General features: G+C 58.9%; 56 protein-coding genes and 3 tRNA genes. 17 read left to right on the top strand and 42 right to left on the bottom strand.

Going from position 1 to position 56,051, the window contains the following annotated elements:
• Positions 1-531: class I SAM-dependent methyltransferase (locus BBF94_RS23760; protein WP_065261453.1), on the bottom strand; the 531-nt coding region annotated here is incomplete at its 3' end.
• 109 nt (positions 532-640) lie between these two features.
• On the bottom strand, positions 641-1,540 hold the full coding sequence (locus BBF94_RS23765; protein ID WP_065261396.1) for a LysR family transcriptional regulator: 900 nt from the start codon (positions 1,538-1,540) through the stop codon (positions 641-643).
• 161 nt (positions 1,541-1,701) lie between these two features.
• Here BBF94_RS23765 and BBF94_RS23770 point away from each other — a divergent pair, with 161 nt between their 5' ends.
• Together BBF94_RS23770 and BBF94_RS23775 are read left to right on the top strand one after the other, a co-directional pair.
• Positions 1,702-2,718: an alpha/beta hydrolase gene (locus tag BBF94_RS23770; RefSeq protein WP_065261397.1), complete on the top strand. Its 1,017-nt coding sequence runs from the start codon at positions 1,702-1,704 to the stop codon at positions 2,716-2,718.
• Between the two features lie 147 nt (positions 2,719-2,865).
• The gene (locus BBF94_RS23775; RefSeq protein WP_065261398.1) at positions 2,866-4,293 is read left to right on the top strand and encodes a mechanosensitive ion channel family protein; all 1,428 of its coding nucleotides are present in this window, start codon (positions 2,866-2,868) and stop codon (positions 4,291-4,293) included.
• 58 nt (positions 4,294-4,351) lie between these two features.
• Here BBF94_RS23775 and ycaC read toward each other — a convergent pair whose 3' ends face one another.
• The 7 genes from ycaC to BBF94_RS23810 all read right to left on the bottom strand — a co-directional run bounded on the left by ycaC (position 4,352) and on the right by BBF94_RS23810 (position 11,950).
• On the bottom strand, positions 4,352-4,978 hold the full coding sequence (gene ycaC / locus BBF94_RS23780) for an isochorismate family cysteine hydrolase YcaC (protein ID WP_065261399.1): 627 nt from the start codon (positions 4,976-4,978) through the stop codon (positions 4,352-4,354).
• A 69-nt stretch (positions 4,979-5,047) separates the two neighbouring features.
• Positions 5,048-6,886 carry an amidohydrolase gene (locus BBF94_RS23785; RefSeq protein ID WP_065261400.1) on the bottom strand — a complete coding sequence of 613 codons (1,839 nt, stop codon included), beginning with the start codon at positions 6,884-6,886 and terminating at the stop codon, positions 5,048-5,050.
• 45 nt (positions 6,887-6,931) lie between these two features.
• The gene (locus BBF94_RS23790) at positions 6,932-7,558 is read right to left on the bottom strand and encodes an antibiotic biosynthesis monooxygenase (protein ID WP_065261401.1); all 627 of its coding nucleotides are present in this window, start codon (positions 7,556-7,558) and stop codon (positions 6,932-6,934) included.
• Positions 7,551-7,967, bottom strand: coding sequence for a DoxX family protein (locus BBF94_RS23795; RefSeq protein ID WP_065261402.1), 417 nt, complete (start codon positions 7,965-7,967; stop codon positions 7,551-7,553). The genes BBF94_RS23790 and BBF94_RS23795 overlap by 8 nt, the downstream gene beginning before the upstream one ends.
• A 182-nt stretch (positions 7,968-8,149) precedes the next feature.
• Positions 8,150-9,883, bottom strand: a complete 1,734-nt coding sequence (locus BBF94_RS23800; RefSeq protein WP_065261403.1) for an Ig-like domain repeat protein — start codon at positions 9,881-9,883, stop codon at positions 8,150-8,152.
• A gap of 114 nt (positions 9,884-9,997) precedes the next feature.
• Positions 9,998-10,921, bottom strand: a complete 924-nt coding sequence (locus BBF94_RS23805) for a LysR family transcriptional regulator (protein ID WP_065261404.1) — start codon at positions 10,919-10,921, stop codon at positions 9,998-10,000.
• A 45-nt stretch (positions 10,922-10,966) separates the two neighbouring features.
• Positions 10,967-11,950, bottom strand: coding sequence for an MBL fold metallo-hydrolase (locus tag BBF94_RS23810; RefSeq protein WP_065261405.1), 984 nt, complete (start codon positions 11,948-11,950; stop codon positions 10,967-10,969).
• A 247-nt stretch (positions 11,951-12,197) separates the two neighbouring features.
• Between BBF94_RS23810 and BBF94_RS23815 the strand changes: the two genes are divergently transcribed.
• The gene (locus BBF94_RS23815; protein ID WP_065261406.1) at positions 12,198-12,599 is read left to right on the top strand and encodes a helix-turn-helix domain-containing protein; all 402 of its coding nucleotides are present in this window, start codon (positions 12,198-12,200) and stop codon (positions 12,597-12,599) included.
• A 7-nt stretch (positions 12,600-12,606) separates the two neighbouring features.
• Here the strand turns inward: BBF94_RS23815 and BBF94_RS23820 are convergent, their stop codons facing one another.
• On the bottom strand, positions 12,607-13,176 hold the full coding sequence (locus BBF94_RS23820; protein ID WP_065261407.1) for a flavodoxin family protein: 570 nt from the start codon (positions 13,174-13,176) through the stop codon (positions 12,607-12,609).
• Between the two features lie 329 nt (positions 13,177-13,505).
• Here BBF94_RS23820 and BBF94_RS23825 point away from each other — a divergent pair, with 329 nt between their 5' ends.
• Complete coding sequence (locus BBF94_RS23825; protein ID WP_065261454.1) at positions 13,506-16,292, top strand: ATP-binding protein; 2,787 nt, start codon at positions 13,506-13,508, stop codon at positions 16,290-16,292.
• Here the strand turns inward: BBF94_RS23825 and BBF94_RS23830 are convergent.
• Both BBF94_RS23830 and BBF94_RS23835 read right to left on the bottom strand, forming a co-directional pair.
• Complete coding sequence (locus BBF94_RS23830) at positions 16,254-17,726, bottom strand: ATP-binding protein (protein WP_065261408.1); 1,473 nt, start codon at positions 17,724-17,726, stop codon at positions 16,254-16,256. The genes BBF94_RS23825 and BBF94_RS23830 overlap by 39 nt on opposite strands.
• 90 nt (positions 17,727-17,816) lie before the next feature.
• The gene (locus BBF94_RS23835; RefSeq protein WP_065261409.1) at positions 17,817-18,767 is read right to left on the bottom strand and encodes a GlxA family transcriptional regulator; all 951 of its coding nucleotides are present in this window, start codon (positions 18,765-18,767) and stop codon (positions 17,817-17,819) included.
• Positions 18,768-18,980: 213 nt separating this feature from the next.
• Between BBF94_RS23835 and BBF94_RS23840 the strand changes: the two genes are divergently transcribed.
• The gene (locus tag BBF94_RS23840) at positions 18,981-19,703 is read left to right on the top strand and encodes a pirin family protein (RefSeq protein ID WP_065261410.1); all 723 of its coding nucleotides are present in this window, start codon (positions 18,981-18,983) and stop codon (positions 19,701-19,703) included.
• Between the two features lie 129 nt (positions 19,704-19,832).
• On the opposite strand, the gene BBF94_RS23845 is transcribed toward BBF94_RS23840, so the two are convergent.
• Positions 19,833-20,708, bottom strand: coding sequence for a LysR family transcriptional regulator (locus BBF94_RS23845; protein WP_065261411.1), 876 nt, complete (start codon positions 20,706-20,708; stop codon positions 19,833-19,835).
• Between the two features lie 111 nt (positions 20,709-20,819).
• Here BBF94_RS23845 and BBF94_RS23850 point away from each other — a divergent pair, with 111 nt between their 5' ends.
• From BBF94_RS23850 to BBF94_RS23865, 4 genes are all read left to right on the top strand, one after another.
• Entirely contained in the window at positions 20,820-22,040 is a 1,221-nt protein-coding gene (locus tag BBF94_RS23850; RefSeq protein ID WP_065261412.1) for a YbfB/YjiJ family MFS transporter, read from the top strand.
• A gap of 64 nt (positions 22,041-22,104) precedes the next feature.
• Positions 22,105-23,103, top strand: coding sequence for an NAD(P)H-quinone oxidoreductase (locus BBF94_RS23855; RefSeq protein WP_065261413.1), 999 nt, complete (start codon positions 22,105-22,107; stop codon positions 23,101-23,103).
• 111 nt (positions 23,104-23,214) lie between these two features.
• The gene (locus tag BBF94_RS23860) at positions 23,215-24,159 is read left to right on the top strand and encodes an alpha/beta hydrolase (RefSeq protein ID WP_065261414.1); all 945 of its coding nucleotides are present in this window, start codon (positions 23,215-23,217) and stop codon (positions 24,157-24,159) included.
• A gap of 151 nt (positions 24,160-24,310) precedes the next feature.
• A complete protein-coding gene (locus BBF94_RS23865) occupies positions 24,311-24,724 on the top strand; it encodes a VOC family protein (RefSeq protein ID WP_065261415.1) in 414 nt (137 codons plus the stop codon).
• A 56-nt stretch (positions 24,725-24,780) separates the two neighbouring features.
• Here BBF94_RS23865 and BBF94_RS23870 read toward each other — a convergent pair whose 3' ends face one another.
• The 10 genes from BBF94_RS23870 to thrS form a co-directional block, all read right to left on the bottom strand.
• Positions 24,781-25,110, bottom strand: coding sequence for a hypothetical protein (locus tag BBF94_RS23870; RefSeq protein WP_065261416.1), 330 nt, complete (start codon positions 25,108-25,110; stop codon positions 24,781-24,783).
• Between the two features lie 195 nt (positions 25,111-25,305).
• A tRNA-Pro gene (locus BBF94_RS23875) sits at positions 25,306-25,382 on the bottom strand.
• Positions 25,383-25,471: 89 nt separating this feature from the next.
• Entirely contained in the window at positions 25,472-25,828 is a 357-nt protein-coding gene (locus BBF94_RS23880) for a MerR family transcriptional regulator (RefSeq protein ID WP_003179985.1), read from the bottom strand.
• A complete protein-coding gene (gene ihfA, locus BBF94_RS23885) occupies positions 25,809-26,111 on the bottom strand; it encodes an integration host factor subunit alpha (protein WP_002553164.1) in 303 nt (100 codons plus the stop codon). The genes BBF94_RS23880 and ihfA overlap by 20 nt, the downstream gene beginning before the upstream one ends.
• A gap of 3 nt (positions 26,112-26,114) precedes the next feature.
• The gene (gene pheT / locus BBF94_RS23890) at positions 26,115-28,493 is read right to left on the bottom strand and encodes a phenylalanine--tRNA ligase subunit beta (protein ID WP_065261417.1); all 2,379 of its coding nucleotides are present in this window, start codon (positions 28,491-28,493) and stop codon (positions 26,115-26,117) included.
• Between the two features lie 26 nt (positions 28,494-28,519).
• Entirely contained in the window at positions 28,520-29,536 is a 1,017-nt protein-coding gene (gene pheS, locus BBF94_RS23895) for a phenylalanine--tRNA ligase subunit alpha (RefSeq protein ID WP_065261418.1), read from the bottom strand.
• A 109-nt stretch (positions 29,537-29,645) separates the two neighbouring features.
• On the bottom strand, positions 29,646-30,002 hold the full coding sequence (gene rplT, locus BBF94_RS23900; protein ID WP_002553161.1) for a 50S ribosomal protein L20: 357 nt from the start codon (positions 30,000-30,002) through the stop codon (positions 29,646-29,648).
• Between the two features lie 30 nt (positions 30,003-30,032).
• The gene (gene rpmI, locus BBF94_RS23905; RefSeq protein ID WP_002553160.1) at positions 30,033-30,227 is read right to left on the bottom strand and encodes a 50S ribosomal protein L35; all 195 of its coding nucleotides are present in this window, start codon (positions 30,225-30,227) and stop codon (positions 30,033-30,035) included.
• A gap of 60 nt (positions 30,228-30,287) precedes the next feature.
• Positions 30,288-30,839: a translation initiation factor IF-3 gene (gene infC, locus BBF94_RS23910; RefSeq protein ID WP_170929631.1), complete on the bottom strand. Its 552-nt coding sequence runs from the start codon at positions 30,837-30,839 to the stop codon at positions 30,288-30,290.
• The gene (thrS, locus tag BBF94_RS23915; RefSeq protein WP_065261420.1) at positions 30,839-32,761 is read right to left on the bottom strand and encodes a threonine--tRNA ligase; all 1,923 of its coding nucleotides are present in this window, start codon (positions 32,759-32,761) and stop codon (positions 30,839-30,841) included. The genes infC and thrS overlap by 1 nt, the downstream gene beginning before the upstream one ends.
• A gap of 367 nt (positions 32,762-33,128) precedes the next feature.
• Here thrS and BBF94_RS23920 point away from each other — a divergent pair, with 367 nt between their 5' ends.
• Positions 33,129-33,428, top strand: coding sequence for a hypothetical protein (locus BBF94_RS23920; protein ID WP_065261421.1), 300 nt, complete (start codon positions 33,129-33,131; stop codon positions 33,426-33,428).
• A gap of 291 nt (positions 33,429-33,719) precedes the next feature.
• Positions 33,720-33,932 carry a cold-shock protein gene (locus tag BBF94_RS23925; protein WP_003179963.1) on the top strand — a complete coding sequence of 71 codons (213 nt, stop codon included), beginning with the start codon at positions 33,720-33,722 and terminating at the stop codon, positions 33,930-33,932.
• Positions 33,933-33,989: 57 nt separating this feature from the next.
• Here the strand turns inward: BBF94_RS23925 and BBF94_RS23930 are convergent, their stop codons facing one another.
• Positions 33,990-34,307: an I78 family peptidase inhibitor gene (locus BBF94_RS23930; protein WP_065261422.1), complete on the bottom strand. Its 318-nt coding sequence runs from the start codon at positions 34,305-34,307 to the stop codon at positions 33,990-33,992.
• 171 nt (positions 34,308-34,478) lie between these two features.
• Positions 34,479-34,784, bottom strand: a complete 306-nt coding sequence (locus BBF94_RS23935; protein WP_065261423.1) for a hypothetical protein — start codon at positions 34,782-34,784, stop codon at positions 34,479-34,481.
• 129 nt (positions 34,785-34,913) lie between these two features.
• Between BBF94_RS23935 and BBF94_RS23940 the strand changes: the two genes are divergently transcribed.
• A complete protein-coding gene (locus BBF94_RS23940) occupies positions 34,914-35,126 on the top strand; it encodes a hypothetical protein (RefSeq protein WP_065261424.1) in 213 nt (70 codons plus the stop codon).
• Positions 35,127-35,158: 32 nt separating this feature from the next.
• Here BBF94_RS23940 and BBF94_RS23945 read toward each other — a convergent pair whose 3' ends face one another.
• From BBF94_RS23945 to BBF94_RS23980, 8 genes are all read right to left on the bottom strand, one after another.
• Entirely contained in the window at positions 35,159-36,187 is a 1,029-nt protein-coding gene (locus tag BBF94_RS23945; protein WP_065261425.1) for a nucleoside hydrolase, read from the bottom strand.
• Positions 36,188-36,231: 44 nt separating this feature from the next.
• Entirely contained in the window at positions 36,232-36,636 is a 405-nt protein-coding gene (gene rbsD, locus BBF94_RS23950) for a D-ribose pyranase (RefSeq protein ID WP_065261426.1), read from the bottom strand.
• Positions 36,633-37,550: a ribokinase gene (gene rbsK / locus BBF94_RS23955; RefSeq protein ID WP_065261427.1), complete on the bottom strand. Its 918-nt coding sequence runs from the start codon at positions 37,548-37,550 to the stop codon at positions 36,633-36,635. The genes rbsD and rbsK overlap by 4 nt, the downstream gene beginning before the upstream one ends.
• A gap of 24 nt (positions 37,551-37,574) precedes the next feature.
• Complete coding sequence (locus BBF94_RS23960; RefSeq protein ID WP_065261428.1) at positions 37,575-38,594, bottom strand: LacI family DNA-binding transcriptional regulator; 1,020 nt, start codon at positions 38,592-38,594, stop codon at positions 37,575-37,577.
• 3 nt (positions 38,595-38,597) lie between these two features.
• Positions 38,598-39,575 (bottom strand): ABC transporter permease, encoded by a 978-nt coding sequence (locus BBF94_RS23965; RefSeq protein WP_065261429.1) that lies wholly within the window; start codon positions 39,573-39,575, stop codon positions 38,598-38,600.
• Positions 39,572-41,125, bottom strand: a complete 1,554-nt coding sequence (locus BBF94_RS23970) for a sugar ABC transporter ATP-binding protein (protein WP_065261430.1) — start codon at positions 41,123-41,125, stop codon at positions 39,572-39,574. Before BBF94_RS23970 ends, BBF94_RS23965 begins: the two co-directional genes overlap by 4 nt.
• Positions 41,126-41,179: 54 nt before the next feature.
• Complete coding sequence (locus BBF94_RS23975) at positions 41,180-42,145, bottom strand: sugar ABC transporter substrate-binding protein (protein WP_065261431.1); 966 nt, start codon at positions 42,143-42,145, stop codon at positions 41,180-41,182.
• Positions 42,146-42,344: 199 nt separating this feature from the next.
• Positions 42,345-42,791: a hypothetical protein gene (locus BBF94_RS23980; RefSeq protein WP_065261432.1), complete on the bottom strand. Its 447-nt coding sequence runs from the start codon at positions 42,789-42,791 to the stop codon at positions 42,345-42,347.
• 350 nt (positions 42,792-43,141) lie between these two features.
• Between BBF94_RS23980 and BBF94_RS23985 the strand changes: the two genes are divergently transcribed.
• The 3 genes from BBF94_RS23985 (at position 43,142) to BBF94_RS23995 (ending at position 45,387) form a co-directional block, all read left to right on the top strand.
• Complete coding sequence (locus BBF94_RS23985) at positions 43,142-44,230, top strand: asparaginase (protein WP_065261433.1); 1,089 nt, start codon at positions 43,142-43,144, stop codon at positions 44,228-44,230.
• 172 nt (positions 44,231-44,402) lie between these two features.
• Positions 44,403-44,693, top strand: coding sequence for a DUF1654 domain-containing protein (locus BBF94_RS23990; protein ID WP_065261434.1), 291 nt, complete (start codon positions 44,403-44,405; stop codon positions 44,691-44,693).
• Between the two features lie 4 nt (positions 44,694-44,697).
• Complete coding sequence (locus BBF94_RS23995; protein WP_065261435.1) at positions 44,698-45,387, top strand: endonuclease; 690 nt, start codon at positions 44,698-44,700, stop codon at positions 45,385-45,387.
• Between the two features lie 54 nt (positions 45,388-45,441).
• Here the strand turns inward: BBF94_RS23995 and BBF94_RS24000 are convergent, their stop codons facing one another.
• Positions 45,442-46,350 carry a siderophore-interacting protein gene (locus BBF94_RS24000; protein WP_065261436.1) on the bottom strand — a complete coding sequence of 303 codons (909 nt, stop codon included), beginning with the start codon at positions 46,348-46,350 and terminating at the stop codon, positions 45,442-45,444.
• Positions 46,351-46,436: 86 nt separating this feature from the next.
• Entirely contained in the window at positions 46,437-46,805 is a 369-nt protein-coding gene (locus BBF94_RS24005) for a penicillin-binding protein activator LpoB (RefSeq protein ID WP_065261437.1), read from the bottom strand.
• Between the two features lie 250 nt (positions 46,806-47,055).
• Between BBF94_RS24005 and csrA the strand changes: the two genes are divergently transcribed.
• Positions 47,056-47,250: a carbon storage regulator CsrA gene (gene csrA, locus BBF94_RS24010; RefSeq protein ID WP_003179932.1), complete on the top strand. Its 195-nt coding sequence runs from the start codon at positions 47,056-47,058 to the stop codon at positions 47,248-47,250.
• 211 nt (positions 47,251-47,461) lie between these two features.
• Here csrA and BBF94_RS24015 read toward each other — a convergent pair whose 3' ends face one another.
• Both BBF94_RS24015 and BBF94_RS24020 read right to left on the bottom strand, forming a co-directional pair.
• Positions 47,462-47,917: a DUF2214 family protein gene (locus BBF94_RS24015; RefSeq protein WP_065261438.1), complete on the bottom strand. Its 456-nt coding sequence runs from the start codon at positions 47,915-47,917 to the stop codon at positions 47,462-47,464.
• A gap of 472 nt (positions 47,918-48,389) precedes the next feature.
• Positions 48,390-48,466: transfer RNA gene (locus tag BBF94_RS24020), tRNA-Val, on the bottom strand.
• 184 nt (positions 48,467-48,650) lie between these two features.
• On the opposite strand from BBF94_RS24020, the gene BBF94_RS24025 reads away from it, so the two are divergent.
• Entirely contained in the window at positions 48,651-49,934 is a 1,284-nt protein-coding gene (locus tag BBF94_RS24025; RefSeq protein WP_065261439.1) for an NAD(P)/FAD-dependent oxidoreductase, read from the top strand.
• A 51-nt stretch (positions 49,935-49,985) separates the two neighbouring features.
• On the opposite strand, the gene BBF94_RS24030 is transcribed toward BBF94_RS24025, so the two are convergent.
• From BBF94_RS24030 to BBF94_RS24050, 5 genes are all read right to left on the bottom strand, one after another.
• Complete coding sequence (locus BBF94_RS24030) at positions 49,986-50,957, bottom strand: XdhC family protein (protein ID WP_065261440.1); 972 nt, start codon at positions 50,955-50,957, stop codon at positions 49,986-49,988.
• Between the two features lie 2 nt (positions 50,958-50,959).
• The gene (locus tag BBF94_RS24035) at positions 50,960-52,195 is read right to left on the bottom strand and encodes a c-type cytochrome (protein WP_065261441.1); all 1,236 of its coding nucleotides are present in this window, start codon (positions 52,193-52,195) and stop codon (positions 50,960-50,962) included.
• A gap of 2 nt (positions 52,196-52,197) precedes the next feature.
• Positions 52,198-52,737, bottom strand: coding sequence for a (2Fe-2S)-binding protein (locus BBF94_RS24040; protein ID WP_039771584.1), 540 nt, complete (start codon positions 52,735-52,737; stop codon positions 52,198-52,200).
• Positions 52,730-55,561, bottom strand: coding sequence for a xanthine dehydrogenase family protein molybdopterin-binding subunit (locus BBF94_RS24045; RefSeq protein WP_065261442.1), 2,832 nt, complete (start codon positions 55,559-55,561; stop codon positions 52,730-52,732). The genes BBF94_RS24040 and BBF94_RS24045 overlap by 8 nt, the downstream gene beginning before the upstream one ends.
• Positions 55,562-55,971: 410 nt before the next feature.
• Positions 55,972-56,048 (bottom strand) — tRNA-Asp (locus tag BBF94_RS24050).
• Positions 56,049-56,051: the final 3 nt, after the last annotated feature.

A 56,051-nucleotide genomic window follows, 5' to 3' on the forward strand; every position in this document is an offset into this window, starting at 1 on the left:
CTCGGCCTCGGGATCGACCATTTCCAGAAACGGGTGGGTCTCGTAGATCACCAGTCGTCCGCCCGGTTTCAGGGTCGAGGCGACGTGGCGGAAGAATTCGCCGATGTCGGGCATCCAGTTGAGGACGCCGATGGTGATCAGCGCCACGTCGAAACGACCGCGCAGTGATTCGGGCAAATGGTGAATATCGGCTTCGATGAATTGGGCCGGGTGCGGCGAGCGGCTGTTCAGCGTCCGGGCCTGTTCGAGAAACGCCGCCGACTGATCGACACCGACGACACTTCGCGCCCCCAGCGCGAACAGCGAAAGGCTTTCGCGGCCATTGTTGCAACCCAGTTGCACGACGTCCTTGCCATCAATGCCGACCTGCTCCAGCAGCCCGCGCAGGGTGTTGTCGAGGCAGGAAAAACCGGCCTGGGCGACCTCGGCCAGCAAGGCCTGCCAATCAGGTGAATCCTGATGATGACGGGCCGAATCGTTCCACGCCCGACGATTGCTTTCGATGACGTTCTTGTGGTCTGGCACTTCCATGGCGCGCTCCGCACGAGGCTCTTGATTGAGCGGCCCGAGTCTAGTCGAGCTGGTCGATCCAGGTTGTTGCGAACTTGTAAGCCACCGTCCGCCGGCTCAAACCTGAGGCCTATAAAATTCCCTCCGCCTGATCCAGCCGCTCGCGCAAAAACTCGATCAACGCCTGCACTGGCCGCGAGGTCTGACGGTGCTGCGGGTACACCGCCGACAGAATCAGCGGCTCCGGACGCAAATCATCCAGCACCGGTACCAGCCGCCCGTCCCTCAGCGCGGCCCCGACAATGAACGTCGGCAAGTAGGTAATTCCCATCCCCGCCACGGCCGCATCCCGGAGCAACTCACCGTTGTTGACCCGCATCCGCCCGGTGACATTCACCAGTTGCGGCTTGCCCTGCCCCGCATTGAACCGCCACTGCACCGAACGCCCGTGGCCGTAGGGCAGGCAGTCATGACTGAGCAGATCTTCCGGTTTGACCGGCGTGCCACGTTCGGCGAGATAAGCGGGGCTGGCGCAGTACACCCGCTCGATGGCGGCAATGCGGCGGGCAATCAATGTCGAGTCCTCCAGCACACCGATCCGCAACGCCAGGTCATAACCCTCGCCGAGCAGATCCACCGGTCGGTCGCTCAGGTCCACCTCCACCGTGACTTCGCGATAACGCTGCAGAAACGGTGGCAGCAAGCAGCCCAGATGCGCCAATGCAAACGACAGCGGCGCACTGACGCGAATCGCTCCGCGCGGCTCGGCGGTCTGCCCGGCGATGCCCTGCTCCACCTGTTCGACTTCACCCAATAGTCGTAGCGCCGATTCGTAATAGCTCTGGCCCAGTGGAGTCACGTCCAGGCGCCGGGTGGAACGATTGAGCAGACGCACGCCGAGGCGCTCCTCCAGTTGCATCAACCGACGGCTGACGAACTGCTTGGACAGGCCCAACTGATCGGCCGCCGCCGTGAAGCTGCCGGAGTCCATCACCTGGCAAAAAATACGCATGTCTTCGAACGGGTTCATTGTCACTCTCTGGTTGACAGTTAAACGCTTTATAGCCGCTTTTTCACTTTCCGGCACCTCATTAATCTGTGCTCACGGTGTTGCTGAGGCCTGAACCCCAGCGCCACAGCAGCCCGATCCCGACGCATACAAAAACTCAAATGACTGAAAAGGAATTGCACATGAACATCAAGAAAACCCTCGCCGCTTCCCTCCTCGCCCTGTCCGTCGGCAACGCATTCGCCGCCGAAGGCACTGGCGTCGAACACAACACCCAGGCCTTCCTCGATGCGCTCGCCGCCGGCGGCGGCAAACCGCTGGAGCAACTGAGCCCGAAAGAAGCCCGTGCGGTGCTGACCGGTGCCCAGGCTTCGGTGAAGGTTGACCTGTCGGGTGTTGACGTCAGCGACAAGGCGATCAAGGTCGATGGCCAGACGATCAACCTGAAAGTGGTACGTCCGGCCAAGGTCAAGGGCGAGTTGCCGGTGTTCATGTTCTTCCACGGTGGCGGCTGGGTGTTGGGCGACTTCCCGACGCACCAACGCCTGATCCGTGATCTGGTGGTGGGCTCCGGTGCGGTTGCGGTGTATGTCGATTACACACCATCGCCGGAAGCGCACTACCCGACCGCGATCAATCAGGCTTACGCCGCGACGAAGTGGGTGGCGGAGCACGGCAAGGACATCGGTGTCGACGGCAAGCGTCTGGCGGTGGCCGGCAACAGCGTCGGCGGCAACATGGCGGCGGTCGTGGCGTTGATGGCCAAGGAACAGAAAACCCCGGCCCTGCGCTTCCAGTTGCTGATGTGGCCGGTAACCAACGCCGGTTTCGATAACGGCTCGTACCAGCAATTCGCCGAGGGCCACTTCCTGACCAAAGGCATGATGCAGTGGTTCTGGGACAACTACACCACCAACCCGGCCGAGCGTGCGCAGATCCATGCCTCGCCGCTCAACGCCAGCGCCGAACAGCTCAAGGGCCTGCCCGCCGCGCTGGTGCAGACCGCCGAGTTCGACGTGCTGCGTGACGAAGGCGAAGGCTACGCCCGCCACCTCGACGCCGCCGGTGTGCCGGTGACCTCGGTGCGCTACAACGGGATGATTCACGACTTCGGTCTGCTCAACCCGCTGAACGGGATTCCCGAAGTGAAGGCCGCCGTGCGCCAGGCAGCGGCAGAACTCAAGACCCATCTGAACTGAGTGCAACCTGGGGCGAGGGAGCTCGCTCCCGCTTGAGTGCGCAGCACTCACAAAATCTTCAGTAAGTCGAAGATTTTGGGGCTGCTTCGCAGCCCGGCGGGAGCAAGCTCCCTCGCCGCGTCTGTCATCCAGACTGTGGAGTTCATCATGTCCTTTCTTTCTGCCCACCTGCTTTCCTTGAGCGCGCTGCTGCTGGTACTCGACGCCCTGCTCTGGCACCTCGTCCCGTTCAAGCATCGCGCGCAACGGGTCGGTGTGCGGCTGGTGCTGTTTCTGGCGTTCAGCGCACTGGTCATCAACGCCGGCGTGAGCCCGTTGCAGGCGCCGGTGTTTGCCGATGACCCGGTGGCGCAACTGGGAGCGACGGCCCTGGGAATCCTCTGGTGGCTGTACGCCGCTCGGGCACTGACCGAATTGATCGGTCTGATCCTGATGCGCCGCATCGGCCACAGCGGCCGTCTGCTGCAGGATGTGATCGGTGCTCTGGTGTTTCTGGCGGCGATCGTTGCAGCCGCCGGTTATGTGCTGGACCTGCCGGTCAAAGGCTTGCTCGCCACCTCCGGGGTGGTCGCCATCGTGATCGGTCTCGCCCTGCAAAGCACCTTGGCCGACGTGTTTTCCGGCATCGTACTGAACACCACCAAGCCGTATCAGGTGGATGACTTCGTGGTGATCGACGGCGTCGAGGGCAAAGTGCTCGACATCAACTGGCGCGCCACGCACCTGTTGAGCAGCACCGGAACCTTGGCCGTGGTGCCGAACTCGGTGGCGGCCAAGGCCAAGATCGTCAACCTCAGCCGTCCGAACAACCTGCACGGTGTGTCGATCAGTATCAAGGTGCCGAACCATATCCGTCCGCGCCGCGTGCTCGACGCCCTCGACCGCACCCTGCAAGGCAGCAGCAGCCTGCTGCTGACGCCTGCGCCGAAAGCGGTCCTCAAAGAGGCCGGCGAAGAAATGTCGGAATACGTGGCCAGCGGTTTCATCGCCGAACTGGGCAAGAAAAGCGAAGTGCGCAATCAATTGTTCGACCTCGCTCATCGTCATCTCGAAGCGGCTGGTATTTCGCGGCACCCGGATGGTGTGATCGAACCCTCGACCCGCGCCCGGGCCTTGCTCGACGAAGTGAAAATCTTCCGTTCGCTCAGCCATGAAGAACGCGATCGCCTCGCCGAATCGATGGTTGCGCAGCAATACAGCGCCGGGCAGGTGGTGCTCGGTCTGGAGGAAGTGCCGGACAGCCTGTTCGTGATCGCCACCGGTGTGGTCAGCGCCAGCGTACCGGACGGCAATGGTTTCACCGAAGCCGGACGCATGGGACCGAGTGAGGTCATGGGTGAACAGAGCATTCTGGCCGATACGCCTTCGCAGGCGACATTCACGGCGCTCACGTCTTCGATCATCTACCGTCTCGACAAGAACCTGACCCGCCAATGCATGGAACAGCGCAGCGAAGTCGGTCAGGCGTTGAACAAGTTGCAAGCGGTACGGCAGCAGAACAGCCGGCTGGCGTTGATGGCCAAGCCTGTGCCGGTACGCAAGGGCGGTTTTTTGGGGTGGTTGCAAAAGCGTTGAGCCCTTTTCGGCAGACAAAAAAATGCCCGCTCTTCAGCGGGCATTTTTTTTCGGCCAATTACTTGGCAGTGAACTTGGTGTAGCTGTTGATCAGGTTGCGATAGTTCGGCAGACGCTCGGACAGCAGATTCGCCAGGCCTTCCATGTCGTTGCGCCAGTCGCGTTGCAGCTCGCAGGCCACCGCGAACCAGTTCAGCAGTTGTGCACCGGCAGCCGACATGCGCGCCCATGCCGCTTGCTGTACGGTTTCGTTGAAGGTGCCCGAAGCGTCGGTCACCACGAACACATCAAAGCCTTCGGCCAGCGCCGACAGGGTCGGGAACGCTACGCACACGTCAGTCACCACACCGGCAATGATCAGTTGCTTGCGGCCGGTGGCCTTGATCGCCTTGACGAAGTCTTCGTTGTCCCAGGCGTTGATCTGGCCAGGGCGGGCAATGAACGGCGCGTCCGGGAACTGGGCTTTCAGCTCAGGCACGATCGGGCCGTTCGGGCCGCTGTCGAAGCTGGTGGTGAGGATGGTCGGCAGGTTGAAGAACTTGGCGATGTCGCCCAGGGCCAGCACGTTGTTCTTGAACTCGTTCGGCGAGAAATCCTGCACCAGCGAGATCAGACCGGTCTGGTGGTCGACCAGCAGGACCACGGCGTCGTCTTTGTTCAGGCGTTTGTAAGGAACGTTGCTCATGTGAAACTCCTCGGGGATGGGTGGTGCGTGAAGCGCCGGGCCACTCGGACCGGCGCCGTTCTTTCGAAATCAGAAAGCGAAACAGGAACAGCCGAAGGCGCCCCAGAAACCGGCGAAGTCGCTGACCGGCGCATTCGACAGGCGGGCTTTTTCATGGCTGTGGGAATGCACGGCACACGGACCGCTGCACTGGTGCACCTGGGCCTGCAACGGCGAGTTCGGACGCCAGTGACCTGGCACTTTCACCACCGGCGACCAGTCCGGCAGTACCGGCAAGGCGCGTGGACCGAGGTCTTCGAATTCGCCGGCGGAATAAACGATCTTGCCGCCGACCACGGTCAGTACCGACTCGATCCATTTGATCGCCTCTTCCTCGACATGGAAGAAGTCCGCGCTCAGCGCTGCCAGATCCGCCAGTTGCCCGACCTTGATCTGACCCTTCTTGCCCTGTTCGGACGAGAACCAGGCGCTGCCATGGGTAAACAGCTCCAGTGCGGTGGTGCGTGGCAGACCTTCTTCGTACAGCGCCAGACCGCCAACGGTACGACCGCTGACCATCCAGTACAGGGAAGTCCATGGGTTGTAGCTGGACACCCGGGTGGCATCGGTGCCCGCACCGACCGGCACGCCTTCGGCAAGCATGCGCTTGATCGGCGGTGTGGCTTCGGCGGCTTTTTTGCCGTAGCGGTCGACGAAGTATTCACCCTGGAACGCCATGCGATCCTGAATCGCAATGCCGCCGCCCAGCGCCTTCACCCGTTCGATGTTCTGTGGAGTGATGGTTTCGGCGTGATCGAAGAACCAGGGCAAACCGTTGAACGGAATGTCGCGGTTGACCTTCTCGAACACGTCGAGCATGCGGCTGATGGATTCGTTGTAAGTGGCGTGCAGACGGAACGGCCAGCGCTGTTCGACCAGGTGGCGCACCACCGGCTCCAGTTCCTGCTCCATGGTCTGCGGCAGGTCCGGGCGCGGTTCGAGGAAGTCTTCGAAGTCCGCCGCCGAGAACACCAGCATTTCGCCGGCGCCGTTGTGGCGCAGGAAGTCATCACCCTGATGCAACTTGACGCTGCCGGTCCAGTTCTGGAAATCGGTCAGCTCTTCTTTCGGCTTCTGGGTGAACAGGTTGTAGGCGATGCGCACGGTCAACTGGTCGTCTTTCGCCAATTGTTCGATCACCTGATAATCGTCCGGGTAGTTCTGGAAACCGCCGCCGGCATCGATGGCGCTGGTCAGGCCGAGACGGTTGAGCTCGCGCATGAACTGACGGGTCGAGTTGACCTGATATTCCAGCGGCAGCTTCGGCCCCTTGGCCAGAGTCGCGTACAGGATCATCGCGTTCGGCCGCGCCACCAGCATGCCGGTCGGGTTGCCGTTGGCATCACGCACGATTTCGCCGCCCGGCGGGTTCGGCGTGTCGCGGGTGTAGCCGGCGACGCGCAAGGCAGCGCGGTTGAGCAGTGCGCGGTCGTACAGGTGCAGGATGAACACCGGGGTGTCCGGCGCTGCCTGGTTGATCTCTTCGAGGGTCGGCATGCGTTTTTCGGCGAACTGGAATTCGTTCCAGCCACCGACCACGCGCACCCATTGCGGGGTCGGTGTACGGTCGGCCTGATCCTTGAGCATGCGCAGCGCATCGGCCAGCGACGGCACGCCTTCCCAGCGCAGTTCGAGGTTGTAGTTCAGGCCACCACGGATCAGGTGCAAGTGCGAGTCGTTGAGGCCGGGAATCACGCAGCGGCCCTTGAGGTCGACCACTTGCGTACCGGCACCGCGCAGGGCCATGGCCTGCGTATCGTTGCCGACGACGACAAACCGCCCGTCCTTGATCGCCACCGCACTGGCGAGGGGTTTTTCGCGGTCTACCGTATGAAATTGGCCATTGAACAGAATCAGATCGGCGTTCATCGCAGTTCCTTCGAGATAAGTGAAACGAAGCCCATACCTGCCGGCTCAGCGCGGCGGGTTGGCATTGGATTCCAGGTGTTCATGGGGCTGACTCGCCGTCAGCCAGGGTGCGAACAGGCGGGTCGCGGCGGGCATGCACACGTACACCACCGACAGCACGATGGTCAGGGTGATCAGGAACGTGGCGACCACGTAGTTGGAGAGAAATGCATTGAGTTGCAGCAACGGCCCCCAGATCAGCGGCACCAGCAAGGTGTGCGGCAGAATCACGAACAACGTCACAACGGCCTGCTTCCAGCGGGGCGGCGGCGTAGCTGCATCGACCAGTGGCGTGAACCAGAACTCATTGGCAGCGTTGACTTCGGTCTGGTCGCCGTCGGCGAGCATCGGTGCCGCTTCCTCGATCAGCTTCTGACGCTGCGGCGAATCGAGCCAGCGTTGCATCGCCTCGGTCGAGCAATAACGCAGCACGCAGGTGAACAACGCGAGGCCACCCTGTTTACTGCGCATCACGTCCACGCCCAGGTGCCCTTCTTCGCGTCCTGCCACGCTGACAATATTGCGCAACCAGGTTTCGTACGGCTGTTCGAAACCGGCCTTGACCCGATGCTTGACGATCAGCGTCACGGTTTCTTCGGTTCCCGGCTTTATCGGGGACTGGGTATCAGACATAACGGAGCACTCCGGGCAATCGAGCATTGAGCGCCAGCCGTCCCGGCCCGGCGATCAGAACAGTGGTGAACAGAATCAACAGCAACCAGCCGAACTGCCCTTCGGCCACACTCCATTGCGGATGCACGAGCAGCAACGCCACCAGCAGCACAAACAGAATAGGCAAGCACGCCAATCTCACCAGTAACCCGGCGACGATCAGCAGCGGACAGAGGACTTCGGCAAAAATCGCCAGAATCAGGGTGAGGTGGGCACCGAGGTGAAACGGGTCTTCGATTTGCTGCAGCTGCGTGGTGAAGTCCAGCAGCTTGGGCAAGCCGTGGACGAACAGCAGAAACAACCCGCCGGAGATCCGCAGGAACAACAGGCCGAGGTCTTGCGCCTGGTCATTGCGTTGTGGAGCGTTCATGGTTCCCACCCCCGATCAATCATTGCAGGCAATGGTGCAACGATTGATCGGGGGGAAATTGGATGGGTGTGCTCTCTTGGTCTGGAAACTCTTTTGATGATCGTTCCCAGTGCGTGGGAATGAAGCCCGGGACGCTTCGCGTGCTATCGGCCCAGCGCCGAAGACCTCATTCCCTCCTCCGGTCACCGTGTATCCACGACGGTGTACCGACGCGGCTCGAAAACCGTGACTGCCGTCGAGTTCGCCACCTGGTCTGTTCTCACTGAGAACATGATGCTCAAGAATGTCCCGACGCCAAGCGACAGCAGATAGTCCGCCGGGAGTCTCAAGGTGTAGCCCAGATTCGTGACCCAGGCCAGATGCACCGAATTGCGATCAGGTGTCCAGATACTTCGATTGTTCACGGCACCATTGGCCGTGAAGCCCATCAGGGTGAGTTCCAGCCGTTGGCCTCTCGCCATATGTATCCAGCCGCCAAATGTCAGATTCGCTCCGGACACGATGTCCTTCTTGTCCAGTTCGAGAGTGCCTTTCGCCTCGTCGATCACGGGGGATGTGAGCAAGTCGCTCGGGATCGGCAGCACAGATAGCGCCAAGGGTTGCAATTGCACCGCAGGTGCACCGCCGCGTACATAGGAGGCGGTGCCTTCAACGGCTTTACCGATGCTGAAGGCCACCAGAGAGACAGGTGCCGATATTTCTCTGGGTGTGGCCCCCACGGCAACCGCCGGCGAGGTATACGACCCTGCCGCTGGCGTGCCCGGCGCCGCGGTCCAGCTAACGCTGACCTGATCGGCAGGCTGGCTCGGATAATCGAGGACAAATGTCAGCGCGTTTGTCGCTGCACCCGGATTCAAATGGGTGTTGCCGGTTGATTCCTTGATCCGCACCTCGCGGTTTTCCAGAACGTTGATCGTCCGAGTATTGGATACGCCGCCACCGGAGTATCGACCTGTAAAGACGTGGAGCCCCTCGGTCAATCCGTTAACCGGAAATTCCCATACGCCCGCATTGGCCGGCGCCCTGCCCAGAAGCGCTTGCCCATCAAACACGCTGACCTCTTCGGTCGCGGCGCCGTGCAATGTGACGCTGGTGAAAAGCGTGTCGCCATCTTCGGCGATCTCCTGATCGAGCGGATCAGTGATCCGCTCGATCCTTGGCGCGCTCACGGGGGCCGTCAGGACGATGTAATTTCGATGTGCAAATGCCTGAGCATCGGATAGATCCGGACTGTTCCGCAGCCCGGCCCAGAATTTCATCGTCAGCACACTGCCGTTTTGCAGACCTTGCAGCGGTGCAGCAGGAACCTTTTGTTCGTAATACCCCAGACTGAATCGATTACCGACGACATTTTCCGGTGCTTGCCAATACCAGGCCTCCCAGACACTGCCATCGACCTTCACACCTGTGAGCTGGAGCCAGAAGAACTGCTCGCGTCTGCTCAGCAGCCATGACCGGATACGCAATGTAACCTCCGCCAGACCGCTCACATCCAGGTGAGTGCCGTCACCTTCGTCGCTTGCTTCTTTGATCACCGGCAGGGGCAGATCGGGTTGGTTTATGAGCGCCACGAAAAGCGGCAACGGTTGTGATTCCACGGGCGGCTCAGTGCCACGGTAAAGCGTGTAAGTGACGATGACGGTCTGCCCGAGATTGAACGCCACCAGAATATTGTCGATATGGGTCGTGAAAGGGCGTTGAAATCCGCCGATCGGAATGCGCGGCGACGTATAGGAACCGGAACCTGGAGTCCCGGCCCACGTGATGGCAAGGAAGTCTCCCGGCAACCAGGGGAAGTCGATGATTACCGTCAGGTTGTACCGGGCGGCCGCTGGCAGCAGGAAACCATTCGAACTTTCTTTAATTGCCAGCCGCGGCAGGTCGCCACTGATGGGCGCAGGAGTCGGCGTGTCCATATTCACTTCCCTTGATAGCAGGCCGTTTCGGGATTGGCCCATCAAACACGGGAAGGCGAGCACGCACCACTGTCAGAACTAACAGGGTCAACGCGGTTTTAGACGAACGGCCATTCACACCGCCGGAATGTCCAGCGACGCCGACATGAACTGACTGATCCGCGAACGCAGCCACTTCTCTGCCGGATCGTTGTCATGCACCCCGCTCCAGGCCATCGACAGTTGCGCCGCATCAATCGGAAACGGCGGATCTTCAGCTCGCAATGCACACCCTTCGACCAGTGCACACGCCGCATAATCCGGTACGGTGGCGATCATCTCGGTGCCCGCGAGCAAGGCACGCAAACCGCTGAACTGCGGCACACCAAGCACCACGCGACGACTGCGACCGACCTTGGCCAGGTCCACGTCGATGTTGCCGCTCAAATCGCCTGAGAACGACACCATCGCATGGGGCCGCTCGCAGTATTCGTCGAGGGTCAGCGGGCCCGGGCGGTCATCGCCGCGCAGGACCTTGCAGGGAATGTCGCGCAGTTTCTTGCGCTTGGCGTTGGCCGGAAGGTCCGTTGTGTAACTCACACCGACGGAGATTTCCCCGGACGCCAGCAACGTTGGCATCAGCAGATAGTTGGCGCGCCGCACCACGACCACGATCCCCGGCGCCTCTTCCTGCAATTGACGCAGAAGCGGCGGAAACAGACCGAACTCGGCGTCATCCGACAGACCAATGCGGAACACGTCGCAACTGGTGGCCGGGTCGAATTCCTTGGCCCGGCTGACCGCGCCGGAAATCACGTCCATCGCCGGTTGCAGTTCCCGCAGAATCGCCAGCGCCCGCGCCGTCGGTTCCATGCCTCGACCGTTGCGCAGCAGCAACGGATCGTCGAACAGATCCCGCAGGCGGCCCAGCGCCGCGCTCACTGCCGGTTGGCCCATGAACAGTTTTTCGGCGACGCGGGTCAGGTTCTTTTCGAACATCAAAGCTTCGAAGATCACCAGCAGGTTCATGTCGACGCGGCGCAGATCGTTTCGGTTCATTGAGCACGTTTTCCTTGATTGAGCCTGACGTGAGAGCTGTGCACTTTATTCGATAAACGGCACTTTGGCTGCGCGTTTGTATGGGCCGTATTCCACCGGCACCCACTGGAAGTGCTTGTCGACCGCTGTGATGTGGCCAATGCCCGGGAAAGGCAAGTGCGCAGCCGTTACCCAGGTTTTGCTGGCCGCCGCTGCACTGAACACCGCATTACGACTTTTGATCGCTTGCTGGCTGTTGACGTCAAAGCTGATCGCCACCTCAGGATGGTCGAACTGCACCGCCAGGTTGTGCACCAGATCCCCCATGAACACGATGCTCTGATTCTGTGAAATAAAACGGTAGGTTGTACTGCCCGGCGTGTGGCCGGCTTCCAGTGTGGCATCGACCACGCCCGGCAACGGCGACTGGCCCGCCGCAAATGTCTTGAAACGCCCGGCGGCGATGTATGGCGCGGTAGAGTCCTGAGCGATCTTGAAGAACTCCCGCGCACCGGCCGGTGCCTTGGCCAGAGCCTGCGGGTCGAGCCAATAATCGGCTTCTGCCTTGGCGGCGTAAACCGTGGCATTGGTGAAAATCGGTTGTTGCTGGCCGTCCACCAGTCCACAGACGTGATCCAGATGCAGGTGAGTCAGCAGAATCGCATCGACCTGCTCAGGCTTGTAGCCCGCCGCCTGCATGTTGGCCGAAAGCTGGCCGGCGGTAGCACCGATGCACTGACCCGCGCCGGTATCCACCAGTACCAGTTGTTTGCCGGTGTTGACCAGGAACGCATTGAACGCAGTTTGCACGCCCGGCGTTTCAATCGAGCGACGGGCCAGCAAGGCGCGAATCTGGCTCTGGCTCATGCCCTGCAGTAGCCTCGGCGACAAGTCGTTGTAGCCATCGAACAGCGCCGTCACTTCGTAATCGCCCAGCGCCAGCCGGAAATAACCCGGCACCTGCGTGCCGACCTGTGGTGCCTGCGCCATGGCGGTGGACATCACACCGACCAATGTCGCGCCGATTACGCCGTTGAACAAACCTTTCATATGCGCCTCCTCGAACGAGCCCGATTCTGCGGCCCTCATGGCCCGCCTCAATCGTCGCCATCCTGCCCGATTCCCACCATGGGGACTTGCAGCGGTGTGCTGAGTTGGAGCAGAAGGTGGAATTAACAACGTTTAACTCGTCAGCCTTCGCCCCTCGCCAAACAATGAATCCCTCTGCGCAGCGTTGTTTTATTGACCTGAGGGAAAGCGCTGACCGTGCCTTCCCCCCTCGACACGGACATTGGCCATGGCTCACTCACAGCAAACCGTCGCCCTCGCCCCTGCCAGCGAACCTCGCAAAACCAGCACTGGCGGCCTCAGCCCGCAACGTGAACGGCTGGTGAAACAACTCATTCTCGAACGCCTAGGCGATAGCCTTGAAGTCTCCGATCTGGCCAACGCCTGCGCACTGTCACGCAGCCACTTTTCCCGGGCTTTCAAATGCAGCACCGGTTACTCGCCACAAGACTGGATCCGCTCCCAACGCATTGCCCGGGCCAAACAGTTGATTCAGCACACCAACCACAGCCTTACGCAGATCAGCCTGGAATGCGGCTTCTGCGATCAGGCGCACTTTTGCCATATCTTCACCCGCAGCGAAGGGATCAATCCGTTTGCGTGGCGTTGTCAGGTCATGAAAAACCGCTGAAGCGGCTTCACTCCCGGACCATCCGCTGAGCCAGCCGCGCCACCCGCTCGCCCAGGTGCGCGGCAGTCAGTTGGTCCTCCAGCGGAGGCGCAAGTCCGGGCGGTTGTTCGACAGAGGATTGGGACATGACACCGAGGGCACTGCCGAGGCGATTCAATTGGCCGTCAATGCCCCCGGCACCGACACGCGCCGGCAGCAGATCGAGCCCCACCCAGATCATCGAATGCTGAGCGGCGAACACGGCCATCTGCACTAAGGTATTGAGTTTGTCGCCACACAGGCTGCCGGAATTGGTGAAGCCTGCCGCGAGTTTGTCGCGCCAGGGGCGGGCGAGGTAAAACGACGCCGTGGCCTCCATGAATTGCTTGAACGCCGCCGACACGCTGCCCATGTAGGTCGGCGAACCGAAAATGATGGCGTCGGCGCGGTGCAGGTCTTCCCAGTGTGCGTCCACATCCTCCACCGCCAGCAGCAGACAGCGACTGCCCGAGTGACGCTCCACACCTTGGGCCACCGCCCGGGCAATGACGCGGGTGTGCCCGTAGCCACTGTGATAGACCACCACTACCTTGCTCATCGCAGCGTCCTCTAGACGTATGCATTCCGTTGCCTCGGAGTTTTGGCTCTGCAGCGGGTGCGGACGAGTTAATCGTTGTTAATTTTTTTCATCTGCCGGGCGAGCAGGCGAAGATTCGGGCCTTTGAATACGAGCGCAATGACGCCGCTCGCCGATAGATATCCGGGCATCAATGCCTTGTGCGCATTGCGCTGGCAGCCGATCCTGAGGAATATGCTCGGAAAACGCGGACCAGACGGCTTACAGCCTCGTCGAGCCGCTATCCGCCCTGTCACGTTTTTTTCACCAACGCCCGGGCAGGATCAAAAGAACAACGAAGGAGTATGTGGTTGAGTCTTTCCCCGAATCAGGCCATCGGTTTCGGCCCCTATCGGATCCACCCCGGCCAGCGGCTGGTGCTCGAAGGCGACCAGCCTTTGCGCCTGGGGCGCCGTGCCATGGACATTCTGCTGATCCTGCTGGCCAATGCCGGTGAAGTCGTGAGCAAACAGCAATTGATCGCCGGGGTCTGGCCGGACAGTGTGGTGGAAGACATCAACCTGCGGGTGCACATGGCATCGTTGCGCAAGGCACTGGGCGACGGTCAGGCCGGGCAGCGCTATATCGTCACGGTGGCGCAGCGCGGTTACAGTTTCGTGGCACCGATCCAGTTGCAATCGATCGAGCAGCGACCCGCCGCCGGTCACGCGGCCCGGCATAACCTGCCGCTGCGCCGCACGCGGATGATCGGTCGCCAGGCGGTGGTCGACAACCTGATGAGCCAACTGCCGCGCCAGCGCTGCATCACCCTGATCGGCCCCGGCGGCATCGGCAAGACCACGGTGGCGTTGCGTGTCGCCGAGCAACTGATCGGCCGTTATCGCGACGGCATTCGCCTGCTGGATCTGGCTCCGCTCAACGACCCGCGCTCGATCTGCTCGCACCTCGCCGCCCTGCTCGACCTTTCGCTGCATGACAGCGAGCCGATGGCCTGCCTGATCAACAGTCTGCGCGAGCGGCAGATGCTGCTGGTGATCGATAACTGCGAGCATCTGATCGACGCCGTGGCGCTGCTCAGTGAAAGCATTCTGCGTGGCGCGCCGCAGGTGCACATTCTGGCCACCAGTCGAGAAAGTCTGCGCACCGAGGGTGAGTACGTGCAGCGCCTGGAATCGCTCGACTGCCCACCACCGATTGCGGTGCTCGACCGCGATCAGGCGATGGGGTTTTCCGCGCTGCAACTGTTCGTCGAACGGGCGATGGCCGCCCACGAACACTTTGAGCCGCAACCGGCCGACCTGCCCTTGATCATCGAGATCTGTCGACGGCTGGACGGTATCCCGCTGGCACTGGAGCTGGCGGCCGCACAGGTCGCGAGCCTCGGGCTGGACGGACTGCTGAGGCAGCTTCAGGGACATTTGCCGGCGGGTAATCAGACTCATCTGGGCCGGCATGAAACCCTGCGGGCCACGCTCGACTGGAGCTTCAATCTGCTCAACGGTTGCGAACAGACAGGCCTGCGCCGGTTGGGCGTGTTCCGTGGCGCATTCACTCTGGAGTCTGCCGCAGCGGTCATCGTTGGCCAGCACATCGAGTCTGGCGAGGTGTTTGCCTCGATCACGCAACTGGTTGCCAAGTCATTGCTCAACGTCGAGGTGGGCGATGAAGAGGTGTTCTATCGCCTGCTCGACACAACCCGCCGTTACGCGCTGGAAAAACTCGACCAGGCCGCCGAACTCGGCGAAACCCGTGAACGCCATGCCGAACGCTGCCTGGCGCTGATGCATCAGGCCCAGGCCGATTGGGAAAACACACCGACCGAAATCTGGATCGAGCGCTACGCCCGTGGCCTCGAAGACCTGCGGGCCGCGCTGGAGTGGACGCTGAACGATGGAGGCTCGCGTCAACTTGGCGTGCGTCTGACGGCGACCTCGGCGCCGTTGTGGCAGGAGCTTTCCCTGCTCAAGGAGTACGGTGCCCATGTGCGTCGTGCCCTCGCGTTGCTGGCGTCGGCGCAGGCGCCTTGCCCACGCTTGGAAATCGCCCTGAAACTGGCTCTCGGCAGCGCCTGCTATCACACCTGGGGCGGTACACCGGAAACCATCGAAGCCTTTGTCAGCGCACGTCTGCTGGCACAGAAGCACGACGACATCGCCGGCCAGTTGCGTGCCGTGTCAGGTCACATGGCGGTCAATCTGAGTTGCGGTCATTACCGGATGGCGCTTGAACAAAGTGAGCAATTCGAAAGCCTCGGCCTGCATGGCGATGCGCAGTTGTCACTGAGCACTCATCGTCTGCGGGTGCTCGCGCTGCATTACGCCGGTGATCAGCATCAGGCGCGGATCCACGCCGAACAGGTCATTCAGCGCATGGCCCAAAGCGGCCACCTCAACCGTTTCACCCACGGTTTCGGCGTGCAATACGATCAGAGTGTCGCTTCGCTGACTGTCCTTGCCCGGGTGTTATGGCTGCAGGGTTTCCCGGAACAGGCCTGGCGTACGGCCCGGCAGGCGCTGGACATCGCCGTACAGATCAATCACGGCACTTCGATCTGCTACACCCTCGCACTCGCCACTTGCCTGATCGCCCATTACAACGGTGATGTGCAGAACGCCCGTGCCCTGCTGCAACTCCTGCTCGAACAGTCGCAGAAGCACTCGGTGCTGCTGTTCTACACGTGGGCACGGCACTATGCGCAGGTGATCGATGCCGACAAAGCCTCTGCAATCCCGCCTGCGGATAGCGGTCTGGTCAGGGAAATCATGGTCACGCTGGATCCGGGTTTCGTCGATGATGCCTTGCTGGAGCGGGCCCAGAGCGGCGCGGCCGGCTGGAGCACGGCGGAGATTTTGCGAGCACGGGCCGAACGATTGCTGACCGCTGAATCGCCCTGCCATCACACGGTCGAAAGTGCCCTGCTGCAATCCCTGGCGATTGCCCGGACGCAAGGCGCACTGGCCTGGGAACTGCGCAGCGCGACGTCGCTGGCCCGGTTATGGCAACGCCAGGCGCGTTATCGTGAGGCGCTGGAAATGCTGACCCCGATCTACAACCGCTTCACCGAAGGCTACGCGACCCCGGACCTGCGCAAGGTGCGCTCATTGCTCGACGAACTGCGCGATCAGTCGGTCGCGTGAGTTCGGTCGCGTACGGCCCAGATAGCGAGAATGGCGAAGCTCGACGTCATGCAGTTCGCCGCCCAGCTCCAGCTGTTCGCGGGCATAGCGGCGAGTGGTGTTGAGCATTCGATAACGCAGTGTTGCGCCGGATCGGTCCATCGACAGTAACGACTTCGACGCCAGTTGTTCGACCACGGCCACCAGCGTCGAAGGCGGCAACTGCGCACAACTGATCACGCCTATGGCGGCATCCAGGGTGAATGCCGCCTTGAACACCGACAGGCGCTGCAACGCACGTTGTTCGTGCTCGCTCAGACGCTTATAGCTCCAGTCCAGAGCAGCCTTCATTGACTGGTGTCGTGGCACCGCGGTACGGCGACCTTGACTCAAAACCTGCAGTCCGTGAGCCAATTGCGCCTGAAGCCCGACCAGGGCCAGTGCATCGATCTTCGCCGCCGCCAGCTCGATCGCCAAAGGCAGACCATCGAGCCGACCGCAAATATCACGCACCGCCTCGAGGTCCTGCTCACGCAGATCGAAATCATGCTGGCGGGCCCGGGCACGGCTGACAAACAGCTGCACCGCCGAAAAACCCATGGCCTCATCGACACTATTGAGTGCCGAGGTTTTGGGAACGGTGAGCGGCGACAGTGGCTGGAGGCTTTCCAGACCAACACACAACGGAGTGCGGCTGGTGGCAAGAATCGACAGTCGGGGCGCCATGTCGAGCAATGTCTGCAGCAGGCTCCGACAGGCTTCGTGCAAGTGCTCGCAATTGTCCAGCACCAGCAAGGCATGGCGCGCCGCCAGAGTGGCGAAATCAATATCGAGGATTTTCAGCACGCCATCGGCCAGTGGTGCTTCTTCGTCGATCAGCGACAGATCCACATGCCACACACCGTCACGAAAGTGTTGCAGCAGCAGTTCCGCCGCCCGCAACGCCACGGTGCTTTTGCCGACGCCGGCCGGTCCCGTCACCGTTATCAGTCGCGACAGCGGCAACTGCCGCACAAGACTGCCGACCACAGAGTCGCGCCCCGTGACAGGCGTCAGCCGGGCGGGCAGGTTGTGTTGAGGCATCTGCAGGCTTTCGAACACCACTTGCGCGACGCCATCGTCATGCACCGGTGCAACAAAGCTATACCCGCGCTGCGGTAAGTTGACGATGTAGCGCTGTCCGTTCTCCCCATCGCGCAAAGCCCGGCGCAACGCAGCGATGTGTACCCGCAGGTTGATCTCTTCAACCACCGAAGTCGGCCACACCAACGCGATCAATTGCTCCTTGCTGACCACCCGCCCGGCTCGCTCGACCAGCACCTGCAATATGTCCAGCGCACGACCGCCCATGCGCAGTTGCCGATCCCCTTCGAGGATCAGCCGCTGACGCAAATGGAACGCGTACGGACCGAAGCGCAGGACCGACGCCGCATGCAATTGGTTGAGGCTGTTCATGTCCGTTATCTTGGCAGGCCTGGATGACGGTACAACCATCACGCGGGGCGCAACACGGACATCCGGGTGCCCGTGACGGACAGAACGGCCCTAGCTGAACTGTTCGCGGTATTGGGTCGGCGTCAGCCCGAGCTTTTCGCCGAACAGGAAACGCATGTGGCGCACGCTGCCGAAACCGCTCTTGTAGGCCACCGTTTTCAATGGCAGATCGCCGGTTTCCAGCAGATTGCGCGCGCAATCGATGCGCGCGCTTTGCAGGAACTCCATGGGCGTCATGCCGACCTCACGGGAGAACACCCGCGCGAAATGCCGCGTGCTCATGTTCGCCAGGCTGGCCATGCGCTCTATGGTGAAGACTTCCTCGAGATGTTCCAGAACGTGATTCTGGACCCGCGTAATGGGCGTTTCGTGGGGGGCCACGGCTGCCATCAGCGGACTGAACTGCGCCTGCCCGCCCTGGCGTTTCATGACCACCAGCAGCACTTTGGCCACGTCCTGGGCGATTTTCTTGCCGTGATCGCGGGCCACCACCGCCAGCGCCAGATCGATGCCGGCGGTGACGCCACCAGAGGTGATCAGGTTGCGGTCTTCGACAAAGATCTGGTCAGTCGCGACATCTGCCTTTGGAAAGCCTTTGATCAGGCGTTCCGTGTAGTTCCAGTGAGTGGTCACACGATAACCATCGAGCAGACCGGCGTAACCCAGCACGAACGCTCCCGTGCAAATGGAGCCATAGCGCTCGGCCCGACTCACCGCTCCTTTGAGCCAGTCCAGCAAGGGTGGGCACTTTTTGTTGTAGGCACCCGGGCCACCCGGAACCAGCAGCAAGTCATAACGCCCGGCCGCTTCATCGAAGTGCCCGTCGGTGTGCACCAGGACACCATTGGAGGCGCGCAGCGGCCCACGTTCAGTCCCCAAAAGCGTCAGTTGGTAGTGATCGTCTGGCTTGAGATAGCGGTTGGCAACCGAAAACACCTCCATCGGCCCCGCCATATCGAGCAAAAGAAACTCTGGAAACAACACCATTGCCACGGTTTTCATGAGCAGACATCACTGAAATCAATGAACAGTTATAAGTTGCAGCATTATGGCCAAGTACAGAGCAAACGTTGCGAAAGATTGCGTGAACGGGCGCACAAGACTGTCAACTCTAAAGGGACAGTATTTCAATTTATAGCTACTTATTGCATTCCACGGTTACCAGTAACCTTCTCCTCACTTGGACGAATCAACGTCCTGAAAGGAGATTTCATCATGCTGACCCTTCGCAAAGCCTCCGACCGTGGTCTGGCCAATCATGGCTGGTTGAAGTCATTCCACACCTTTTCTTTCGCCAGTTACCGGGATCCGCGTGAACAAGGCTTTTCCGACCTGCTGGTGATCAACGATGACCGCGTCGCCGCCGGTAAAGGCTTCGGCCAGCACCCACACCGCGACATGGAGATTTTCTCCTACGTACTCGAGGGTGCGCTGGAACACAAGGACACGCTCGGCACCGGCTCGGTGATCCGGCCTGGCGACGTGCAACTGATGAGCGCCGGCAGTGGCGTGGCGCACAGCGAGTTCAACCACTCGCAGACTCGGCCTGTGCACTTCCTGCAGATCTGGATCGTGCCGGACGTCAGCGGAGCCAAACCACGCTATCAACAGGAACACTTCAGCGAACAGAAAAAACGCGGTCGCCTGCAACTGATCATCTCGCCCGAGGGCAGCAACGGTTCGCTCAAGGTACGTCAGGATGCACGGGTGTACGCCGGGCTGTTCGATGGCCGGGAAAGCGCCACGCTCGAGCTGCCTGCAAACCGCTATGCCTACGTGCACGTAGCTCGGGGCAGCGTTGAACTGAACGGGGTGTCGTTGAAAGAAGGCGACGGTGTCCGTATTCGAGAAGAACAGGCGCTGACCCTGAGCAATGGCCAGGATGCCGAAGTTCTGGTGTTCGACCTGCGGCCGCAAGAGCTGCCGGAAATGCCATGAGTCGATAGTTTTCATCGTTAGAAAAAACGGCCTTCGTTGAAGGCGTTTTTCATTCTGCGTAAAAGTCGGCAGCACTGCCGGCGCCGGAAGCGTTTCTTGTCTCGATAAGGCCTGCACGGCATTCATGGACTATTCATTCTCCAGCGCAAACGCCTCGACAATCTGCTCGATCACCGCCCTGACCCGCGCGGTATGGCGCAAGTCCGCATGGGTCACCAACCACACTTCATAAGGCAACGGACGTGTGCGCTCCGGCCATAGCCTGACCAGCCCATCACGTTCGCCCATGTAGACCGGGATTTCTCCTATACCCAGCCCGGCGGCAATCGATCGTCTTACCAGCAGGCTGGAGCTCAGGCCGGCGACGATACGCCCGCGCGTCACGGGTTCGCAGACCAGGGTCAGGTCCTGCCTGCCTTGCAGATACGGCTGATATACCACCAGATCGTGGCCCTCGAACGCACTGCCCGGAGTCGGCACCCCGTGACTGTCGACATACATCTGTGAGGCAAACAACCCCACCGGCCAACGCGCGATGCGCCGGGCGATCAGGTTCGGGTTGTCCGGACGGGTGTTGCGCACGGCGATGTCCGCTTCGCGTTTGGCCAGACTGAGGATCTGCGTGGAGGCGTCCAGATGCACGCGCACATCCGGATGCTGTTCGTGCAACCGCGCGATAGCCGGGATCAGGAAATCGATGGCCAGCGAATCCGTGGTGCTGACCCGCACACTGCCGGTCAGGCGATCGTCCAGGCCCTGGATACGTCGTTCCAGCTCCAGCGCCGAATGCTCCATTTTTTCCACCGAGCGGAGCGCGGCTTCGCCGACTGCCGTCAGCGCATACCCCTCGGAGGTACGCAGGAACAAGGTTGCGCCCAACGACTTTTCCAATGCCGTGATACGTCGCCCGACCGTCGCTTGGTCCACGCCCAGCACGCGCGCGGCGCCGCGCAATGTCGACTCGCGGCAGACCGCAAGAAACACACGTGCATCATCCCAGTTCATACCGTTCCCCATTGATGCATAAACGCATCACTATCACGCAAACTCGCTGCATTTCAGCAGCAACGTTAGCCGATATGCTGGACGCCATAAACCTTTCACAGGATTGCCGTCATGCGTACATCAACTGCTTCGCCCGAGCGGCCGGACACGAGTATCTGGCTGGCGATTTTCGCCGGACTCTGCGCCAGCCTGGTCAGCATCGGTCTGGCGCGTTTTGCCTACACGCCGCTGATCCCAGCGCTGATTCAGGCGCAGTGGTTTTCCACCCATGATGTCGTTTATCTCGGCGCGGCCAACCTGGTCGGTTACCTGATCGGCGCCCTCCTGGGCCGTCCGCTTGCACGACGGCTGACTCAGAGAAACGCTCTGCGTCTGATGATGCTGGCGGTGACCGTGGCGTTTTTCGCTTGTGCTTACCCCGTATCGGTGAGCTGGTATTTCGGCTGGCGCCTGCTGTCCGGAATCGCAGGTGGGGCCATCATGGTGCTGGTGGCCGCGACCGTATTGCCTCATGTACCGGCCGCGCGCAAAGGACTGGCCAGCGGAGCGATTTTCCTCGGCATCGGACTGGGCATCGCCGGCTCGGGCACGATTGTTCCGTTGCTGTTGAACCTGGGCCTGCAAGCGACCTGGCTGGGACTGGGCACCTTGTCGCTGGCACTGACGGCTATGAGCTGGTTCGGCTGGCCCTCGGAACTGCCCCAGTCAACCGTCGCAACGGCTCAGGCAGAACCGGAAGAGCCGACACCACCTGCTGTTTATCTGCTGTTTGCCCAGTATGCGTTCATGGCTGCCGGGCTGGTGCCGGCCATGGTTTTCCTGGTGGATTACGTTGCCCGTGGACTGGGCGCCGGCGCGCACGTCGGCGCGCTGGTCTGGATCATGTACGGTCTGGGTGCCATCGTCGGCCCGGTGAGTCATGGCTTTCTCGCTGATCATCTCGGCGCGCGGACCAGCATTCGTCTCGTGTTGGTGGTGCAAGCGATCACCCTTGGCTTGCTGGCCATTTCGCATTCGTTCCTGGCGCTGGCACTGCTGGCAGTGATCCTCGGCTCGTTTCCGCCGGGCATCGTTCCGCTGGCGTTGGCCCGGGTGCATGAGCTGGTGCCGGATCACCATCGCCAACAGGTGGCGTGGAGCCGGGCCACCGTGTCGTTCGCCACATTTCAGGCGCTGGCCGGCTTCGCCTACTCGGCGCTGTTCAACGCCACGGGCGGACAGCATGTATTGCTCTTCGAGATTGCGGGCGGTGCCATCGTGATCGCGCTGATACTTGAGCACGCCATGAAACTGCTGCCCTCCTGCGGCGAACAACGCTGCTGCGCGCAATGACGGGAATCATTTGACCCTGACTGCGCTCCCATCTACTGATCATTTGTTTTATGAGGACTCGAAAATGACGTTGCCCACTGAAATGACCCGAATCGAAATCACCGAACCGGGCGGGCCCGAGGTTCTGCAATCCCGACGCGTCCCGCTGCCGATCGCCGCACAAGGTGAAATACTGATCCGCGTACACGCCGCCGGCATCAATCGCCCCGATGCCCTGCAACGCGCCGGCAAGTACCCGATGAAGCCTGGCATGAATCCGATTCCGGGCCTTGAAGTGGCCGGCGAGGTTGTGGCGATTGGCAACGGTGTCAGCATGTTCGCGGTGGGTGATCGGGTCTGCGCGCTGACCAATGGCGGAGGTTACGCCGAGTACTGCACAGTCCCGGCTGGCCAGGCTCTGCCGATCCCCGGCGGGCTGGGCTGGATTCAGGCGGCGGCCATTCCTGAAACCTTTTTCACCGTGTGGGCCAACCTGTTCGGTCTTGGTGCTGCCAGCCGTGGAAAACGTGTCTTGATCCACGGAGGCACCAGCGGCATCGGCACCACCGCGCTGATGCTGTGCCGCGAGTTCGGCATCGAAGCTTTCGCCACCGCAGGCAGCCCCGACAAATGTGAGGCCATCCGTGAATTGGGCGGTAAGCCGATCAACTATCGCGAGCAGGATTTCGCGGCCGTGATCGCCGAACAAACCAACGGCCAGGGCGTCAATGTGATCCTCGACATCATGGGCGGCTCGTATCTGAATCCCAACCTCAAGGCGTTGGCGATGGATGGACGCCTGGTCATGCTTGGTTTTCTCGGCGGCGCCCGTGCCAACGATGTCGATCTGCTGAGCATTCTCGGTAAACGTGCCGTGGTCACAGGCTCTTTATTGCGCGCTCGCACAAGCGCGGAAAAAGCCGACATTGCCGCACAGTTGCGTGAACACGTCTGGCCGGTACTGGCGGCCGGGCGTTGCCTGCCGATGATCGACAAGGTCTACCCGCTTCTCGACGCCGCTCAGGCTCACGCGCACATGGAGATGGGTGACCACATCGGCAAGATCGTGTTGAACGTGGCCTGAGCCACAGCATCGTTTTGTAATGATTGCAGGCGGGCGACGATCGAAATTGTCACGCGGGGATAGGTGCTTCTGGTAAAAAGCTTCTTTGTCCGTGCTCTGGTGAACCGTTTAATGTTTCTCGCCTTCATGACCGGGCTTCGACGCCGCCGCCTGGCGTTCGCGTGCATGGCCGCCCTGATCATCGGCCTGCCAGCCAGTTGCGCCGTACTGGAGCACACCGAACGCAAGCTGCTGTTTCGCATCGAACCGGGTACGGCGGGCTGGTATCACGGATTACCCAATACCGTTCAGGAACTCGACCTGCAACCCAAAACCTTCAAGGCCGGACAAAACATTCACGCCTGGTGGTGGCCGGCGGAGCGAGCCAATGCGCCAGCCATCCTCTACCTGCACGGCGTGCGCTGGAACCTGACCGGGCAACTGTTCCGCATCGAACAATTGCGTGCAGCGGGGTATTCGGTACTGGCCATCGATTATCGCGGTTTTGGACAAAGCCGTGGCGACCTGCCTTCGGAAAGCACCGTCTATGAAGATGCCCGGGTGGCCTGGGAGCGCTTTCAGCTGTTACAGCCCGACCCGGACAAGCGCCTGATCTACGGGCACTCCCTCGGTGGTGCGGTCGCCATCGATCTGGCCGCCGAACTGGGCCGGGATGCGGCCGGCAACCACATGCGCCTGCCCGTCCGTGGTCTGATCATTGAATCCACCTTTACATCATTGGCCGACGTTGCCGCCGCCGTAGCCGATACCTCCCTTCCCGTTCGCTGGTTGCTGTCGCAGAAATTCGATTCCATCGACAAGATCGCTGACATCCATATGCCGTTGCTGGTGGTGCATGGCCTGGCCGATACATTTGTCCCATCGCGTTTCAGCGAGCAACTGTTCGCCGCCGCCAGACAACCCAAAAAACTGCTGCTTGTTCCCGGCGGAACACACAACAACAGCATGGCACTGGGCGGGCAAAACTATCGCAAAGCCATAGACACCTTGATGCAGACAAGGCCTGACGGGCACGTGGCAAGAGCAACGCTGCCCAGCAGCCCGGGCGACTCCTGAAAGTAGAGACCATCGGTCATCCCGAAGAAAAATATGGCTGCATCCGCTGGTAATTCTTCTATCTGACGCTTTGCTGGATGAGGTCAATCCTTCACGTGGCTTCGGCACACCCGGCCGCGCCACGTTTCACAACCTGCCCGGGAGCACAAACATGAAAATCAACCCATACCTGATCTTCAACGGCGATTGCCGTGCGGCCTTCACGTTCTACGAGCAATGCCTGCAAGGCAAACTCGAGGCAATGATGACTTTCGGCGAAACACCTGCGGCCGAGCATGTACCGAAAGAACATCACAATCTGATCATTCATACCTGCCTGAAGGTCGGCGATCAGATGCTCATGGCTTCAGACACCACACCCGACCGCCCGACCCAGGGCATGAGCGGTTGTTCGATTTCCCTGAACGTCGAAACCATCGCCGAAGCCGAAAGGGTCTTCAACGCCCTGGCCAAAGACGGACGAGTGGACATGCCGCTGGAAGCCACCTTCTGGGCCGCACGCTTCGGCATGCTGGTGGACAAGTTTGGTGTCGCGTGGATGGTCAATTGCGAAAGCGACAAGTAGCGCCACATTTGCGCGAGGCATGAAAAAGCCCAACCTTCATCAGGTTGGGCCTGTGCTTATCGCTGAGCCAGTTCATGTCTCACGCATTGCTCATAGTATGTTTGCTTGACTGCGGAGGGCTTGAGCCGAGAAGTGCTGTTGTAGGTCTGCTCTGTGATCCCCATCGCCGTCATCCGCATCCACGGCTGTTGAAACTTGCGTACCTGCAAGCGCTTTCGGGCGCCATAAAGGGAAATCCCCGACAGCTTCGATTGCTGCGCGCCAGCCGCGATGTCCGAACCCCAGGTACAAGCAAAACGATGGCTCTTGCTCAGCTCTCTCGCTTGGGTGTCCAGCGCGACCAGGGCCAGGGAAATCACTGCAACAGTGATGACAATCGTCCGCATATGGTCAACCTAACCTTTTGAAAAAAGGCGAGTTTGCCGGTATCGAACACAATCGGGGGCCAGCAGTTTGCCGCCTGTTGGCCTTGGGTGCTGACTTCAATTATCAACCAGAGGAAAACGGGATGATCCTCCGCAAAAGTCCCTGGGCATGAAAAAGCCCAACTCGCTAAAGTTGGGCTAAGTCATTGAATTATATGGTCGGGACGGAGTGATTCGAACACTCGACCCCTAGCACCCCATGCTAGTGCGCTACCGGACTGCGCTACGCCCCGACTAGGCGTTGACTCTGTCCTTCATGTCGAAGAACGCTCAAGAATATATCGCAAGCTTTTGAAAACTGGAAGTATTTAAAAGCAGGAAATTATTTCTTGAGAACCACCAGAACATCTTCGAGCTCAGCGATCATCTGGCGGATCATTTGTTTGTATTGGGTTGTGTCATCTTTGGCTTCATCTCCGGACAACCGCAGACGTGCGCCGCCAATGGTGAACCCCTGATCGTAAAGGAGCGCCCGGATCTGCCGGATCATCAGCACGTCCTGGCGCTGATAATACCGGCGGTTTCCGCGGCGTTTGACGGGGTTGAGCTGAGGAAACTCCTGCTCCCAGTAACGCAACACGTGTGGTTTTACCGCACACAGTTCGCTGACTTCACCAATGGTGAAGTAGCGTTTGCCCGGGATGACGGGTAGTTCGTCGTTATGACTTGGTTCCAGCATAAGCCTCAACTCGGGCCTTCAACTTCTGCCCTGGACGAAAGGTGACCACACGGCGAGCCGTGATCGGGATTTCTTCCCCCGTTTTCGGGTTGCGGCCAGGCCGCTGGCGTTTGTCCCGAAGGTCGAAATTGCCGAAACCCGACAATTTGACCTGCTCGTTGTCTTCAAGAGCGTGCCTGATTTCCTCGAAAAACAGTTCGACCAGTTCCTTGGCTTCCCGCTTGTTCAGGCCCAGCTCTTCATACAGACGTTCCGCCATCTCAGCTTTCGTCAAAGCCCCCATACGTCACTTCCTTAACGTGGCGTTCAACCTTTGTTCGAGCGAGGTGAGGATATTTTGCGTCGTCGAATTCACCTCATCGTCATTAAGAGTGCGCGATGGATGCTGCCAGGTCAAGCCGACTGCAAGGCTTTTTCTATCAGGATCAATGCCTTTACCCTGATATACGTCAAACAGCCTGAGATCCGTGAGCCATTCGCCTGCATTTTCACGGATTACACTCAGTACAGCCGAGGCCGCAACGTCTTTGTGGGCAATCAGTGCAAGGTCACGACGCACTTCAGGAAAGCGCGACAACTCGTGGAATTCAGGCATTTTACCCAACGCCACTTCAGCCAGAACCAGCTCGAAAACAAAGACCGGACGGTCGAGACCGAGGGATTTTGCCAGTTCAGGGTGAATTGCACCGATAAAGCCGACTTCACGCCCTTCACGTTCGATGCGCGCGGTTTGACCCGGATGCAGCGCCGGATGCTTGCCTGGAGCGAAAGTGAACGACTCCAGCGCACCGGCGAAGCCCAGAACAGCTTCCACATCCGCCTTCACGTCGAAGAAGTCAACGGTTTCGCGACCTTGCGCCCAGCCTTCCGGCAGACGGCTGCCGCAGACAACACCTGCCAGCATCGGCTCTTGCTTGAGACCTTCCAGCTGACCGACGAAGCGCAGACCGCTCTCGAACAGACGGACACGATCCTGCTGACGGTTGAGGTTGTGCTGCAGCGCCTTGACCAGACCCGGCCACAGCGACGAACGCATGGCGGCCATGTCATTGGAGATGGGATTCGCCAACAGCAGCGGTTCTACACCTGGATTGAACAGCTCGAATTGCTTCGGATCGATGAAGCTGTAGGTAATCGCTTCCTGGTAACCACGAGCGACCAGCAGACGACGCAGCTCTGGCAGATCGCTGCGCGCTTCGGCCTTGGCTTGCGGTGCCAGACGAGCTTGCGGGTAACGAACCGGCAGGCGGTTGTAACCATACAGACGTGCCAGCTCTTCGATCAGATCGACTTCCAGGCTGATATCGAAGCGATGGCTTGGCACTTCCACGCGCCACTGCCCTGCTCCATCGGCAGAAACCTTCAGCCCCAAAGCGTTGAGCAGTCGCTCGACTTCGGCCGAATCCATTTCCATGCCGAGCATTTGAGTGATGCGCTGAGCACGCAGCGTGATCGGTGCGATCGACGGCAAGTGCTGCTCGCTGACGGTTTCAATGATCGGACCGGCTTCGCCACCGGTGATTTCCAGCAGCAGGCCAGTGGCGCGCTCCATGGCTTCCCGGGCCAGTTGCCAGTCCACGCCACGCTCGTAGCGGTGCGAGGCATCAGTGTGCAGACCGTAGGAGCGAGCCTTGCCCGCCACAGCGATCTGGTCGAAAAACGCACTTTCGAGGAACACGTCACGAGTGGTTGCGGACACGCCGCTGTGCTCGCCACCCATAACACCGGCAATGGCCAGGGCACGAGTATGATCAGCAATCACCAGCGTATCGCTGCGCAAGCTGACTTCCTGTCCATCGAGCAGGACCAGCTTCTCGCCCTCTTCCGCCATGCGCACACGAATGCCGCCGTTGATTTCGGAGAGATCGAAAGCGTGCAGCGGCTGGCCCAGCTCGAGCATCACGTAGTTGGTGATGTCGACGGCGGCGTCAATGCTGCGGACTTCGGCGCGACGCAGGCGCTCAACCATCCACAGCGGCGTCGGCTTCGACAGATCAACATTACGAATGACGCGGCCCAGGTAACGCGGGCAGGCGGCAGGAGCAAGGACTTCAACCGAACGCACTTCGTCGTGCACTGCGGGAACAGTCATCACCACTGGACGAGCGACTGGAGCGTCGTACAACGCCCCCACTTCACGCGCCAGACCGGCCAGGGACAGGCAGTCGCCGCGGTTCGGGGTCAGGTCGACCTCGATGCTGGCATCTTCCAGATCCAGATAAACACGGAAATCTTCGCCTACCGGCGCATCGACCGGCAGCTCCATAAGACCGTCATTGCCTTCACCGACCTGCAATTCGGCTTGCGAGCACAACATGCCGTTGGACTCGACGCCACGCAGCTTGGCCTTCTTGATCTTGAAGTCGCCCGGCAGCTCGGCACCGATCATGGCGAACGGAATCTTCAGGCCCGGACGCACGTTTGGCGCACCGCACACGACCTGGAACGTTTCCACACCATTGCTGACCTGGCATACGCGCAGCTTGTCGGCATCCGGGTGTTGCTCGGTGCTCAGCACTTCGCCCACCACCACGCCGCTGAATACACCGGCGGCCGGGGTCACGCTATCGACCTCCAGACCTGCCATCGACAGACGAGCAACCAGCTCGTCGCGACCTACCTGCGGGCTGACCCAGCCGCGCAGCCATTGTTCACTGAATTTCATCCTGCTCTCCTAAGAATTCGTTACGACTAGCGAAATTGCGCGAGGAACCGCAAGTCGTTGTCGAAGAACAGACGCAAGTCGTTCACGCCGTAACGGAGCATGGCCAGACGTTCGACACCCATGCCAAAGGCGAAGCCCGAGAACTCTTCCGGATCGATCCCGGACATGCGCAGTACGTTCGGGTGAACCATGCCGCAGCCCATCACTTCCAGCCAGCCTGTCTGTTTGCAGACGCGACAGCCTTTACCGCTGCACATCACGCATTCCATATCGACTTCAGCGGACGGCTCGGTGAACGGAAAATACGAAGGACGGAAGCGTACCGCCAGTTCCTTTTCGAAGAACACCCGCAGGAATTCTTCGATCGTGCCCTTGAGATCGGCAAAATTGATATCGCGATCAACCAGCAGGCCTTCGACCTGGTGGAACATCGGCGAATGGGTGATATCGGAGTCGCTACGGTAAACGCGGCCTGGGCAGACGATGCGGATCGGCGGCTTTTTCGACTCCATGGTGCGGACCTGTACCGGTGAGGTATGGGTGCGCAACAGCATGTTCGCGTTGAAATAGAAGGTGTCATGCATCGACCGGGCCGGGTGATGGCCTGGGATGTTGAGCGCTTCGAAGTTGTGGTAATCGTCTTCAACCTCAGGGCCTTCGGCAATGCCGTAGCCGATTCGGGTGAAGAACTGCTCGACTCGTTCCAGAGTCCGGGTAACCGGATGCAGACCACCGGAGGTCTGACCGCGGCCCGGCAACGTCACGTCAATGGATTCGGCAGACAGTTTGGCAGCCAGTTCGGCTTCTTCAAACAGAGCCATGCGCGCATTGAGAACGCCTGTTACACGTTCCTTGGCAACGTTGATCAGGGCGCCGACTTGCGGACGCTCCTCTGCCGGCAAATTCCCCAGGGTCTTCATCACCTGAGTCAATTCACCCTTTTTGCCAAGGTATTGAACCCGGATTTGCTCCAGGGCATTGATATCTTCTGCGCTTTGCACAGCCTCTAGTGCTTGAGAGACCAGCGCATCCAGGTTTTCCATGTACAGACTCCAGATACAAAATAGGGGAAGAGCTTGAAGGCTCTTCCCCTATTTATGACGTTTAACACCTGGCCCCACAGAGATGAGGCCGGGTGACTGTCGGGGGTACTTAAGCCAAGGTGGCTTTAGCTTTCTCGACAATCGCAGCAAACGCCGCTTTTTCGTTCACTGCCAGATCAGCCAGAACCTTACGGTCGATCTCGATGGAGGCTTTTTTCAGGCCGGCGATGAAACGGCTGTAGGACAGACCGTTAACACGAGCACCAGCGTTGATACGAGCGATCCACAGAGCGCGGAACTGACGTTTTTTCTGACGACGGTCACGGTAGGCGTATTGGCCTGCCTTGATTACCGCTTGCTTGGCAACACGGAATACGCGGGAGCGTGCGCCGTAGTAGCCTTTAGCAAGTTTCAGAATTTTTTTGTGACGTTTACGGGCAATGACGCCACGCTTTACACGAGCCATGAGTTACTTCCTCTATTCTTGATCCAAAAATTAACGAAGGCGCAGCATGCGCTCGACTTTTGCCACGTCAGACGGATGCAGCAAGCTGCTACCGCGCAGTTGACGCTTACGCTTGGTCGACATTTTGGTCAGGATGTGGCTCTTGAAAGCGTGCTTGTGCTTGATACCGTTAGCAGTTTTCAGAAACCGCTTGGCGGCACCACTTTTGGTTTTCATCTTTGGCATGTTCGGATACTCCGCATTCAGTTGATAAACATAATCAGAAGGCCTGCCGTGCCCTGTTGATTACTTCTTCTTTTTCGGGGCGATGACCATGATCAGCTGGCGTCCTTCCATCTTAGGATGCTGTTCGACCGAACCGTACTCGAGCAGGTCTTGTTCAACCCGCTTGAGGAGTTCCATCCCCAGCTCCTGGTGGGCCATCTCACGGCCGCGGAATCGCAAGGATACCTTGGCCCTGTCCCCGTCACTCAGGAAACGTACCAGGTTGCGCAGTTTTACCTGGTAATCCCCTTCCTCCGTCCCTGGACGAAACTTGATTTCTTTTACCTGAATCTGCTTCTGATTTTTCTTCGCCGCAGCAATCTGCTTCTTCTTTTCGAAGATCGATTTGCCGTAGTCCATCACACGGCAAACCGGTGGGACTGCGTCTGCAGAGATTTCTACCAGATCAAGCTTTGCTTCTTCAGCGATACGAAGCGCTTCATCAATCGAGACGATGCCAATCTGCTCGCCGTCAGCGCCAATTAACCGAACCTCGCGTGCCGAGATATTCTCGTTGATCGGGGCTTTCGGTGCAGTTCGTTTATCCTGTCTCATTTCACGCTTAATAATAATTACTCCGAATCTGGGCGACCACGCCGGGAAACCGCTTGCGCGAGAAACTCAGCGAACTGGGCGACGGGCATCGAGCCCAGGTCAGCACCTTCACGAGTACGCACAGCGACAGTCTGCATCTCGACTTCCTTATCCCCAATAACCAGGAGATATGGAACCTTGAGCAAAGTATGCTCGCGGATTTTAAAGCCGATCTTTTCATTTCTCAAGTCAGACTTGGCACGAAACCCGCTTTCGTTGAGAGTTTTTTCGACCTGAGCAACAAAATCTGCCTGTTTATCAGTGATATTCATGATCACTGCCTGGGTCGGCGCCAGCCACGCGGGGAATGCACCTTCGTAGTGCTCGATCAGAATCCCGACGAAACGCTCGAACGAGCCGAGGATCGCACGGTGCAACATGACCGGATGCTTGCGGCTGTTGTCTTCGGAGACGTATTCGGCACCAAGACGCACTGGCAGGTTGAAATCGAGCTGCAAAGTACCACATTGCCACACGCGACCGAGGCAATCCTTCAACGAGAATTCGATTTTCGGACCATAGAAAGCACCCTCGCCCGGCTGCAGATCGTAGGGAAGGCCCGCGCTATCAAGGGCTGCAGCCAAAGCTGCTTCGGCGCGATCCCACAGCTCGTCGGAACCGACGCGCTTTTCCGGACGAGTGGACAGCTTCATCTCGACGTCGGTGAAGCCGAAGTCGCGGTAAACATCCATGGTCAGCTTGATGAACGCGGCGGATTCGGCTTGCATCTGCTCTTCGGTGCAGAAAATGTGGGCGTCATCCTGGGTGAATGCACGCACACGCATGATTCCGTGCAGTGCACCCGACGGCTCGTTACGGTGGCAGGCACCGAATTCGGCCAGACGCATCGGCAGCTCGCGGTAGCTCTTCAGACCCTGATTGAACACTTGTACGTGACAAGGGCAGTTCATCGGCTTGATCGCGTAGTCGCGGCTTTCCGACTCGGTGGTGAACATGTTGTCGGCGTAGTTGGCCCAGTGCCCGGACTTTTCCCACAGGCTGCGATCAACAACTTGCGGCGTCTTGATCTCGAGGTAGCCGTTGTCACGCTGCACCTTGCGCATGTATTGCTCAAGCACTTGATACAGAGTCCAGCCATTCGGGTGCCAGAACACCATGCCCGGGGCTTCTTCCTGAGTGTGGAACAGGCCCAGGCGCTTGCCGATCTTGCGGTGATCGCGCTTTTCAGCCTCTTCGATACGCTGGATATAAGCCGCCAGTTGCTTTTTGTCGGCCCACGCAGTGCCGTAAACGCGCTGCAATTGCTCGTTCTTGGCATCACCGCGCCAGTAGGCACCGGAGAGCTTGGTCAGCTTGAAGGACTTCAGGAAACGAGTGTTCGGCACGTGCGGGCCACGGCACATGTCGACATACTCTTCGTGATAGTACAGACCCATGGCCTGCTCGTTCGGCATGTCCTCGACCAAACGCAGCTTGTAGTCTTCGCCGCGAGCCTTGAACACTTCGATCACTTCGGCACGCGGAGTGACTTTCTTGATGACGTCGTATTCGGTATCGATCAGCTGCTGCATGCGCTGTTCGATGGCGGCCATGTCTTCCGGAGTGAAAGGACGTTCGAAGGCGATGTCGTAATAGAAGCCTTCATCAATGACCGGACCGATGACCATTTTGGCCGTCGGGTACAACTGCTTGACCGCATGGCCAACCAGGTGAGCGCAAGAGTGGCGAATGATTTCCAGCCCCTCTTCATCCTTTGGCGTGATGATTTGCAGCGTTGCGTCGCTGTCGATGATGTCGCTGGCGTCGACCAGCTTGCCGTTCACCTTGCCGGCCAGAGTAGCCTTGGCCAGGCCTGCACCAATGGATGCGGCGACCTCGGCTACGGAAACCGGGTGATCGAATGAACGTTGACTGCCGTCGGGAAGAGTAATAGTTGGCATGGCGCCTCCTCTCCTAGTGGTGACCCCTACCAAAGGTCACGTGGGTTGGGATGAGCCAGTACAAGATCCGATCCAGGCCATTCAATGACGAACGCCTGCCTTACAGCGGCAGGAGCCTTGCGGCCAACCGGAAAACCGAACCAGAGTGACTGGGATTCAAATCTGAGATTCGTACGCTGCCACTGCCAGGACTGAAGACCCGCAGCCTGCAAACGCTCGAGTCGGCCATGCTAGCACAGATGAACGGTCATACATGCACACTGGTTGTATCAGCAGGCAAATCGTCTGTTTTGTGCCAGAGTGATGAACTTGATTGCCCCCTCAGCCATCAGATACAAAGACATCGACCCACAAGGAGCATCCTCGCATGCGTCTCAACACCCTATTCGCCGCAGCCATCCCTTTGGTTCTGCTGTTGCCTCTGAGCGCGCAGGCCGCCTGGCCGAAAGGCGTCAAAGAGCAATACATGAACGACTGCACCAAAGCGGCCAGCCAAAGCGTCAACCCGACGGTGGCCAAACAACACTGCACCTGTGGTGCGGATGTCCTGGAAAAGAAATTCACCACGCAGGAAATTTCTCAGTTGATGGACAAAAACACACCGCCGAGCGGTGAACTGGGTCAGCGCGCACTGAAAGAAATCTCGGTTTGCCGGGTGCAGAAATAGTCCTGACGAGAGGATTTACTGGCATTCGACAGGTGCGAATCAGCGAGAATGCCCCTGAAATCGATATTTTATGCAGGTTTTATAGCTTTTTTTACACCCCTCCGGTTTGGCTGAAAGCCTCTGAAACCGGGGGTTACAGACATTCAAACTGTCGAAGCGTCTGCAATATGAAAGCAAACAGCACGTCCGGGGGGCTACCAAAGCGAACATTTCGACTATGATACCCGGGTGTGCCCAGTTGGCCTGAGCAGCACAGTACTACTGAAAATATATGTTTCTTGGAGATACACCATGTCTAATCGCCAAACCGGCACCGTTAAATGGTTCAACGATGAAAAAGGCTTCGGCTTCATCACTCCTCAAGGTGGCGGTGACGACCTGTTCGTACACTTCAAAGCTATCGAATCCGACGGTTTCAAAAGCCTGAAAGAAGGCCAGACCGTTTCCTTCGTGGCTGAGAAAGGCCAAAAGGGTATGCAAGCTGCACAAGTTCGCCCAGAGTAATTTCCCGGCGCACTAAAAAAACCCCGTCCATGTGACGGGGTTTTTTATGCCTGCCGATCAACCGCAGCTGGTGCTGACGACTACCAGATTATTGTCGGTGTTCAGATTCAAGCGATCGGAGCGGTACTCGAGTGTAATCATGTCCGTCGGCTTGAGAAAACGGGCATTTTGCGAGCCGGACTTTGCCCGGGCTTGCTCCAGCAGCTCCGGCGAAGCCTTTTTACCGATGGCAAATTCCGCTGCCTTTGCTTCACAACGGCCATGACCGGTTTCGGCCGCCACAGGATCCTTTGCCGACTCGCTGGAGGTTGTGCTGCAACCGGCCAACATGGCAACGGCCATAAGTGCACCCAGAGACGCGAACTTCAAAGGCATGAAGCCTCCTTCTTTCAAATGGTTAAGCTGAAATCGTGCGACCGCCAATACGGTATTTGGTTTCAAATCGAGTGCTACCACCCTGCCCCACGACCCGAAAAAAAACGTTGAGTCTGCCTGAAGATCGCACTATGCATGCTCATACAATCGTCACCGAATATTAACGACACTTCAGTAGATGTCGATGTAGTCGAGCGGAGGGTTCGGCCAATTGTCCTTCAGGGCATTGAAAATCTGCATGACCCAGACTTCGTCACTGGCTGCGACATTGCCCACATAACCCGAACCCTTTGCCCAGGTTTCCAGGCGAAATGCCAGTCCATCGATTTCCTGGCCGCCCGTGATCCCGCTCGAGATATAGGCAATACCGTTCCTGGTCACGCGCAGTTGAGTGTGTTCATCATCACTGACCGAAGCCAATAACTGGCGCACCGACTCAAGCGTCAGGCCATCGGGAGAGTTCAAATCGATCTGCACGACTCGGCACCTGTTTTTTAAAGACGACCAAGTGTCGCATAGCCCCGGGCTCATGCCTAAGTCGCAGTGCCAAGCCTCGGGCAAAGTGGTTAACTCAAGTCTTCGATCCAGCAAACTTTCGAGCGCCTCATGACGACCGTAAACATCTCCGCCGATATAAAGGCTCACTGGCCACAAGGGCATAGTTCGTACAGCCCGGGAAGCCCTGAGGAATTGGCTCTGATCAGCATCGACCTGCTGGTCAAGGCGCTTGGGACACAAGCTGCGCAATCATTCATCGCCCAGCTGTTCGAGAAATATCCGGACGACTTCAAAGGCACGCCGGACTCAGGAAATGAATAAGGCCCGCAGGCTGATACCTGCGGGCATAACACTTATTTCAAACGCTTCAGACGCTCGGTCAACAGATCGAAGAAGCCCTGAGCATCGCCGTTTTCTACCCAAAAGGCATTTTTGGGCGCCTTGAGGCCGTCATACCAGTCGACAATCGTTTGCCCGAATGTCGGACCTTCGCGACTGTCGACCACTACGTTCACCGAACGACCGGTAAACAGTTCCGGTTTGAGCAGATAGGCGATGACCGTGGCGTCATGCACCGGGCCACCCGGGATGCCGTAATGTTCCATGTCACCCTTGATGTACTCGTTGAGGATATCGCCGACAATTTTGCTCGCATTGTTGTTCAGCGCCGCGATCTGCTTCAGTCGCGCATCGCTGGTGAGCACCTTGTGAGTGACGTCCAGCGGCAGGTAGGTCAGCTTGACTCCGCTCTTGAGCACGACCTCGGCCGCCTGCGGATCGGCAAACAGGTTGAACTCGGCCACCGGCGTGATGTTGCCGCCGTTGAAGTGGGCGCCACCCATGATTACCACTTCCTTGATGCCCTGAACGATCTCAGGCTCCTGAATCAGTGCCAGCGCCAGATTGGTTTGCGGGCCGAGCATGGCAATCGTGATGCTGTGCGGCCTGGCTTTTTTCAGCGTATCGATCAGGTAGTTGACCGCGTTACCTTCAGCCAGTCCCTTTTTCGGCTCATGCACGGCGACGCCTGACAGGCCTTCCTTGCCATGGATATTCTCGGCGTAGATCGGCGTGCGCATCAGGGGCTTTGGCGCGCCAGCATAGACCGGAACGTCTTCGCGCCCTGCCCATTCACGGGCCAGCCGAGCATTGCGGGAGGTCTTGTCGAGACGCACATTGCCTGCCACGGTGGTCAGCGCGCGAATGTTCAGTTCTTCTGGCGAGGCCAGCGCAAACAGTAGAGCCACGACATCATCGGCCCCCGGGTCGGTGTCGATGATCAGGTCGATCTTTTCCGCCGCCTGCGCGCCGGTCACGGTTATCAGGGACAAAAGCAGCAGACTCCGGATCAGTTGATGCATTTTTTGAGCATAGCGGTGCATGGCGCATTCCTTGTGCTGATGAAAGTGAATGGGTCCTGGACCCGTTAAAACGTAACCCCGGCCACCAGCACGATATTGCAGTACGGCTGACATTCACCGGTCCTGACGACCGCTCGCGCCTGCCGGCTGAGAACCTTGAATTGTTCGTGGCTGAGCATTTCGCGCCGTCCCAGGGAGCCTTCGCCATTCAACGTATCCAGCGCGGAGAGCGCAGTGGGTCGCTTGTCGAGGATTTCCTGGGCGAGCACATGACTCTCTACCTGCATTTCGCTAAGCACGACTTTCAATGTACTGATGAAATCGGGGACACCATGGGTCAGCGCGAGATCGATCAGTTCGACACCGGGTGGAACAGGTAACCCAGCATCACCGATCACGACCATGTCGCCATGACCAAGGGAGGCGATCAGCCGTGACAGCGCGACGTTGAGCAGAGGAGTCTTTTTCATGGAGCTTTGAATGCCTGTACGTCAGAGGTAGAGGGAATGGACGGCTGGGCACCCTCCCGGGTAACCGAAAGCGCTGCAGCAATCTGACCAAAACGGATAGCCTCGATTTCGGTTTTGCCCGACGCCAGCGCAGCCGCAAAACCACCGACGAAAGTATCCCCGGCAGCCGTGGTATCAACGGCTTTTACTTTGGGTGCGGGAAAATGCTGATAACGATTGCCGTCGGCAAACAATGAGCCCAGAGCACCGAGGGTGACGATCACTTTGCCTGCGCCCATGGAAATCAATCGGGATGCGGCTTTTTCGGCGCTCTCCAGCGAGTCTACCGGCAGACCGCTGAGGGCTGCGGCTTCGCTTTCATTGGGAATCAGATAGTCAATGGAGGCAAACCAGTCCGCCGGCAGCGGTCGACTGGCCGGGGCCGGGTTCAGGATGACAGTCTTGCCCAGCTCGCGACCGCGCTTGAGCGCATGTCCGACAGTGGCGTCCGGAATTTCCAGCTGACAGATGATGACATCCGCAGCCTGCAATACTGCGTCGAATCGGTCGATCACTGCCGGAGTCATGGAGCCGTTGGCCCCGGCGACGATGACGATCGCGTTCTGACTATTGTCATCGACCACGATCAACGCCACCCCACTGGAATTTTCGACCACACTGACCGCCTGGCAGTTGATCCGCTCGGCCAGCAATGCCTCGCGCAATTGCACGCCATAGTCGTCATCGCCGACACAACCGACCATCGATACCTGCGCGCCCAGTCGGGCGGCGGCCACCGCCTGGTTTGCACCTTTGCCACCCGACACGGTGGCGAACGAATGGCCGATCAGTGTTTCGCCGCCCCGGGGCAAGCGTGGCGCCCGGGTGACCAGGTCCATGTTGAGGCTGCCTATTACCACTACATTTGCGGGCATACATCACTACTCATCAATTCGTTTTCAGCGATACTCGGTGAACACGCCAACCAGCGGTGCAGTCGATTCTCGCAAGACAATGCTGGGGGTCACAATGCGCTGATCGGTCGCCAGATCAGGGGCAGCGATTCTGCGCAACAGTACTTCCGCCGCCATTTCGCCCAGTTGCAGGATCGACTGGCCGACAGTGGTCAGTGCCGGATACACGTAGCGACTCATCTGGATATCGTCGAAGCCGATCACCGACAGCTCGCTCGGCACGCGAACATTTCGTTCGGCGGCAGCGCGCAATACGCCGATGCCGATCATGTCGTTGCCGGCGAAGATGGCGCTCGGAGGGTTGCTCTCCAGCAGCACCGCCGCTGCGTTGTAACCGCCAGTGCTGGTGAAATCGCTTTCCAGCACACGCGCCGGTGACACCTCTAAACCCGCTTCCTTCAAGGCGCGGCGAAATCCGGCCTGACGCATCTGCGCAACACTGGTGCCTGCCGGGCCGCCGATGGTCGCGATGTCGCGGTGGCCGAGCTCAAGCAAGTGTCTTGTAGCCAGGTAGGCACCATATTCATGGTCGATCCGCACGAGATCGGCGTCCACACCTTCCAGTCCGCGGTCGACGATGACCATCGGCGTTTTTACTCCGGCCAGCCCCTGCACCAGGCCGCTGTCACCTCCCGCGGAAGCGACAATCAGACCATCGATGCGTTTTTCCAGCAGAACCCGCAAGTAGCTGCGCTGCTTGTCCGGATTATCGTCGGAGTTGCAGAGAATCACGCAGTAGCCATTACGCTCGCAGTAATCCTCGATCCCCCGTGCCAGCTCGGCGAAGTACGGATTGAGACTGTTGGGCACCAGCAAGCCGATCGTGGCAGTTGTTTTGGCCTTAAGCGAACGCGCCACAGCACTCGGTACGTAGTCGAGACTCTTGATCGCCGCCTCGACTTTCAGTCGTACTTCCTGGCTCACTGGCCGAGTATTGTTCACGACATGGGAAACCGTCGTGTAGGAAATTCCCGCGAGTGCCGCCACATCCTTGATCGTCGCCATCTCTCAACCCCGCCGGCTTGCGCGGTGGCTGCGATACGTATCGAGCACCACAGCGATGACGATGACCGCGCCGGTGATGATGCGCTTTGTCGGCTCCGTCGCGCCAATCTGCGCCAGACCTGCCGCCAGCACTGAAATGATCAGCACACCAAAAAAGGTGCTGATGACCGAACCACGCCCCCCCATCAGGCTGGTGCCACCGATTACCACAGCCGCGATGACTTGCAGTTCAAGGCCTGAACCGGCGTTTGGATCGGCCGCCTCCAGACGGGAAATCTGGAACAGCGCCGCGATACCGGCCAGCAAGCCCATCAGACTGAACACCAGAATCTTGTAAGGCTTGGGGTTGATGCCTGCGAGTCGCACTGCTTCTTCGTTGGTACCGATACCGATCAGGTAGCGACCGAACACGGTACGGGTCAGCACGGCCTGAGCGATGAAGATAACCAGCAAGGCGATGATGAACGAAGGTGAAATGCCGAATGCGATCGGATTGGACAGCCAGGCAAAGGAATCACCGATGTAGGCCGTTCGCGAGCCTGTCATTTGATACGCCAGGCCACGGGCCATCTCGAGCACACCGAGCGAGACGATGAATGACGGGATTCTCCAGGCGACCGTGATCGAACCCGTAACAGTCCCCGCCAAAGCGGCCACGGCCATGCCAAGCAACGCTGATGGCAAGACGCTCCAACCCCAGCCAAGTATTGCCACGCTGACTGTGGAAGCCGCGAGCGCAAGCACCGACCCCACCGACAGATCGATACCACCGATGATCAGGACGAAGGTCATGCCCACCGCCAGCACCATCAGGTCGGGAATCTGATTGGCCAGGGTACTGAAGGTGTTGTACGACAGAAAGTGGCTGCTCATGACCGAGAACAGCGCAACCATCGCCAGCAAGGCGCCGGCCAGGCCCAGATAAGTGCCCAGACCATAGAAATTGCCACTACGTTTGCCGGCAGAAGATGCAGTTTTCATGGGAGGTCCCTAGGCGCTGCTTCGTTGAGCAGCGCATCACGTTTTTGGTAGCCGGCGAATGCCGCGGCAAGCAAGTCGTCCTGTGTCCAGCTGTCACGCTCGAAGGTATCGATCAGGCGCCCCGCCGACAGCACGCCGATACGGTCGCAGATCAACATCAATTCACGCAGGTCGCTGGACACCACGACCAGCGCCTTGCCCTGCCGGGTCAGTTCGCCAAGCAGGTTATAAATGTCGAACTTGGCCCCCACGTCGATGCCACGGGTCGGCTCATCGAACAACAGTACCGAACAGTCACGCTCCAGCCAGCGGCCGATCACCACTTTCTGCTGGTTGCCGCCGGACAGTTCGGACACCAGCTGTGTCGGGCTCGAACTGCGGATGCGCATGGCCTCGATCTGCCGCTTTGCCAGAGAGATTTCATCGCCCTGGTTGACGAAGCCACCACTGGAAATTTCCGGCATGTTGCCCAAGGCGATATTGGCGCTGATCGACTGACTCAACAGCAGCCCCTCACCCTTGCGGTCTTCAGTGATCAAGGCGATACCATTGCGCACTGCATCGACCGGCGAGCGAATGCTTACTGCTCGAGCTGGCGAACCGAGAGCGACGCTGCCGCTGTCGGCAGGATCCGCACCAAAGATCAGACGCAGCAACTCGGTGCGTCCTGCTCCGATCAATCCGGATATGCCGAAGATCTCACCGGCACGCACTTCGAAGGACACATCACGGACCTTGTCCGAGCGACTCAGCCCCTTGACTGTCAGCGCGGGAGCGCCAATGTTGCGCGGCCCCATATCCATATGTTCGCCAAGCTCGCGACCGACCATCAACGTAACCAGCTGCTCGCTGTTGTAATTGGCCATCGGCTCGATACACACCAGATTGCCGTCACGCAGCACGGCAATTCGCTGCGCGACTCGCGCCAGCTCTTCGAGACGGTGGGAGATATAGATGATCGCAACACCACGGGCCTGTAACCGGGTGATCTGCTCGAAAAGCATTTCGACTTCGCGAGCCGTGAGCATTGCCGTCGGTTCGTCGAGAATCAGCACATGGCAATCACCGATCAGGTTGCGTGCGATCTCGACCATTTGCTGGTGCCCGATACCCAGCTCGCCGACCAGCGTATCCGGATCGATGGCATCCAGGCCGACCTGAGCCATGGCTTCGATTGCAGCCTTGCGCAGCTGCTTGCGACTGATCCAGCCGCCGTTGCTCGGCAGGTTGTCGAGAAACAGGTTCTCCGCCACCGAAAGGGTTGGCAGCAGATTGAGTTCTTGCATGACCATGCGCACGCCAAGCTCTTCAGCCTGGGTACGACTGCCCGGACGATAGTCCTTGCCCTGGAACTGCATCTGCCCGGCAGTCGGTGTCACCAGACCACCGATGATCTTCGACAGGGTACTTTTACCGGCGCCGTTCTCGCCGGTCAGCGCCAGCACTTCACCGCGCATCAGCGTCAGGTCGATACCGGTGAGTACCGGTTGCGCGTAGGTCTTGCCGATACCGCTGACCGTGAGGACAGCGTTCGGGGCGGAAACTGACATAAAAACTCTCCGTGCGCCCGCCCGGACGGGCGAGCGCCATTGCGTCGCGAAGGACTACTTGGTAACCAGCTCGACCGGCGTTTCGATCACGCCATTGGCACCGCTGTCGACTTTCTCGCCTTTGAGAATCTTCAATGCAGTCTCGATACCGAATACGGCCTGTTTGGCAGCGAACTGGTCGGCAGTCGCCAGAACACGACCGTCCTTGAGCATTGGCTTGATCGCATTGATGTTGTCGTAACCCACCACCTGCACCTGCCCGGCCTTACCCGCAGCACGCACAGCGGATACGGCACCGACAGCCATACTGTCGTTACCAGCCAGCAATGCCTTTACATCCGGGTACTCGCTGAGGATCGATGCAGCTACCTTGTTGCCCTTGTCGATTTCCCAATCGCCGGACTGCAGCGACACCACTTTGATCTGTGCAGCTTCCATCGCGTCCTTGAAGCCTGCCGTACGCTGTTGGGCATTGGTCGTCGTCGAGACGCCTTCGATGATGCCGACTTCGTCACCGGCCTTCAGCTGCCTGGCCAGGTATTCGCCTACCAGACGTGCACCCTTGCGGTTGTCCGGCCCCACGAAAGGTACGCTGATGTTTTTGCTCTTGATGACCGCAGGATCGAGCTGATTGTCGATGTTGATCACCGTGATGCCGGCATCGACGGCTTTCTTGATCACCGGCACCATGGCCTTGGAGTCGGACGGCGCGATGACCAGCGCATTGACTTTCGCCAGAATCATCTGCTCGACGATGCGGGTCTGACCGGCAGTATCGGTTTCATCCTTGATACCGTTGGAGATCAGGTCGAAATCGGCGGAGTGTTCTTTCTGATAAGCCTTGGCGCCGTCTTCCATGGTGAGGAAGAACTCGTTGGCCAGGGATTTCATGACCAGTGCGACCTTGGGTTTTTCCGGAGACTCGGCGAAAGCCGAAGAGACAGGCAGTGCGGCAGATGCGGCAGATGCGGCAGCCAGCATGGCGACAGCGAGAAGACGTCCAGCGAATGGCAGCTTCATGGGTTCACTCCGATCTTATGATTATTGTGAGCAACGCTTGCGCTGGCGTAAGCTTCGTCGGCATTTCCAGACAACACTGTCCTGAAACTGCCGCGCAAACGTTTGCGTAGAGCGAACTATGCGAATGCAGCCAACGTTTGTCAACAATCAGAGATCGGTAATGATAACAGGGCGAATCGGCAGACTCGCCCATGCGTGCTCAAGCGGTGGTGTTGACCAGGTTACCGCCGGACGAACCCTTTGACATTTCCTTGACCAGCGCCGCCGAGACTTCCAGCAGTGCGCCGCTGGTTTCAGCTATCTCACCCTGAACAGCCATGACCGCCTGCGATTTCGCCTCGGGAGTCGGGTAACTGGCTGCCTGTGCGGCAGCCAGACGTTGCTGCTGCTCCTGAAGTTGCTTCTGCAGTTCCTGCATGCGCTTGAGCAACATCTTGACGGTGAGACTCAGGTTATCACCGCTTTCAGCCTGGCTGCCTTCTTGCGCGGCACCGCCGGTCCTGACCTCGTTGCCCTCGGCTTTTTCAACACCCAGCGCTTCGCCAGAAGCCTCCGCTTGCGCATCATTCATGGCGTTGATCGTCGCTGCGGTTTTGCCGCCGATGGTGACAGCACCGGGATTTGTAAAACCGATGGTCAGTGACATGTGAACTCCCTCAATTCCAGTTTCCTTGAACACCCATCGGCCTGCGGGACATTTTCTTTAGCACAGGATCCAAATCCAGCAAAAACACCTTTCCAGCAAAAGTCGTAGTCCTTTTCGGAGAGCCGAACACGAAAGCAGCCACCATTCGGAATACCGGATAAACGATTCACCCCAAGAATCAACGATCCAAAAAATTGTTGATATAAATCATAAGGTTAAACATTTCCCTAGAGCACAGTACGGCTGGTACGGATCCTGCTCCCCCAATGCACCCCTGGCATTACAGATCGGCCCGGGGCGCATCTAGATGAACCTGCATCAGCACCGTCTCACTACTAGAGAGAAAAATAATGAAATCTGCTTTCAAGACATTGTTTCCGGGCGCTCTGGCCCTGATGCTGCTTCTGCCTTCCGCTCTTCAGGCAAAAGAAGTCGAAACCCAGACCAAACTGGCAAACGTGGTAGTTCTTGCAACAGGCGGCACCATTGCCGGCGCAGGCGCCAGCGCCGCCAACAGCGCGACCTATCAGGCCGCCAAGGTTGGTATCGAACAATTGATCGCCGGCATCCCTGAACTGAGCAAACTGGCGAATGTGCGTGGCGAACAAGTCATGCAGATCGCCTCGGAAAGCATCACCAATGAAAACCTCCTGCAACTGGGTCGCCGTGTATCCGAGCTGGCTGACAGCAAGGACGTCGATGGAATCGTCATCACCCACGGCACCGACACTCTGGAAGAAACCGCCTACTTTCTGAACCTGGTGGAAAAGACCGACAAACCGATCATCGTTGTCGGTTCCATGCGCCCCGGCACCGCCATGTCGGCGGACGGCATGCTCAACCTCTACAACGCGGTAGCGGTGGCCGGCAGCAAGGAAGCTCACGGAAAGGGTGTACTGGTGACCATGAATGATGAAATCCAGTCTGGCCGCGATGTCAGCAAAATGATCAACATCAAGACCGAAGCATTCAAGAGCCCATGGGGTCCGCTGGGCATGGTGGTCGAAGGCAAGTCCTATTGGTTCCGCTTGCCAGCCAAGCGCCACACCATGGATTCCGAATTTGACATCAAGAACATCAAGAGCCTTCCTGACGTAGAAATCGCCTATTCCTACGGCAATGTTGGCGATACAGCCTACAAAGCCCTGGCCCAGTCCGGCGCCAAAGCCATCATCCACGCCGGTACCGGCAATGGCTCGGTGTCTTCCCGCGTTGTTCCCGCCCTGCAAGCGCTGCGCAAGGATGGTGTACAGATCATTCGCTCCTCCCACGTCAATGCCGGTGGCTTTGTGCTGCGCAACGCCGAACAGCCCGACGACAAATATGACTGGGTCGTGGCTCACGATCTGAACCCACAAAAAGCCCGCATCCTGGCGATGGTCGCCCTGACCAAAACCAACGACAGCAAAGAATTGCAGCGGATGTTCTGGGAGTACTGATTCAGCCTCGCCTAGCCCTGTCTCGACCGGGCACTTGCTTCACCACTCGCCATACAGGCGGGTGGTGCAGCTTCCTGAACGTAACTCTTGCGCACAAAAATTTCGGATAACCCACATCAAAACCGGAAAACCGCTGTCAGAGGATTTTCTTGAATTTTAAGCAGTTGCGAAAATGCCTACAGTTAAATACTGTATGCACGTACAGCTTAATAAGGATAATCTCGTGGCCACTTCCTCCGACGCTCCTGATGCCTATGAACGCATGGGCATGCGTGTTCAAAAGATCATCAACTCCCCCACCGCACAAAAAGCCAAAGCCGCTCTGCTCTTCCGCCTCCCGGATGAACCGATGGATGCATGGGAGCGCCTGCTGGAAGAAATCGACGAGAACGACAATGTCACCCTCGCCTATCGCGATGATGGTGGCGTGCAGATTTTCTGGGTTGTACCGAAGGAAGATTGACTCAATGTTTGTCCGTTCGCTTGCTGTGTTTTTGCTGTTCATTTCAATTGCTGCCCAGGCCGGCGCACCCCGTACGTTTACCGAAGCCAAAAAGGTCGCCTGGAAGCTGTACGCCCCACAATCCACCGAGTTCTATTGCGGCTGCAAATACACCGGCAACAAGGTCGACCTGGCAGCTTGCGGTTACGTGCCGCGCAAAAATGCCAAACGCGCCTCCCGGATTGAATGGGAACACATCGTCCCGGCCTGGGAGTTTGGCCATCAGCGCCAATGTTGGCAGGAAGGCGGACGCAAGAATTGCACGCGCTACGATCCGGGCTACCAAAAAGCCGAGGCCGACCTGCACAACCTGGTACCGAGCATTGGCGAGGTCAACGGTGATCGCAGCAACTTCAGCTATGGCTGGCTACCGGTAGAAAAAGGTCAATATGGTGCATGCCTGACCCAGATCGATTTCAAGGCAAAAAAGGTCATGCCCCGCCCTTCGATTCGCGGCATGATTGCCCGCACCTATTTCTATATGAGCAAGCAGTATGGCTTGCGCCTGTCGAAGCAGGATCGGCAACTGTATGAAGCGTGGGACAAGACGTACCCGGTTCAGGACTGGGAACGTCAGCGCAATCAAAGCGTGGCATGTGTGATGGGACGCGGCAACGAGTTCGTCGGACCGGTCAACCTGAAAGCCTGTGGCTGAAAGCATGCATAAAAGAAAAGGCCTCGCGCTCCAAGCTCGAGGCCTTTTTTCTGGTTAGCTGCCGGACTTGTTGTAACGCCAATAGCCCATCAGATTAAGCGATTCGCGAGAAATGCCGCGCTCCTTGATCAGGTATCTGCGCAGATTCATGACAGCGGCTGATTCACCCGCGATCCAACCATAAAATCCTTCCGCAGCGCTTTCAGCGATTTCCCAGAGGATCTCCTGATCAATATCGACATCGGCCAATTCTACCGCTCGATTAACCATCGTTACCTCGACAGGCAGCGCAGCCTTTCGCACAGCGTCTACCATCAGCGACCCGGCAGCCGCCGCTCCCGCCTGCTCTCGAATCAACCACTGCACCGACAGACCCGGCCAATCCGGTAACTCGAGTCTGTCCGCCACACTGTCGACCTCCAGGAATACTTGAGCCTGAGGCGGGTCCGAAAGCACCGACAGCTCATCGAGGATCCCCATCGCGGCCGGCAATGCTGTCGAGTCGGCGACCAGCAAGAGATGCTTGAGAGATCGCGGAGGTTTCCACTCAAAACCACCCGCCTCGCTCGCCAGGTATCGACGATCAGGCGCCAGGATCTGCATCGGTTCACCCGGTTGTGCTCGCAAGGCCCATCTGGAAGCAGGGCCGGTTTCGCCATGCAGCACAAAGTCGATATCGACCTCGCCATGATCGGCACGCAAATGGCGGATCGTGTACGTACGCATGGCTGGGCGTCGGTCTGCCAGCATTGAACGGAAACGGGCGTACCATCCGTCTTCCTGAGAAAGCCTGGCGGGAGAGCCGTCCGCCGCCGGGAAAAACAGCTTGACTCGCTGATCAGGCGCCCAGGTGGCCATCTCGTTGACGGCCTGACCGGCAAGAGTGATCCGCATGAGATGCGGACTGAGGGGCTGCTTGCGACGCAACACAACGTCAAACAACTTGTAAGGACTGGAGGCCATGCGGAGCTCCTTCTGAGAATCTTCAGTGATTCCAGTAAAACGAATCACGCCGGACACCCTTTAGTCAGCTCCGCAAAAAGGCATGTTTACTGTGCAGAAGCGCGCTCGATCACCAATGTCTCGATGTTCTGCTTTTTCGCTTTGACAAGCGCTGCGTTGACATCGGCCTGTTTCGCTTCGGCTTCGGTTCTGGAACTGAATGGCCCCAGCAGAATCCGGGTCTTCCCGTCGGCATCCCTGATGACATTGGCAACGAACGCATGTTCGATCAACCATCCGCTCAGATCACTGACAGCCTGCGGGGTTTCGCCACGCACCTCCACATCGAACTGAGGTCCGGACACTGTCGCAGGCGCTGCCACCGCTACCGTTTTCGGCTTTGGCGCATCGACACGCTTGCCCTCACCACACCCTGCCAATGCCAGTGCCGCAACCATCCAGACCAATTTGCGCACAACGCTTCCCTCTGAATTTTCGAAACGGCGATCTTAACATCCACGATTACTTTCAGAGCCCTGCAAAATGGGCACAAAACTACGAGATTGATGATCGAAGCACCTGTATAGTTACGCGCTGGGAATTAATGTCGCTTCTGCGCATCAGAAAGAGGCACCCAAACCGTGAGACTTCGCACTAATCTATACGTACCACCGACCTCTGCACTGTCTGAATCAGGTGCCCTACAAAGCAATCAAGGAGAAGACCATGCTGATACTCACCCGCAAAGTCGGTGAAAGCATAAACATCGGTGATGACATTACGATCACCATTCTCGGCGTAAGCGGCCAACAGGTTCGTATCGGCATCAACGCTCCAAAGAATGTTGCCGTACACCGTGAAGAAATTTACCAACGCATTCAGGCCGGCCTGACCGCTCCGGACAAGCCGCAAACTCCCTGAGCCCTGTCGCAGTCAGTAGCCAGTCCGTTCACCCTCGCGTAATGACTGGCTAAAGATCCAAGCGCCGTTTTGCCACCCCACCTCACTGGTGACGGCGCAGGCGATAAGTGCTTCCCTCCTACGCCCGTCCCTTTTTCGCTAGCGATACTAACCATCATCGCAATGGCTGACTGTCAGACGTTTCTGAACAGAAGCTGGGAATCGTGCCGACCTAGCCGAACGTCACCCCTCGCGCCATTCCGGTAGCCGCTATCACCATCAGGACAAGCAACAGCGCTTCGGCATGACTGATTCGCGCAAAGACGCTTGCTCGCACGCTATCGATCGATGCGCTACCAGCCCGAGCCATGCGCCACCGGATCAGCGCAATCATCGGAGCCAGCTCCAAAAGCAGAATCAGCACAAGCAGCGTCATCTTCACGTGAAACAGCGGCTGATGCAGGTAGTAGTCGGCCCCTTTCTCATATCCGCCAAAAGCACGCACACCACCGGTGATCAGCAACGCCAACGCCGCCATCCCCCACAGATTGTCCGCGAGCAATACCCGCCGGATCTCGCCAGCCCCGGCAGCCAGCTGTCTGAACGCCGCACCTCGGGTCAACACCGCCCAGAAACCCAAGGCAAATGCCAACAGATGAAGCGCTGCAAGGAACCAATGTATGAGCATTGCGAAACTCCTGTCGGGAGTGAGTTTGATCTCGGCCAGACAGTAGTAGTCGAAAATGCATGAAGTTGCTCGATGCGGCCAAAGGCCGGCAACAACCGCTGTGCGCGATATGAGCGAGGCTAGAGGGGAAGGCAAACTGCGGGCAAAAAAAATCCCAAGCAGCTGATGGAAGCTTGGGATTTAAAAATGCATAAACCGTGGTGGTGAACGCGGGGCGAATATTACTGATATTCGCAGCGTGTAACAACGCTTTTTTGATAACCATTCGGTTAAAAAAAATCGTAACCCCTTAAATATCCACACTATTTAAATGGAGGCTGACATTTTTGCGACGAACGGAAGATGATCATCCCGGAACGGAATTGACGCTCCGGGATGGGAGTTTTGCAAAAGTTTTGCAAATCGCAGAAAGCAAAAAGGGGTTACCGTTTCCGGTAACCCCTTCAGACCGCCCAGCAGAGCGGATTTTGTTTGGTAGGCGCGATTGGACTCGAACCAACGACCCCCACCATGTCAAGGTGGTGCTCTAACCAACTGAGCTACGTGCCTGCTGTGAGGCGGCATTCTACGGAATTCCGGAGGGGTGTCAACACCTTTTTTTCACCTAACCCTATGAATATGCAAAATATTTAATTTCGCCCTCCGCCAGGAAGATTTCCCGGTGGCTGGCGGAGGTTTTTCAACTCGGGTAGGATCGCCTCACTCGTAAAATATATTAAACAGAGGCTGCAGGATGGCAAACACCCCTTACCCAGAGTCTTATTACGCTGCGTCGGCCAACGCCGTACCACCGCGCCCTGCGCTGCAGGATGACGTGGAGACGGATGTCTGTGTGATTGGTGCTGGTTACACGGGACTTTCCTCGGCCCTGTTCCTGCTGGAGAACGGTTTTCGAGTAACCGTGCTGGAAGCCGCGAAGGTCGGTTTCGGCGCGTCAGGCCGCAACGGCGGGCAAATAGTCAACAGCTACAGCCGCGACATTGATGTCATCGAGCGCAGCGTCGGCCCGAAACAGGCTCAACTGCTCGGGCAAATGGCGTTCGAGGGCGGCCGGATCATTCGTGATCGCGTCAGCCAATACAACATCCAGTGCGATCTGAAGGACGGCGGCGTATTCGCTGCCCTGTCGGCGAAGCAGATGAGCCATCTGGAATCGCAGAAGCGCTTGTGGGAACGCTTCGGCCACACTCAACTTGAACTGCTGGATCAGCGCCGCATTCGCGAAGTGGTCGCCTGCGATCAATACGTCGGCGGCATGCTCGACATGAGCGGTGGCCACATCCATCCACTCAACCTGGCATTGGGCGAGGCCGCTGCAGTGGAATCCGTCGGCGGCACTATCTATGAGCAGTCGCCCGCAGTACGTATTGAACGCGGCGCCAATCCGGTCGTGCATACGCCACAGGGCAAGGTCAGGGCCAAATTCATCATCGTCGCCGGCAACGCCTATCTCGGCAATCTGGTGCCAGAACTGGCAGCCAAGTCGATGCCGTGCGGCACACAGGTCATTACCACCGAACCACTGGGTGATGAACTGGCGAAATCCCTGCTGCCGCAGGACTACTGTGTAGAAGACTGCAATTATCTGCTCGACTACTACCGCCTGACCGCTGACAAACGCCTGATATTCGGTGGCGGCGTGGTTTACGGCGCCCGGGATCCGGCGAATATCGAGGCGATCATCCGGCCGAAGATGCTCAAGGCCTTCCCGCAACTCAAGAATGTGAAAATCGATTACGCCTGGACCGGCAATTTCCTGCTGACCCTGTCGCGTCTGCCTCAGGTCGGGCGCCTGGGCGACAACATCTATTATTCTCAAGGCTGCAGCGGCCACGGGGTGACTTACACCCACCTGGCCGGCAAGGTTTTGGCCGAGGCGCTTCGCGGACAAGCCGAACGCTTCGATGCGTTTGCCGACCTGCCACACTACCCGTTCCCGGGTGGGCAACTGCTGCGCACGCCGTTTGCCGCACTCGGCGCGTGGTATTACGGATTGCGTGACAAGCTCGGTTTCTGATGCGCAAAAAAAGGGCCGCTGGAAAGCGGCCCTTTTTACATGCTGCACCAATCACAACTGATCTCGTGCAATCCCGCTACGAATCCGCAAGATATCCGCCAACACTGCCAAGGCAATTTCCGCCGGCGTCTTGCTACCGAGGTTAAGACCGATCGGCGCATGAATCCGCGCCAACTCGCTCTCCCCCAGCCCGCCAATCCGGCGCAAGCGCTCGAAGCGTTTCTGCGACGTCTGCTGCGAGCCCATCACACCGATGTAGAAAGCTTCGGTGCGTACAGCCTCCATCATCGCCAGATCGTCGATTCGCGGATCGTGGGTCAATGCCACAACCGCCGTATCACGGTGGCAACCGCCATCGGCAATAAACACCGACGGCAACTGCCGACGAATCTCCACACCATCGAGCGTCACGCCGTCGAGCACTTCATCACGCGGATCGCAGAGAATCACTTCGAAGCCGAGACCGACCGCGAACTGCGCACAGGCCTGCGCCACGCTGGAGTAGCCGGCCAGCAGCAAACGCTGGGCAGCCCCGATGCGAATCCGTACCCGGTCGATTTCACGCTCGATTCGCGCCCCCTGCTCACGATCCGCAAACACCGTACGCGCCCCCGTCGCCAGATCGACCTCACGAATCAACCGGCGCTGCCCAAGCAATGCCGATTCGAGCTCACGCAGATGCGCCTGCACATTGCAGTCAGCGTCAAATTTCTCTACCAGCACATCGAGAATACCGCCGCATGGCAGACTGACCCGCGAGCGCGGATCATCGCCTTCGCCATAGCGCACCACATTGATCGCATCGAGAAACGCACCTTCGGCGACGCGTTCGAGAAAATCTTCCTCGACGCAGCCACCGGACAGCGACCCGATCCACTGCCCGCCTTCGTTCACCGCCAGCAGCGAACCCGGCGCGCGAGGCGCCGAGCCGTAGGTCGTCAGTACGGTGCAGAGCCAGATGCGCTGCCCCGCTGCCGACCACTCCAGCGCCCGCCGCACAACTTGCAGATCGAGATGCTGCATGATCAGTGTGCCTTGTGCTCGATGGACGGTGCGTCAGCCTGCAGCTTCTGCACATCACCCACCGCCAACTCGGCCGACTGACCACCCCACCCCTGACGCAGGTAGTTCAGCAAGTCGGTCAGTTGTTCGGCACTGAGCTTGTCGACAAACCCCGGCATCGGCTGCATGCGTTCAAACCCGGCAAACTTCTGTTCGCCAATACCATCCTCGATCACCCGCAACAGGTTGCGCGGGTCTTCCAGACGCAACGTGGTGTTGCCGCGCATGGCCACCGCAATATGCGGCTTGCCTTCGCCACCGGCAGCGTGACAGCCGGCGCAGACGTTCAAGTATTCCTGACGACCGCGTTGAGCGCTGGCACCGAGTTTTTCCACCGGCACTTCAGCCAGCTCTTTTGCCGCCGGTGGCTTGTCGCCAAGCAGGAAGGTTGCCATCGCCGTCAGATCCGGATCATTCAGACCCTGGGTGCTGTTGTGGAACACCGGGAACATCTCGTTGAACATCGTGCCCTGGGCACTCATGCCGTGCTTGAGGAACGTGCTCAGGTCCTGATGGTTCCAGCCGCGGGCCGCCAGATCCGTCGCCAGCAGGCTCGGAGCCAGATAACCATTGAGGATGCCGCCAGTCAGGCGCTTGTCCAGTTGCATGGCGCCGGGAAGGCCGCGTGGCGTATGACATTCGCCACAGTGACCAAGCACCTCGACCATGTACTGGCCGCGCTTCCAGGCTTCGCTTTTGCCTTCTGCCGGCTCCAGTTTCAAGGCTTTGCCGTACATCATGTTCCAGCCTATCAGGCCCGGACGCACGTTGAACGGAAAGCTCAGGCTCGTCACCGGCGCGGCGCGCTCGATCGGCTCGATGGTTTTCAGATACGCATGAATCGCATCCGAATCCGCACGGGGCATCAAGTGATACGAGGTATACGGCATCGCCGGGTACAGGTTGGCGCCATCACGACGCTTGCCTTCGGTGAGTGCCGCGAAGAACTCGTCATCGCTGTACAGGCCGATGCCGTGTTCCTTGCTCGGGGTGATGTTGGTGCCGTAGATCGTGCCGAACGGTGAAACGATCGGTAGCCCACCGGCAAACGGTGCGCCGCCCGGTGCCGTGTGGCAAGCCATGCAGTCGGCGGCGCGGGCGAGGTATTCGCCGCGCTTGACCTGATCATCCGCATGGGCCGCCAGCACAGGCACGGCAAGCCCGACCGCCAGGGTCAGGCGGGTCAGTAAACGCATCATGCTTAACCCTCCTTGACCAGGCCGAGATCCGTCAGCACGTTGCGGGTAGCGTTGTAGTAACGCACATACCCGGTGCAACGGCAGATGTGATGGCCGAGGCTGTCCTCGATGACTTGTTCCAGTTTGCTTTTGACGATTGGCTGGCGTTGCAGCTTTTCCACCAGCACGGTCGCGGCGTTGACGAAGCCCGGTGCGCAGTAACTGCACTGGAAGGCGAACTCATCGACAAAACGCTGCTGGATCGGGTTCAGCTCAGTGACCTGACCCTGCTCGTCACGCTTGGCATGGCCCTCGATGGTGCGGACCTTCTTGCCCTCGAAATAATGCGCGCCAGTGATGCAGGTGCGCACTTCTTCGCTGGTACCGTCCGGGTTATCGACGATCACGACACAGGCGTGACAGATGCCCTGGCCGCAGCCCAGACGCGAGCCGGTGAGGTTCTTGTATTCGTGCAGGTAATCGATCATCGGCAGGTCATCAGGGATGTCCACCGGGCCGACGGATTGACCGTTGAGGGTCAGTTGAAGCGGACGGTTAGCCATTGAGGGCCTCCTTGATGCGCGCAGCAGTGATTGGAAGGTCGCGGACACGTTTGCCGATGGCGTGGGCCACGGCGTTACCGATGGCACCGACCACCGGGATCATCACCACTTCGGCGATGCCTTTGGACGGGTCGCTTGGCGACAGCGGCGGCAGAATCTCCGATGTCTGTTTCCACACCGCCACATGGCGCGCCATCGGCAGACGATAACGGTTGAAGTTCCAGTCACCCTCCCCAGGCCCGCCTTCGTACAGCGGCATTTCTTCCATCAAGGCGTGACCGATGCCCATGGCGATACCGCCTTCGAGTTGGCCACGAACCAGTTCTTCGACCAGCACCCGACCGCACTCCAGCCACGAGTGATGGTTGAGCACTTCGACTTCTGCCGAACCTTTGTTGACCTTCAACTCGACCAGCGTCGCCACCGGGCTGTAGTAGGTCACGGCAGCGTTGTTCAGTTGAACCACCGGATAGGCGACATTCTGCCGATCCAGCAAATGGAAACCGTCGCTGGTCATCTGCGCCTTCTTGGCTTTCGGAGCGCCGTCACCGTACTTCACCGCCAGACCGTCCAGCGGCAGACGCTCGCGCACGCCGTCAATGCTGTATTCGGCCTCTGCCCAGCTCCAGCGGTTGAAGCCGTGAACCGTGGCAGCCGTGACCAGACCGCGCTCATGGGCACGCTTGGCCAGCTCTTCGAAGCTCAACGGCTGCATGCCGTTGGCAGTCAGTTTGCCGTCGACCCAATGCGCATCTTCGCGGCGCACGACGTAAGGGTTGGCCTGGCCGCCGTATGGGCCCTGACGCCAGATCTCCAGCGCCGCCGGCCACAGACCATGATTGAACAGCACGCGCGCCGCTTCACGGGTGGCGTGGCTGAAGTAGTAGGCGGAGTTGGTCGCGGACGAGGCCGACGCCAACTTGCCGACCCAGCGCGGGTTACGCAGGAAGTTGTCTTGCTCGGCCTGACTCATGATGTAAGGGTTGCCGGCAGTGACCAGTTGCATTTCCTTCCATTCGGTCTCGCCGGTCTTCACGTCGTGCGCCGGGCCGCCGAGAAAATCAGCAACCACCATGGCTTGCGAGGTAGACATGCCGGTGCCGATTTCGATACCGATGTGACGCAGGGAAATGCGCCCTTCAGCGGTGAACTCGATGCTGGCCATCGGTGCTTCGGAGCCAGTGCCGAAGTCTTTCTGGCAAATGGCAAAACCGACGCCATACCAGTTGTCCGGGTCTGCCGCTTCACGCTGTTTTTTGATGGCGTCGCGATTTTTCCAGACTTCGTGCAGCGACGCCTTGTCGAGAATCTCGTGCAGGCGCAGCGCGCCGGCAGGGATCGCGCCCTGGGTATTTTTCATCCCCGAACGCAACGCGTTCTTGCGACGCAGGTCGATGGCATCGACACCGAGACGATCGGCGATTTCATCGACCATCATTTCGGTGGAAGCCATGCTTTGCAGGGTGCCGTAACCCCGCATCGAGCCCGCCTCAACACCACGGGAGTGGTAGGCAGTCACCTGAAGGTCGTTCTGCGGCATGTAGTAGATCGACTGCGCCGCGGTAGCGCCAACGGCAGCCACTGACGGGCTGTAGTTGATCCGGCCGCCGCCATCGACGCTCATTTCGGCGCGGAAAATCTTGAAGCTGTGATCGGTCTTGTCCACCGCCAATTGGTAACGAATATCGAACGGGTGACGCTTGATACCGCTCTGGAACTGCTCGTAGCGGTCGTTGGCCAGGCGAATCGGTACCCCTGCTCCGTACAACGCCGCCAAGGCTGCGTAGTAAACGAAGATATTGTGGTCCTTGGAACCGTAACCCACGGTGTAACCCGGGTGCATGTTCAGGTTGGCAAGACCGAAACGCGACGGCGAAATCATCTTCGCAGTCTCGGTTGCCGCTTCCAGCGGACACTGGGTGGCGACAACGAAATGCAGGGTTTTGGTCGCCGGGTCGTACCAGCCGTTGCCGTTGTCCGGCTCCATGGCTGCCGGTTCGATGGACGGGGTTTTGTAGCGCTCGTCGAACACCAGCCAGTTATCCGGCGGGGAGTCGATTTCTTTCTTCATGCGTTCGGCGTAGAACAGGCCGCGCTCGGTCAGGTTGCCGTGCAGGTTCGGCTGGGAATTCCATACCGGGCGGCGGTTCTTGAGCATCGGGAACAGGATCGAATCCTTGAGGCTGGCGAACTCGTCTTCGTCCGCCGACGTCGGTCCGCCGACACGCACATAACGGAAACTGCCATAGGGATCGCCTTCGTAGAACGGCACTTTTGCACCGTAACGAATCGCCTTATCATTGAATTTGAGTTTGTTCTTGGCCTGACGGAAACGCTCGAAATCGTTCCAGATCAGGATCGCCACCGGGTGGCCGATGAACATCGGCACCTTGCCTTCCGGCAGCAGCGGATCCGGTGCGTGCTCTTCAGGGAACACGATGCCGTCCTTGTCCAGGTCGGCAGCGGTGACGATGCGATCAGGCTGCAGATCGGCACCGAGCCACGACAGGTCATAGCCGTCGTAGATTCGATCGGCCTTGATGGTTTTCAGCAACATGGCGTGGCCTTGCTGCTGGGGCCAGCCCGGCATGTCCCTGGAACGGATGTCGCGGGCAAAAACTTTGCTGCCGCAGACCTTGGACAAGGCATCGTTACGCTGGCGCGCCTTGCCGTTATTGCCGAGCCACTGCTCGGACGGCACGGTCACGCTGTTTTCCATCAAGGCAGCCAGCGCCTGGCTGCTGAGCGGCGTGAGCGTAACGCTCACACCCGCCACCAGCCCGCCCTGAAGGAACGAGCGCCGGGATATTTCACGGTTGGACATGGATCATCCTCTGGGCGGTTATGGATCCGCCCTTCTGGTTATCTACTGGGAATCTCGAGTCTTGCAGAAGCCCTTTTTGGCTGAACAAAGGGCGTGATGACAGTGCAAAGCTGACCGAAAGGTTAACTTTATAGGTTTCCGGGCTCGCAGCAAATAACCAGTTACAAAAAACTGACTAAAAAATCAAAAATCAATGTGGCAATGCATCGCAGCGACTCGATGACGCAGGGAGAGCATTAACCTGAGGACTTCTCGCGTAGGTCGCGAGGTAGCAGAGGAGACATTCTGGAGGGTCAAATTTCAGACACAAAAAACCCCGGTCTTTCGACCGGGGTCTTTGCTATCGACTCCGAACCAACCAAAGGTTGCTTTCGGTGCTTCAAGGCGTTCAGTGGTCCTTGAAGCAGATATGGCGCAGCGGACGGGACTCGAACCCGCGACCCCCGGCGTGACAGGCCGGTATTCTAACCGACTGAACTACCGCTGCGTA

This window comes from Pseudomonas bananamidigenes (assembly GCF_001679645.1).
Taxonomy (GTDB): Bacteria; Pseudomonadota; Gammaproteobacteria; order Pseudomonadales; family Pseudomonadaceae; genus Aquipseudomonas; species Aquipseudomonas bananamidigenes.

What these genes read in the sequence shown, in the direction of transcription:
- BBF94_RS23765 (WP_065261396.1), bottom strand. Translation starts at nt 1,540, where the DNA reads ATGAACCCGTTCGAAGACATGCGTATTTTTTGCCAGGTGATGGACTCC.
- BBF94_RS23770 (WP_065261397.1), top strand. Translation starts at nt 1,702, where the DNA reads ATGAACATCAAGAAAACCCTCGCCGCTTCCCTCCTCGCCCTGTCCGTC.
- BBF94_RS23775 (WP_065261398.1), top strand. Translation starts at nt 2,866, where the DNA reads ATGTCCTTTCTTTCTGCCCACCTGCTTTCCTTGAGCGCGCTGCTGCTG.
- ycaC (WP_065261399.1), bottom strand. Translation starts at nt 4,978, where the DNA reads ATGAGCAACGTTCCTTACAAACGCCTGAACAAAGACGACGCCGTGGTC.
- BBF94_RS23785 (WP_065261400.1), bottom strand. Translation starts at nt 6,886, where the DNA reads ATGAACGCCGATCTGATTCTGTTCAATGGCCAATTTCATACGGTAGAC.
- BBF94_RS23790 (WP_065261401.1), bottom strand. Translation starts at nt 7,558, where the DNA reads ATGTCTGATACCCAGTCCCCGATAAAGCCGGGAACCGAAGAAACCGTG.
- BBF94_RS23795 (WP_065261402.1), bottom strand. Translation starts at nt 7,967, where the DNA reads ATGAACGCTCCACAACGCAATGACCAGGCGCAAGACCTCGGCCTGTTG.
- BBF94_RS23800 (WP_065261403.1), bottom strand. Translation starts at nt 9,883, where the DNA reads ATGGACACGCCGACTCCTGCGCCCATCAGTGGCGACCTGCCGCGGCTG.
- BBF94_RS23805 (WP_065261404.1), bottom strand. Translation starts at nt 10,921, where the DNA reads ATGAACCGAAACGATCTGCGCCGCGTCGACATGAACCTGCTGGTGATC.
- BBF94_RS23810 (WP_065261405.1), bottom strand. Translation starts at nt 11,950, where the DNA reads ATGAAAGGTTTGTTCAACGGCGTAATCGGCGCGACATTGGTCGGTGTG.
- BBF94_RS23815 (WP_065261406.1), top strand. Translation starts at nt 12,198, where the DNA reads ATGGCTCACTCACAGCAAACCGTCGCCCTCGCCCCTGCCAGCGAACCT.
- BBF94_RS23820 (WP_065261407.1), bottom strand. Translation starts at nt 13,176, where the DNA reads ATGAGCAAGGTAGTGGTGGTCTATCACAGTGGCTACGGGCACACCCGC.
- BBF94_RS23830 (WP_065261408.1), bottom strand. Translation starts at nt 17,726, where the DNA reads ATGAACAGCCTCAACCAATTGCATGCGGCGTCGGTCCTGCGCTTCGGT.
- BBF94_RS23835 (WP_065261409.1), bottom strand. Translation starts at nt 18,767, where the DNA reads ATGAAAACCGTGGCAATGGTGTTGTTTCCAGAGTTTCTTTTGCTCGAT.
- BBF94_RS23840 (WP_065261410.1), top strand. Translation starts at nt 18,981, where the DNA reads ATGCTGACCCTTCGCAAAGCCTCCGACCGTGGTCTGGCCAATCATGGC.
- BBF94_RS23845 (WP_065261411.1), bottom strand. Translation starts at nt 20,708, where the DNA reads ATGAACTGGGATGATGCACGTGTGTTTCTTGCGGTCTGCCGCGAGTCG.
- BBF94_RS23850 (WP_065261412.1), top strand. Translation starts at nt 20,820, where the DNA reads ATGCGTACATCAACTGCTTCGCCCGAGCGGCCGGACACGAGTATCTGG.
- BBF94_RS23855 (WP_065261413.1), top strand. Translation starts at nt 22,105, where the DNA reads ATGACGTTGCCCACTGAAATGACCCGAATCGAAATCACCGAACCGGGC.
- BBF94_RS23860 (WP_065261414.1), top strand. Translation starts at nt 23,215, where the DNA reads ATGTTTCTCGCCTTCATGACCGGGCTTCGACGCCGCCGCCTGGCGTTC.
- BBF94_RS23865 (WP_065261415.1), top strand. Translation starts at nt 24,311, where the DNA reads ATGAAAATCAACCCATACCTGATCTTCAACGGCGATTGCCGTGCGGCC.
- BBF94_RS23870 (WP_065261416.1), bottom strand. Translation starts at nt 25,110, where the DNA reads ATGCGGACGATTGTCATCACTGTTGCAGTGATTTCCCTGGCCCTGGTC.
- BBF94_RS23880 (WP_003179985.1), bottom strand. Translation starts at nt 25,828, where the DNA reads ATGCTGGAACCAAGTCATAACGACGAACTACCCGTCATCCCGGGCAAA.
- ihfA (WP_002553164.1), bottom strand. Translation starts at nt 26,111, where the DNA reads ATGGGGGCTTTGACGAAAGCTGAGATGGCGGAACGTCTGTATGAAGAG.
- pheT (WP_065261417.1), bottom strand. Translation starts at nt 28,493, where the DNA reads ATGAAATTCAGTGAACAATGGCTGCGCGGCTGGGTCAGCCCGCAGGTA.
- pheS (WP_065261418.1), bottom strand. Translation starts at nt 29,536, where the DNA reads ATGGAAAACCTGGATGCGCTGGTCTCTCAAGCACTAGAGGCTGTGCAA.
- rplT (WP_002553161.1), bottom strand. Translation starts at nt 30,002, where the DNA reads ATGGCTCGTGTAAAGCGTGGCGTCATTGCCCGTAAACGTCACAAAAAA.
- rpmI (WP_002553160.1), bottom strand. Translation starts at nt 30,227, where the DNA reads ATGCCAAAGATGAAAACCAAAAGTGGTGCCGCCAAGCGGTTTCTGAAA.
- thrS (WP_065261420.1), bottom strand. Translation starts at nt 32,761, where the DNA reads ATGCCAACTATTACTCTTCCCGACGGCAGTCAACGTTCATTCGATCAC.
- BBF94_RS23920 (WP_065261421.1), top strand. Translation starts at nt 33,129, where the DNA reads ATGCGTCTCAACACCCTATTCGCCGCAGCCATCCCTTTGGTTCTGCTG.
- BBF94_RS23925 (WP_003179963.1), top strand. Translation starts at nt 33,720, where the DNA reads ATGTCTAATCGCCAAACCGGCACCGTTAAATGGTTCAACGATGAAAAA.
- BBF94_RS23930 (WP_065261422.1), bottom strand. Translation starts at nt 34,307, where the DNA reads ATGCCTTTGAAGTTCGCGTCTCTGGGTGCACTTATGGCCGTTGCCATG.
- BBF94_RS23940 (WP_065261424.1), top strand. Translation starts at nt 34,914, where the DNA reads ATGACGACCGTAAACATCTCCGCCGATATAAAGGCTCACTGGCCACAA.
- BBF94_RS23945 (WP_065261425.1), bottom strand. Translation starts at nt 36,187, where the DNA reads ATGCACCGCTATGCTCAAAAAATGCATCAACTGATCCGGAGTCTGCTG.
- rbsD (WP_065261426.1), bottom strand. Translation starts at nt 36,636, where the DNA reads ATGAAAAAGACTCCTCTGCTCAACGTCGCGCTGTCACGGCTGATCGCC.
- rbsK (WP_065261427.1), bottom strand. Translation starts at nt 37,550, where the DNA reads ATGCCCGCAAATGTAGTGGTAATAGGCAGCCTCAACATGGACCTGGTC.
- BBF94_RS23960 (WP_065261428.1), bottom strand. Translation starts at nt 38,594, where the DNA reads ATGGCGACGATCAAGGATGTGGCGGCACTCGCGGGAATTTCCTACACG.
- BBF94_RS23965 (WP_065261429.1), bottom strand. Translation starts at nt 39,575, where the DNA reads ATGAAAACTGCATCTTCTGCCGGCAAACGTAGTGGCAATTTCTATGGT.
- BBF94_RS23970 (WP_065261430.1), bottom strand. Translation starts at nt 41,125, where the DNA reads ATGTCAGTTTCCGCCCCGAACGCTGTCCTCACGGTCAGCGGTATCGGC.
- BBF94_RS23975 (WP_065261431.1), bottom strand. Translation starts at nt 42,145, where the DNA reads ATGAAGCTGCCATTCGCTGGACGTCTTCTCGCTGTCGCCATGCTGGCT.
- BBF94_RS23980 (WP_065261432.1), bottom strand. Translation starts at nt 42,791, where the DNA reads ATGTCACTGACCATCGGTTTTACAAATCCCGGTGCTGTCACCATCGGC.
- BBF94_RS23985 (WP_065261433.1), top strand. Translation starts at nt 43,142, where the DNA reads ATGAAATCTGCTTTCAAGACATTGTTTCCGGGCGCTCTGGCCCTGATG.
- BBF94_RS23990 (WP_065261434.1), top strand. Translation starts at nt 44,403, where the DNA reads ATGCCTACAGTTAAATACTGTATGCACGTACAGCTTAATAAGGATAAT.
- BBF94_RS23995 (WP_065261435.1), top strand. Translation starts at nt 44,698, where the DNA reads ATGTTTGTCCGTTCGCTTGCTGTGTTTTTGCTGTTCATTTCAATTGCT.
- BBF94_RS24000 (WP_065261436.1), bottom strand. Translation starts at nt 46,350, where the DNA reads ATGGCCTCCAGTCCTTACAAGTTGTTTGACGTTGTGTTGCGTCGCAAG.
- csrA (WP_003179932.1), top strand. Translation starts at nt 47,056, where the DNA reads ATGCTGATACTCACCCGCAAAGTCGGTGAAAGCATAAACATCGGTGAT.
- BBF94_RS24015 (WP_065261438.1), bottom strand. Translation starts at nt 47,917, where the DNA reads ATGCTCATACATTGGTTCCTTGCAGCGCTTCATCTGTTGGCATTTGCC.
- BBF94_RS24025 (WP_065261439.1), top strand. Translation starts at nt 48,651, where the DNA reads ATGGCAAACACCCCTTACCCAGAGTCTTATTACGCTGCGTCGGCCAAC.
- BBF94_RS24030 (WP_065261440.1), bottom strand. Translation starts at nt 50,957, where the DNA reads ATGCAGCATCTCGATCTGCAAGTTGTGCGGCGGGCGCTGGAGTGGTCG.
- BBF94_RS24035 (WP_065261441.1), bottom strand. Translation starts at nt 52,195, where the DNA reads ATGATGCGTTTACTGACCCGCCTGACCCTGGCGGTCGGGCTTGCCGTG.
- BBF94_RS24040 (WP_039771584.1), bottom strand. Translation starts at nt 52,737, where the DNA reads ATGGCTAACCGTCCGCTTCAACTGACCCTCAACGGTCAATCCGTCGGC.
- BBF94_RS24045 (WP_065261442.1), bottom strand. Translation starts at nt 55,561, where the DNA reads ATGTCCAACCGTGAAATATCCCGGCGCTCGTTCCTTCAGGGCGGGCTG.